The organism is Ruegeria sp. YTSA072, from assembly GCF_059610285.1.
In genome coordinates, this window is record NZ_JBXWNI010000002.1 from 225,399 (window position 1) to 280,846 (window position 55,448).

Annotated in this window: 58 protein-coding genes (1 of these 58 only partly in view); 28 read left to right on the forward strand and 30 right to left on the reverse strand. The window is 57.6% G+C overall.

Annotated features, from left to right (window positions below; translation table 11 throughout):
- Nucleotides 1-35: 35 nt before the first annotated feature.
- From AC2FIB_RS05345 to AC2FIB_RS05355, 3 genes are read right to left on the reverse strand one after another with little or no spacing between them, the layout of a single operon-like run.
- On the reverse strand, nt 36-707 hold the full coding sequence (locus AC2FIB_RS05345) for a CPBP family intramembrane glutamic endopeptidase (protein ID WP_496841796.1): 672 nt from the start codon (nt 705-707) through the stop codon (nt 36-38).
- On the reverse strand, nt 704-1,351 hold the full coding sequence (locus tag AC2FIB_RS05350; protein WP_496733925.1) for an aminotransferase class IV family protein: 648 nt from the start codon (nt 1,349-1,351) through the stop codon (nt 704-706). Before AC2FIB_RS05350 ends, AC2FIB_RS05345 begins: the two co-directional genes overlap by 4 nt.
- A complete protein-coding gene (locus AC2FIB_RS05355; protein ID WP_496841797.1) occupies nt 1,306-2,433 on the reverse strand; it encodes an aminodeoxychorismate synthase component I in 1,128 nt (375 codons plus the stop codon). The genes AC2FIB_RS05350 and AC2FIB_RS05355 overlap by 46 nt, the downstream gene beginning before the upstream one ends.
- A gap of 176 nt (nt 2,434-2,609) precedes the next feature.
- On the opposite strand from AC2FIB_RS05355, the gene carB reads away from it, so the two are divergent.
- Both carB and AC2FIB_RS05365 read left to right on the forward strand, forming a co-directional pair.
- Nucleotides 2,610-5,954: a carbamoyl-phosphate synthase large subunit gene (gene carB / locus AC2FIB_RS05360; RefSeq protein WP_496733921.1), complete on the forward strand. Its 3,345-nt coding sequence runs from the start codon at nt 2,610-2,612 to the stop codon at nt 5,952-5,954.
- A 475-nt stretch (nt 5,955-6,429) separates the two neighbouring features.
- Nucleotides 6,430-7,578, forward strand: coding sequence for a hypothetical protein (locus AC2FIB_RS05365; protein WP_496841798.1), 1,149 nt, complete (start codon nt 6,430-6,432; stop codon nt 7,576-7,578).
- A 52-nt stretch (nt 7,579-7,630) separates the two neighbouring features.
- Here the strand turns inward: AC2FIB_RS05365 and AC2FIB_RS05370 are convergent, their stop codons facing one another.
- Genes AC2FIB_RS05370 through AC2FIB_RS05380 form a run of 3 tightly spaced genes read right to left on the reverse strand, consistent with a single transcriptional unit; the run spans nt 7,631 to nt 12,191 of the window.
- Complete coding sequence (locus AC2FIB_RS05370) at nt 7,631-10,678, reverse strand: efflux RND transporter permease subunit (protein ID WP_496841799.1); 3,048 nt, start codon at nt 10,676-10,678, stop codon at nt 7,631-7,633.
- A gap of 11 nt (nt 10,679-10,689) precedes the next feature.
- A complete protein-coding gene (locus tag AC2FIB_RS05375; RefSeq protein WP_496841800.1) occupies nt 10,690-11,727 on the reverse strand; it encodes an efflux RND transporter periplasmic adaptor subunit in 1,038 nt (345 codons plus the stop codon).
- Complete coding sequence (locus AC2FIB_RS05380) at nt 11,724-12,191, reverse strand: MarR family winged helix-turn-helix transcriptional regulator (protein ID WP_496733916.1); 468 nt, start codon at nt 12,189-12,191, stop codon at nt 11,724-11,726. Before AC2FIB_RS05380 ends, AC2FIB_RS05375 begins: the two co-directional genes overlap by 4 nt.
- Before the next feature lie 168 nt (nt 12,192-12,359).
- On the opposite strand from AC2FIB_RS05380, the gene AC2FIB_RS05385 reads away from it, so the two are divergent.
- On the forward strand, nt 12,360-13,484 hold the full coding sequence (locus AC2FIB_RS05385) for a beta-ketoacyl-ACP synthase III (RefSeq protein WP_496733914.1): 1,125 nt from the start codon (nt 12,360-12,362) through the stop codon (nt 13,482-13,484).
- Nucleotides 13,485-13,494: 10 nt separating this feature from the next.
- On the opposite strand, the gene AC2FIB_RS05390 is transcribed toward AC2FIB_RS05385, so the two are convergent.
- Both AC2FIB_RS05390 and AC2FIB_RS05395 read right to left on the reverse strand, forming a co-directional pair.
- Nucleotides 13,495-14,499, reverse strand: a complete 1,005-nt coding sequence (locus AC2FIB_RS05390) for a hypothetical protein (protein ID WP_496733912.1) — start codon at nt 14,497-14,499, stop codon at nt 13,495-13,497.
- 63 nt (nt 14,500-14,562) lie between these two features.
- Entirely contained in the window at nt 14,563-15,024 is a 462-nt protein-coding gene (locus AC2FIB_RS05395) for a hypothetical protein (RefSeq protein WP_496733910.1), read from the reverse strand.
- A 355-nt stretch (nt 15,025-15,379) separates the two neighbouring features.
- Between AC2FIB_RS05395 and AC2FIB_RS05400 the strand changes: the two genes are divergently transcribed.
- Complete coding sequence (locus AC2FIB_RS05400) at nt 15,380-15,958, forward strand: thymidine kinase (RefSeq protein WP_496733908.1); 579 nt, start codon at nt 15,380-15,382, stop codon at nt 15,956-15,958.
- On the opposite strand, the gene AC2FIB_RS05405 is transcribed toward AC2FIB_RS05400, so the two are convergent.
- From AC2FIB_RS05405 to AC2FIB_RS05425, 5 genes are all read right to left on the reverse strand, one after another.
- Nucleotides 15,955-16,905 carry a 2-hydroxyacid dehydrogenase gene (locus tag AC2FIB_RS05405; protein WP_496841801.1) on the reverse strand — a complete coding sequence of 317 codons (951 nt, stop codon included), beginning with the start codon at nt 16,903-16,905 and terminating at the stop codon, nt 15,955-15,957. The two genes, AC2FIB_RS05400 and AC2FIB_RS05405, sit on opposite strands and share 4 nt — an antisense overlap.
- Nucleotides 16,905-17,243, reverse strand: a complete 339-nt coding sequence (locus AC2FIB_RS05410) for a tRNA-binding protein (protein ID WP_282118993.1) — start codon at nt 17,241-17,243, stop codon at nt 16,905-16,907. The genes AC2FIB_RS05405 and AC2FIB_RS05410 overlap by 1 nt, the downstream gene beginning before the upstream one ends.
- A complete protein-coding gene (proC, locus tag AC2FIB_RS05415) occupies nt 17,236-18,051 on the reverse strand; it encodes a pyrroline-5-carboxylate reductase (RefSeq protein WP_496733905.1) in 816 nt (271 codons plus the stop codon). The genes AC2FIB_RS05410 and proC overlap by 8 nt, the downstream gene beginning before the upstream one ends.
- A 36-nt stretch (nt 18,052-18,087) precedes the next feature.
- Entirely contained in the window at nt 18,088-18,588 is a 501-nt protein-coding gene (locus AC2FIB_RS05420) for a type III secretion system chaperone family protein (RefSeq protein WP_058275545.1), read from the reverse strand.
- A gap of 313 nt (nt 18,589-18,901) precedes the next feature.
- Nucleotides 18,902-19,150 (reverse strand): accessory factor UbiK family protein, encoded by a 249-nt coding sequence (locus AC2FIB_RS05425; RefSeq protein WP_108859295.1) that lies wholly within the window; start codon nt 19,148-19,150, stop codon nt 18,902-18,904.
- A 97-nt stretch (nt 19,151-19,247) separates the two neighbouring features.
- Between AC2FIB_RS05425 and lgt the strand changes: the two genes are divergently transcribed.
- From lgt to AC2FIB_RS05445, 4 genes are all read left to right on the forward strand, one after another.
- Entirely contained in the window at nt 19,248-20,135 is an 888-nt protein-coding gene (lgt, locus tag AC2FIB_RS05430) for a prolipoprotein diacylglyceryl transferase (protein WP_496733904.1), read from the forward strand.
- Nucleotides 20,132-21,199, forward strand: coding sequence for a class I SAM-dependent methyltransferase (locus tag AC2FIB_RS05435; RefSeq protein WP_496733902.1), 1,068 nt, complete (start codon nt 20,132-20,134; stop codon nt 21,197-21,199). Before lgt ends, AC2FIB_RS05435 begins: the two co-directional genes overlap by 4 nt.
- Nucleotides 21,196-21,954 (forward strand): peptidoglycan editing factor PgeF, encoded by a 759-nt coding sequence (gene pgeF, locus AC2FIB_RS05440; protein ID WP_496733901.1) that lies wholly within the window; start codon nt 21,196-21,198, stop codon nt 21,952-21,954. Before AC2FIB_RS05435 ends, pgeF begins: the two co-directional genes overlap by 4 nt.
- Nucleotides 21,955-22,683: 729 nt before the next feature.
- The gene (locus AC2FIB_RS05445) at nt 22,684-23,466 is read left to right on the forward strand and encodes a Hint domain-containing protein (protein WP_496841802.1); all 783 of its coding nucleotides are present in this window, start codon (nt 22,684-22,686) and stop codon (nt 23,464-23,466) included.
- 116 nt (nt 23,467-23,582) lie between these two features.
- Here AC2FIB_RS05445 and AC2FIB_RS05450 read toward each other — a convergent pair whose 3' ends face one another.
- Nucleotides 23,583-24,083 (reverse strand): Lrp/AsnC family transcriptional regulator, encoded by a 501-nt coding sequence (locus tag AC2FIB_RS05450; RefSeq protein WP_058275538.1) that lies wholly within the window; start codon nt 24,081-24,083, stop codon nt 23,583-23,585.
- A 226-nt stretch (nt 24,084-24,309) separates the two neighbouring features.
- Here AC2FIB_RS05450 and trxB point away from each other — a divergent pair, with 226 nt between their 5' ends.
- The 5 genes from trxB (at nt 24,310) to AC2FIB_RS05475 (ending at nt 30,348) form a co-directional block, all read left to right on the forward strand.
- Nucleotides 24,310-25,251: a thioredoxin-disulfide reductase gene (gene trxB / locus AC2FIB_RS05455; RefSeq protein ID WP_496733898.1), complete on the forward strand. Its 942-nt coding sequence runs from the start codon at nt 24,310-24,312 to the stop codon at nt 25,249-25,251.
- Between the two features lie 4 nt (nt 25,252-25,255).
- Nucleotides 25,256-25,732: an RES family NAD+ phosphorylase gene (locus tag AC2FIB_RS05460; RefSeq protein ID WP_496733897.1), complete on the forward strand. Its 477-nt coding sequence runs from the start codon at nt 25,256-25,258 to the stop codon at nt 25,730-25,732.
- A 51-nt stretch (nt 25,733-25,783) separates the two neighbouring features.
- Nucleotides 25,784-27,454: an adenylate/guanylate cyclase domain-containing protein gene (locus tag AC2FIB_RS05465; protein ID WP_496733895.1), complete on the forward strand. Its 1,671-nt coding sequence runs from the start codon at nt 25,784-25,786 to the stop codon at nt 27,452-27,454.
- A 206-nt stretch (nt 27,455-27,660) separates the two neighbouring features.
- Entirely contained in the window at nt 27,661-29,379 is a 1,719-nt protein-coding gene (locus AC2FIB_RS05470) for a bifunctional sulfate adenylyltransferase/adenylylsulfate kinase (protein ID WP_472723133.1), read from the forward strand.
- 111 nt (nt 29,380-29,490) lie between these two features.
- Nucleotides 29,491-30,348, forward strand: a complete 858-nt coding sequence (locus tag AC2FIB_RS05475) for a hypothetical protein (protein WP_496733893.1) — start codon at nt 29,491-29,493, stop codon at nt 30,346-30,348.
- Here the strand turns inward: AC2FIB_RS05475 and AC2FIB_RS05480 are convergent.
- The 4 genes from AC2FIB_RS05480 to AC2FIB_RS05495 all read right to left on the reverse strand — a co-directional run bounded on the left by AC2FIB_RS05480 (nt 30,345) and on the right by AC2FIB_RS05495 (nt 32,837).
- Nucleotides 30,345-31,214: a hypothetical protein gene (locus tag AC2FIB_RS05480; protein ID WP_496733892.1), complete on the reverse strand. Its 870-nt coding sequence runs from the start codon at nt 31,212-31,214 to the stop codon at nt 30,345-30,347. The genes AC2FIB_RS05475 and AC2FIB_RS05480 overlap by 4 nt on opposite strands.
- Complete coding sequence (locus AC2FIB_RS05485) at nt 31,214-32,098, reverse strand: PhzF family phenazine biosynthesis protein (RefSeq protein ID WP_496733891.1); 885 nt, start codon at nt 32,096-32,098, stop codon at nt 31,214-31,216. The genes AC2FIB_RS05480 and AC2FIB_RS05485 overlap by 1 nt, the downstream gene beginning before the upstream one ends.
- A gap of 95 nt (nt 32,099-32,193) precedes the next feature.
- Nucleotides 32,194-32,418 (reverse strand): DUF1150 family protein, encoded by a 225-nt coding sequence (locus AC2FIB_RS05490; protein ID WP_170466716.1) that lies wholly within the window; start codon nt 32,416-32,418, stop codon nt 32,194-32,196.
- 5 nt (nt 32,419-32,423) lie between these two features.
- Nucleotides 32,424-32,837: an Hsp20 family protein gene (locus AC2FIB_RS05495; protein ID WP_058275530.1), complete on the reverse strand. Its 414-nt coding sequence runs from the start codon at nt 32,835-32,837 to the stop codon at nt 32,424-32,426.
- A 164-nt stretch (nt 32,838-33,001) separates the two neighbouring features.
- Between AC2FIB_RS05495 and AC2FIB_RS05500 the strand changes: the two genes are divergently transcribed.
- The 4 genes from AC2FIB_RS05500 to AC2FIB_RS05515 all read left to right on the forward strand — a co-directional run bounded on the left by AC2FIB_RS05500 (nt 33,002) and on the right by AC2FIB_RS05515 (nt 35,611).
- A complete protein-coding gene (locus AC2FIB_RS05500; protein WP_058275529.1) occupies nt 33,002-33,226 on the forward strand; it encodes a YdcH family protein in 225 nt (74 codons plus the stop codon).
- Nucleotides 33,227-33,303: 77 nt separating this feature from the next.
- Nucleotides 33,304-33,789 (forward strand): 5-(carboxyamino)imidazole ribonucleotide mutase, encoded by a 486-nt coding sequence (purE, locus tag AC2FIB_RS05505; protein ID WP_496733889.1) that lies wholly within the window; start codon nt 33,304-33,306, stop codon nt 33,787-33,789.
- Nucleotides 33,786-34,544 carry an NAD(P)-binding domain-containing protein gene (locus AC2FIB_RS05510; RefSeq protein WP_496733888.1) on the forward strand — a complete coding sequence of 253 codons (759 nt, stop codon included), beginning with the start codon at nt 33,786-33,788 and terminating at the stop codon, nt 34,542-34,544. The genes purE and AC2FIB_RS05510 overlap by 4 nt, the downstream gene beginning before the upstream one ends.
- Nucleotides 34,544-35,611: a 5-(carboxyamino)imidazole ribonucleotide synthase gene (locus AC2FIB_RS05515; RefSeq protein WP_496733887.1), complete on the forward strand. Its 1,068-nt coding sequence runs from the start codon at nt 34,544-34,546 to the stop codon at nt 35,609-35,611. The genes AC2FIB_RS05510 and AC2FIB_RS05515 overlap by 1 nt, the downstream gene beginning before the upstream one ends.
- Nucleotide 35,612: 1 nt before the next feature.
- Here AC2FIB_RS05515 and AC2FIB_RS05520 read toward each other — a convergent pair whose 3' ends face one another.
- The 5 genes from AC2FIB_RS05520 to AC2FIB_RS05540 form a co-directional block, all read right to left on the reverse strand.
- Nucleotides 35,613-36,764 carry an alpha-D-ribose 1-methylphosphonate 5-triphosphate diphosphatase gene (locus AC2FIB_RS05520; protein WP_496733885.1) on the reverse strand — a complete coding sequence of 384 codons (1,152 nt, stop codon included), beginning with the start codon at nt 36,762-36,764 and terminating at the stop codon, nt 35,613-35,615.
- The gene (locus AC2FIB_RS05525) at nt 36,761-37,534 is read right to left on the reverse strand and encodes an alpha/beta fold hydrolase (protein ID WP_496733884.1); all 774 of its coding nucleotides are present in this window, start codon (nt 37,532-37,534) and stop codon (nt 36,761-36,763) included. The genes AC2FIB_RS05520 and AC2FIB_RS05525 overlap by 4 nt, the downstream gene beginning before the upstream one ends.
- Nucleotides 37,535-37,572: 38 nt before the next feature.
- Nucleotides 37,573-38,415, reverse strand: a complete 843-nt coding sequence (locus AC2FIB_RS05530; protein ID WP_496733882.1) for a DMT family transporter — start codon at nt 38,413-38,415, stop codon at nt 37,573-37,575.
- 186 nt (nt 38,416-38,601) lie between these two features.
- Complete coding sequence (gene groL, locus AC2FIB_RS05535) at nt 38,602-40,245, reverse strand: chaperonin GroEL (protein ID WP_496733881.1); 1,644 nt, start codon at nt 40,243-40,245, stop codon at nt 38,602-38,604.
- Between the two features lie 54 nt (nt 40,246-40,299).
- Nucleotides 40,300-40,587, reverse strand: coding sequence for a co-chaperone GroES (locus AC2FIB_RS05540; protein ID WP_058275523.1), 288 nt, complete (start codon nt 40,585-40,587; stop codon nt 40,300-40,302).
- Between the two features lie 227 nt (nt 40,588-40,814).
- Here AC2FIB_RS05540 and bla point away from each other — a divergent pair, with 227 nt between their 5' ends.
- Entirely contained in the window at nt 40,815-41,696 is an 882-nt protein-coding gene (bla, locus tag AC2FIB_RS05545) for a class A beta-lactamase (protein ID WP_496841840.1), read from the forward strand.
- On the opposite strand, the gene AC2FIB_RS05550 is transcribed toward bla, so the two are convergent.
- A complete protein-coding gene (locus AC2FIB_RS05550) occupies nt 41,693-42,367 on the reverse strand; it encodes a DUF2161 domain-containing phosphodiesterase (RefSeq protein ID WP_496733878.1) in 675 nt (224 codons plus the stop codon). The genes bla and AC2FIB_RS05550 overlap by 4 nt on opposite strands.
- Nucleotides 42,368-42,473: 106 nt before the next feature.
- Between AC2FIB_RS05550 and AC2FIB_RS05555 the strand changes: the two genes are divergently transcribed.
- The 8 genes from AC2FIB_RS05555 to AC2FIB_RS05590 all read left to right on the forward strand — a co-directional run bounded on the left by AC2FIB_RS05555 (nt 42,474) and on the right by AC2FIB_RS05590 (nt 49,777).
- On the forward strand, nt 42,474-43,463 hold the full coding sequence (locus AC2FIB_RS05555) for a TraB/GumN family protein (protein ID WP_496733877.1): 990 nt from the start codon (nt 42,474-42,476) through the stop codon (nt 43,461-43,463).
- Between the two features lie 106 nt (nt 43,464-43,569).
- Nucleotides 43,570-44,490, forward strand: coding sequence for a manganese-dependent inorganic pyrophosphatase (locus AC2FIB_RS05560; protein WP_496733875.1), 921 nt, complete (start codon nt 43,570-43,572; stop codon nt 44,488-44,490).
- A gap of 134 nt (nt 44,491-44,624) precedes the next feature.
- Nucleotides 44,625-45,695 carry a DUF389 domain-containing protein gene (locus AC2FIB_RS05565; protein WP_496723984.1) on the forward strand — a complete coding sequence of 357 codons (1,071 nt, stop codon included), beginning with the start codon at nt 44,625-44,627 and terminating at the stop codon, nt 45,693-45,695.
- Between the two features lie 109 nt (nt 45,696-45,804).
- Entirely contained in the window at nt 45,805-46,680 is an 876-nt protein-coding gene (locus AC2FIB_RS05570; RefSeq protein WP_496733874.1) for a TIGR01459 family HAD-type hydrolase, read from the forward strand.
- 100 nt (nt 46,681-46,780) lie between these two features.
- Nucleotides 46,781-47,224 (forward strand): MaoC family dehydratase, encoded by a 444-nt coding sequence (locus AC2FIB_RS05575; RefSeq protein WP_170559015.1) that lies wholly within the window; start codon nt 46,781-46,783, stop codon nt 47,222-47,224.
- 116 nt (nt 47,225-47,340) lie between these two features.
- Nucleotides 47,341-48,273, forward strand: a complete 933-nt coding sequence (locus AC2FIB_RS05580) for a bifunctional riboflavin kinase/FAD synthetase (RefSeq protein WP_496733873.1) — start codon at nt 47,341-47,343, stop codon at nt 48,271-48,273.
- Nucleotides 48,270-48,743, forward strand: coding sequence for a YcgN family cysteine cluster protein (locus AC2FIB_RS05585; RefSeq protein WP_496733872.1), 474 nt, complete (start codon nt 48,270-48,272; stop codon nt 48,741-48,743). Before AC2FIB_RS05580 ends, AC2FIB_RS05585 begins: the two co-directional genes overlap by 4 nt.
- Complete coding sequence (locus AC2FIB_RS05590) at nt 48,743-49,777, forward strand: threonine aldolase family protein (RefSeq protein WP_496733871.1); 1,035 nt, start codon at nt 48,743-48,745, stop codon at nt 49,775-49,777. The genes AC2FIB_RS05585 and AC2FIB_RS05590 overlap by 1 nt, the downstream gene beginning before the upstream one ends.
- Before the next feature lie 39 nt (nt 49,778-49,816).
- Here the strand turns inward: AC2FIB_RS05590 and AC2FIB_RS05595 are convergent, their stop codons facing one another.
- Nucleotides 49,817-50,629, reverse strand: coding sequence for an alpha/beta fold hydrolase (locus AC2FIB_RS05595; RefSeq protein WP_496733870.1), 813 nt, complete (start codon nt 50,627-50,629; stop codon nt 49,817-49,819).
- The gene (locus AC2FIB_RS05600) at nt 50,626-51,228 is read right to left on the reverse strand and encodes a 2-hydroxychromene-2-carboxylate isomerase (RefSeq protein ID WP_496733869.1); all 603 of its coding nucleotides are present in this window, start codon (nt 51,226-51,228) and stop codon (nt 50,626-50,628) included. The genes AC2FIB_RS05595 and AC2FIB_RS05600 overlap by 4 nt, the downstream gene beginning before the upstream one ends.
- Before the next feature lie 107 nt (nt 51,229-51,335).
- Between AC2FIB_RS05600 and AC2FIB_RS05605 the strand changes: the two genes are divergently transcribed.
- Together AC2FIB_RS05605 and rpiB are read left to right on the forward strand one after the other, a co-directional pair.
- On the forward strand, nt 51,336-52,355 hold the full coding sequence (locus AC2FIB_RS05605) for a ribose-phosphate pyrophosphokinase (RefSeq protein WP_058275513.1): 1,020 nt from the start codon (nt 51,336-51,338) through the stop codon (nt 52,353-52,355).
- 60 nt (nt 52,356-52,415) lie between these two features.
- Nucleotides 52,416-52,865 carry a ribose 5-phosphate isomerase B gene (gene rpiB / locus AC2FIB_RS05610; protein WP_496696189.1) on the forward strand — a complete coding sequence of 150 codons (450 nt, stop codon included), beginning with the start codon at nt 52,416-52,418 and terminating at the stop codon, nt 52,863-52,865.
- A 57-nt stretch (nt 52,866-52,922) separates the two neighbouring features.
- Here the strand turns inward: rpiB and AC2FIB_RS05615 are convergent, their stop codons facing one another.
- The 4 genes from AC2FIB_RS05615 to AC2FIB_RS05630 all read right to left on the reverse strand — a co-directional run.
- Nucleotides 52,923-53,273 (reverse strand): H-type lectin domain-containing protein, encoded by a 351-nt coding sequence (locus AC2FIB_RS05615; protein ID WP_496733867.1) that lies wholly within the window; start codon nt 53,271-53,273, stop codon nt 52,923-52,925.
- Nucleotides 53,274-53,389: 116 nt separating this feature from the next.
- Nucleotides 53,390-53,800, reverse strand: a complete 411-nt coding sequence (locus AC2FIB_RS05620) for a F0F1 ATP synthase subunit epsilon (RefSeq protein WP_496841803.1) — start codon at nt 53,798-53,800, stop codon at nt 53,390-53,392.
- Between the two features lie 12 nt (nt 53,801-53,812).
- The gene (gene atpD / locus AC2FIB_RS05625) at nt 53,813-55,237 is read right to left on the reverse strand and encodes a F0F1 ATP synthase subunit beta (protein ID WP_058275509.1); all 1,425 of its coding nucleotides are present in this window, start codon (nt 55,235-55,237) and stop codon (nt 53,813-53,815) included.
- A 20-nt stretch (nt 55,238-55,257) separates the two neighbouring features.
- Nucleotides 55,258-55,448, reverse strand: the final stretch of a protein-coding gene (locus tag AC2FIB_RS05630) for a F0F1 ATP synthase subunit gamma (protein ID WP_058275508.1). The gene runs 685 nt beyond the window's last position; the window shows 191 of its 876 coding nt (coding positions 686-876); its start codon lies off the right edge, out of view; the stop codon is at nt 55,258-55,260.

Genomic DNA, 55,448 nt, shown 5'->3' on the forward strand with positions numbered 1-55,448 from the left:
CTGTCAGGCTTGGAAAGTCAAGGCAGGTCGCGCCGTCAAAACGGCCTTTGCACGTTGCCGGAATAGAAATAGATGCCCAGACCCGCCGCAAAGATAACATTCCCCGCAATAGCGTGCAGCAGGACCGCGTAAAAAAACGACCCGCGTTGGCGGTAGGCCCAAGTGAACAACAGTCCTCCGCCAAAGGTCATGATGGCGACAATCCAGCTCCAGTACATCAGGTGGGCCAGCGAAAACAGGGACGCGTTCAGTAGGTAAGCCGCCTTCCCGTTTGGAAGGATCGCCTGGTAGCGGCGGAAAAACAGTGATCGGAACAAAAGCTCTTGCGGCAGAGCCGAAGCGATCGGGTTCGCCAGCCAGATCACTGCCAGGAATTCGGGCCGGTAGAGAAGCATACGAAATGCAACATCCGGCCGCGTCGCCATGACGACCGCCGAGCAGAAAGCAATCATCATAACAGTGAACACAGCAAGCTCGCGCCAACTCCAGTTGCGCCAGTTGTACCGAAGCTCGGCCCAGGCAAAACCGGGCGTGTAATGGAGCAGGATGATACCGATGGCCGTGAAGGTGAACAGCGACGGAAACATCCAATTCGGAGGGAAGAAGACTGCAATCAGAACCGGTACTGCGACAAAGAACAGACCGAATTCCAGCCGTAACCGCAGGTGAAGCGCCCCGTCATGCGCCCAATCGCTTTGTTTGCTCACAATACCGCCAACTCCGCCCGGATCAGGCCACGTAAGGAATTCCCTACGAAAACTTTTTCCGCGTTTTTCAGATCGGTCAAGAACAAGACGCTTTCGGTAACCTGTTTATTATCAAGTAGTTCTTCACGTAGAATTCCCGGAAGCAATCCGCAGGTCAGCTTTGGCGTCAGACGCCGGCCGTCCGGCATGTGCAGGAACAGGTTGGTGATGGTCCCTTCGCACAGCTCGTCACGCTCGTTCAGGAACAGAAATTCGTCTATTCCGTCCGGCAGCGATGCGCGAGCCGTGTCATAAACAGAGCGCTGAGTCGTCTTGTGCTGCAACCAAACATCCGACGCGGAAAGCCGCATTTTGGTGACCGCGACCCGCCATAATGGTGGGTTATCGGCCAGAACCCCGGTTGTCACATCGTATGTTCCATCAACTGCCAGCGTAAGCCGGCAACGCAGAGGTGATGGCCCTACGACAGTGTCCAGTGTCTGGATGGCGGCGCACGCATCGAAAGGAATGCCCATGGCCGCAGCTGACCGAGCCATACGGGATAGATGCCGATCTCGGCGACCGAACCCTTGCCCGGGTCGAAAGGCCAGTGTTTCGATCAGGCGGAAGTCAGGGTCAGCTGGTGGGCAAAGCGAGCTTTCCATAGCGCTTCCTCATATTCCGATGGGGCCGTGCTGTCCCAGATAACTCCACCGCCGACGTTGAGGGTGGCCGCGCCATCCTCGACCATCAGCGTCCGGATCGCCACGTTGAATTCTGAACGCCCGTCCGGCGCGGCCCAGCCGATCGCACCGCAATAAACATCGCGAGGCCAGGGTTCGAGATCGGACAAAATCTCCATGGCTCGAATTTTGGGAGCACCGGTGATAGAACCGCAGGGGAACAGAGCCGTCAGGATATCGGACAGCTCGGCGCCCATATGCAGCTGCGCCTGCACCAGCGAGATCATCTGATGCACGGTCGCATAGGTTTCGACCTTGAACAGCTCGGGCACCTTGACGGATCCGGGCATCGCGACGCGGCTGATATCGTTGCGCAACAGATCGACGATCATCAGGTTTTCAGCCCGGTTCTTTTCGTCGACTGCCAGGAACGCCCGACGCCGGGCGTCTTCAGCCATATCCTCGCTGCGGGGTTGGGTCCCCTTCATCGGGCGGGTTTCGATCCCGCGGTCCGCGTTTGTGCCAAAGAACAGTTCAGGCGACCGGCTGAGTAGATCGGGCAACCCATCCTGCTGGATCAGCGCGCCATGACCTACGGGCTGTCCGGCCGTGAGCGCGGCATAAAGCGCGGCGCTATCGCCCTCTACAGTCATATCAATCGGGAATGTCAGGTTGGCCTGATAGATATCCCCTGCCCCAATGGCGTCATGTACGTGTTGAAACGCCTGCGTGTACCGTGCCTCGTCCCAGCGCGGTTCAAAATGGGTCACCCCTCCGGATGCAGCGGGCAATTCCCGCTGAATGGGGCGATCATAAACGCCGAAGCATAGTAAAGGCAGCCGGCGGCCTTCTGGCATGCGGTCAGACAGGCGCGGTTCCAGCACGTACCCCAGCTCATAGCTGGCGTAGCCAGCCAACCAAGCCCCTTGCGCGCGCGCCTCGTCCAGCGCCTCCAACGCTTGGGGCACGTCCTCCGCATTGTCCGCGCGGATCATTTCGGCTGGCCGGTCAAAACTGGTTCCTGGCCCGGCTGGCCCCTGATCAAAACGAATACGCAATTGCATCCTCATTTGTCGTGCTGCGCGGTATAGAGAATACGCCGTCAAGGGAAAGGGGGGAAAGCGGCAATTTCGCCCCTGTTTCCGATCCCCCTTGCACCTTTTTGCGCGGTCCCTATAACGCAGGACAATTTGGGCGCTTGGGGGTGCCCTGAATCGCGGACAATCGAAGGAACGTGGCCATGCCGAGAAGAACCGACATTCAGTCGATCATGATCATCGGGGCAGGTCCCATTGTTATTGGTCAGGCTTGCGAGTTCGACTATTCCGGCGCTCAGGCCTGCAAGGCACTACGGGAAGAAGGATACCGGGTCATTCTGGTGAACTCAAACCCCGCCACGATCATGACCGACCCCGGGCTGGCCGACGCAACATATATCGAACCGATCACGCCAGAAGTTGTCGCCAAGATCATTGAAAAAGAACGCCCCGACGCGCTGCTGCCCACCATGGGCGGGCAGACCGGCCTGAACACCTCGCTCGCGCTGGAAGAGATGGGCGTGCTGGACAAGTTTGGGGTCGAAATGATCGGCGCCAAGCGCGACGCCATTGAAATGGCCGAAGACCGCGCCTTGTTCCGCGAGGCGATGGACCGGCTGGGCATCGAAAACCCCAAGGCCGAGATCGTGACTGCCCCCAAGAACGAAAGCGGCAAGAAAGACCTGGACGCCGGTGTGGCGCTGGCCCTCGAAACCCTTGAAAATGTGGGCTTGCCGGCCATTATCCGCCCCGCCTTTACGCTGGGCGGCACAGGCGGCGGCGTGGCTTATAACCGCGAAGACTATATCCATATTTGTCGGACCGGCATGGATGCCTCGCCAGTGGGCCAGATTCTGATCGATGAAAGCCTTTTGGGCTGGAAAGAATATGAGATGGAGGTGGTGCGCGACACCGCCGACAATGCCATCATCGTATGTTCCATCGAAAACATCGACCCAATGGGCGTGCACACAGGTGACTCGATCACCGTTGCCCCGGCCCTGACGCTGACCGACAAAGAATACCAGGTCATGCGTAATCACTCGATTGCCGTGCTGCGCGAGATTGGGGTCGAGACCGGTGGTTCGAACGTGCAATGGGCGATCAACCCGGTCGACGGTCGTATGGTCGTGATCGAGATGAACCCGCGCGTATCGCGGTCTTCGGCGCTGGCGTCAAAGGCAACCGGATTCCCGATTGCCAAGATCGCCGCCAAGCTGGCTGTGGGCTACACGCTGGACGAACTGGACAACGATATCACCAAGGTCACCCCGGCCAGCTTTGAGCCGACCATCGACTATGTCGTCACCAAGATCCCGAAATTCGCCTTCGAGAAATTCCCCGGGTCTGAACCTTATCTGACCACCGCCATGAAATCGGTGGGTGAGGCCATGTCTATCGGCCGTACCATCCACGAATCGATGCAAAAGGCGCTGGCTTCGATGGAATCGGGTCTGACAGGGTTTGATGAGGTGGAAATCCCCGGCCTGAATGTCGGTGTCTGGGACGAAGCCGACGACAAGGCCGCCGTCATCAAGGCGATTAGCCAGCAGACGCCCGACCGTCTGCGCACCATCGCGCAAGCAATGCGCCACGGGCTGACCGACGATGAGATCTTTGGCGTCACCAAGTTCGACCCTTGGTTCCTTGCCCGTATCCGCGAGATCATCGAAGCCGAACGCCAAGTACGTAAAGACGGCCTGCCCGTGACCGAGGAAGGCATCCGTAAGCTCAAGATGCTGGGCTTTACTGACGCGCGTTTGGGAAATCTGACTGGTCGTGACGAAGACAACGTCCGCCGGGCGCGCCGCAATCTGGGCGTTACAGCCGTGTTCAAACGCATCGACACCTGCGCCGCCGAGTTCGAGGCGCAGACGCCCTATATGTACTCGACCTACGAAGCCCCCATGATGGGTGACGTTGAATGCGAGGCGCGACCCAGCGACCGCAAAAAAGTTGTCATCCTTGGCGGCGGTCCGAACCGGATTGGTCAGGGCATCGAGTTCGATTATTGCTGCTGCCACGCCTGTTTCGCGCTGACCGACGCTGGTTATGAAACCATCATGATCAACTGCAACCCCGAGACCGTGTCGACCGACTACGACACCTCGGATCGTCTGTATTTTGAACCACTGACTTTCGAACACGTCATGGAAATCCTGACGAAGGAACAGGAAAACGGCACCCTGCACGGCGTGATTGTTCAGTACGGCGGTCAGACGCCCCTGAAACTGGCCAACGCGCTGGAAGCCGAAGGCATTCCGATCCTGGGCACCACACCGGACGCCATCGACCTGGCCGAAGACCGTGAACGCTTTCAGGCGCTGGTCAATGATCTGGGCCTGAAACAGCCCAGAAACGGCATCGCTTCAACCGACGCGCAGGCGCTGGATATTGCTGAAGAGATCGGTTTTCCGTTGGTAATCCGCCCCTCTTACGTTTTGGGCGGTCGCGCGATGGAAATCGTGCGCGATATGGACCAACTGAGGCGCTACATCAACGAGGCTGTGGTCGTCTCGGGCGACAGCCCAGTACTGCTGGACAGCTACTTGGCTGGTGCAGTTGAGCTGGACGTGGATGCGCTGTGCGATGGCACCGACGTGCATGTGGCCGGCATCATGCAGCATATCGAAGAGGCCGGTGTGCATTCCGGCGACTCGGCCTGTTCGCTGCCGCCCTACTCGCTATCGGCAGAGATTATCGATCAGATCAAGGGCCAGACGTTCAAGCTGGCCAAAGCGCTGAACGTTGTCGGCCTGATGAATGTGCAGTTCGCGATCAAGGGCGATGAGATCTACCTGATCGAAGTGAACCCGCGCGCCTCGCGGACCGTGCCGTTTGTGGCCAAGGCGACCGACAGTGCGATTGCTTCGATTGCAGCGCGCGTCATGGCCGGTGAAAAACTGTCGAACTTCCCCATGCGCCCCGCATATAAGGAAGGTCAGGACACCAAGATTGCCGACCAGATGACGCTGGCCGATCCGGACATGCCGTGGTTCTCGGTGAAAGAGGCTGTTTTGCCTTTTGCCCGCTTCCCGGGCGTCGACACCATTCTGGGCCCGGAAATGCGTTCTACCGGCGAGGTCATGGGCTGGGACCGCGACTTCCCGCGTGCCTTCCTCAAGGCGCAGATGGGCGCAGGCATGGTTCTGCCGTCCTCGGGTCGCGCGTTTATCTCGATCAAGGACGCGGACAAGGGTGCGGCCATGCTTGAAGCCGCTCAGGTTCTGCTGGAACAAGGCTTCTCGCTTGTCGCGACCCGTGGCACACAAAGCTGGCTGGCCGAGCAGGGCGTTGCCTGTGAGATCGTCAACAAGGTCTATGAGGGTCGCCCGGACGTGGTCGATATGTTGAAAGACGGCCAAGTTCAGCTGTTGATGAACACCACCGAAGGCGCGCAAGCGGTTGAGGACAGCAAAGCCATCCGATCCATCGCACTGTATGACAAGATCCCATACTACACGACGGCTGCCGCAAGCCACGCCGCCGCGCTGGCGATCAAGGCGCAGGCCGAGGGTGATGTTGAGGTTAGATCGCTGCAGGGCTGATCGGCCTTAACCTGCTTACACGACCGAATGTTTCGCGCGCCCGTTGACCTCATGTCGCCGGGCGCGCATCTTTTCTGTGATTGAGCAGAAGGAAAAAAACAAATGCGCAGGTTTATGGTTTTCGCCGCAATGATGACGCTTGCAGCGTGTGATGTACCCTTTGTCCCCTTGATTTGAAACATCTTCAATAACCGTATTGCTTTGCATGTCCAAATCACCGCGAAAGTCAAAGAGTTCCACACCGCAGGTCTATAGCATGGCAACGCGGATGCAGTTGAACCCGGCACACGGGGCTTTTTCCCACCTGATTTTTTAGTCACCTATCTGCGTGATTTCGACGGAAACCAGTTGTCCCGTTTTACTATCACTACGATCCGGCATAGGATCCGGGCGTTTGATAAAACGCCGCTAGCAATGCCACTGCTCGGGCGATCAAGGTACAGGCGTAAGGCGATGCTGAGGTGAAATCGTAATAATGTCGGAGACAACAACATTGACACAACAGCGTCATCCTTTCTTAGCTTCCAGCAGCCTTTCTGAACTCGGCCTGCGACGTGAAATGAAGCCGGGTCATACCGGGCCGGACTACACCGAACACCTGTATGACTTTGAAACGTTCTGGTACGATGCCTTTTGGGACAAGGGGCTTTTAACGGTCATCTGCCCCAAGCTGTTCGGTCTTTATCATATCATCCGGGAAGGACAGTTTTTCCTAGGCAGAAATGAGGCGAGAAAACCCCGTCTGAAACAGCATGAATTTTATGACGCCCTCGTTTTCCAATCAAAAGAAATGCCCGCGACACTGAAGTTCGAATGGAATGGGGCGTGTGTTGAAACCCCCGTAAACTCGGTACAGTGCGACTCGGCCCCTTTCGCCGGAAAAAACGTAGCCGTAACCCAATCGCGGGACAACGACCTGACATGGATCGAAGATTTTGCCCGCTATCATTGTCAAGTCCATGGCCTGGAGCAGATGTTGTTTTTCGACAATGCTTCATCCAGATATGGGTTGGGCGATATCCGCGATGCGCTGAAACGAGGCGGCATTGGCAATCCGATCGTGCTGTCCTCCCCTTTTCGTTACGGGGTCGTGACACGGGACAAAAAGGGCAAGAAACGAGTTAACACCAAGTTTCTACAGACCGCGTTGCTGAACATTGCCCGTCTAAGATTCCTTCCTAGTGCTCGCGCTGTTCTGCAGTGCGACATTGACGAACTGGTCTGGAGTAAAGACGGCTCAATTTTCGATCTGACCAAGAAAAGCATCAAAGGCTTCATTCGTTTGGGTGTGGAATGGAGGTACCCTGATGCGAACCACACCGAATACTTCCGGCATTCGCATCACATACGCAATGTTCCTGGCGATAAGTTATGTAGAGCGAAGTATTGTATCGCGCCGTCTGGCCTCTTTGGATTCACATCTTGGCACGTTCACACGATCGGCTTATTGAGATCACGAGGCAGCCTGATAACCCCAAAGGACTGTGGCATTTGGCACTGTAAGGCGATCATGTCGAGCCCGTGGAGAAGCTACGAAGAAGGCGTCATGCCCTATTATGAGCAAGCTTCGGAAACAGAGGCCGTGTTTGACACCGTCAACTGGGCAAATAACCCGACCAGTTAAGAACCTGGCCGGGTTACATTGTTTGAAAAGGTCGCCCCGCGGGCAAACTTTTTTAAGCTGCGGCTTTTTTCATCTCACGCTTTTCATCTCGCGCGAAGAAGATCATGTAGAAGACGGGCGCTGCGACCATCGTCAGGATCGTCGCGAAGGCCAGGCCGCCCATAATCGTCACCGCCATGGACTTGAAGAACGCATCTGTCAGCAACGGCGCCATGCCCAGAATTGTGGTGATCGCGGCCAGCATCACAGGGCGCAGACGTGAGACCGAGGCCTCGATGATCGACTCGCGCAGGCCCTTGCCGGTTTCGCGGACCAGATCGATCTCCTCGACCAGTACGATGCCGTTTTTGATCAGCATTCCCGACAGGCTGAGCAGACCCAGCAGCGCCGTGAATGTGAACGGCAGACCCGTGCCCAGCAGCCCAATGACTACGCCATTCACGGACATCGGCACCAGCAACCAGATGATAATCGGCTGACGGATGGCGTTAAAAATCAGCACCGAAATCAGCACCATGATCAGCAGGCTGACCGGCAACTGACGGCCCAGGCTTTCGTTGGCGTCACCGGCGTTTTCGAACTCGCCACCCCACTCCATGCGATACCCTGCGGGCAGTTCCATCTCTTCGATGGCAGCGCGCACTTCCGAGTGGACCTGAGCCGCCGTCAGACCCGCCGGAATTTCGGCGCCGACGGTAATGGTCAGCACCCGGTCACGACGATGAACCAGCGTGTTTAGCGATTTGTACTCAAACCCGTCGACCATCTGTTCGATTGGCACAAACTTTTCGGACTGGTCCGAGTACACGACCTGATCGACGATCGAGTAATCTCCGTCCGCAGGCCGGCGGATGATGATCGGGATCAAACGGTCGCGTTCCCGGAAGACACCCGCCCTGATGCCATCGGTCGAAAATTGCAGCGTTCCGGCGATATCCTCACGGGTGACACCGGCCGTTTGCGCTCGTTCTGTCGCATAGATAGGCTGAACCGCCAGTTCTTTCTCACGCCAGTCCTGATAGACATGCAAAGCGTTCTCGGACGCACCGCGCATCCGCTGAATCGCCTCGTCCGCAAGCTGCCGCAGAACGGCCGGATCACTGCCCGAGAACCGGGCCTGGATCGGATCACCGCCGCCAGGGCCAAAGATCAGACGCTTGGTGCGGAACTCACCTTCGGGGAATTGAGCCGAGCCAAACGCCTCTAGATCAGCCTGCAATGCGGGGATGTCGTCCAGAGTTTCGGTGCGGATGATCATGTGGCCATAGCTGGGGTTCGGTTTCTCTGCCGAATAGGTCAGCAGAAACCGGGTTGCCCCCTGCCCAACAAATGTGGTGACGGCAACGACATCGTCGCGTTTGTCCAGCCATTCTTCGAATACAGCCATATCCTCGGCCGTTCGCGCGATGGGCGTACCTTGCGGCAGTTTGTAGTGCACGAAGAACAGCGGCGTGTTCGAATCCGGGAAGAACTGCTGTTTGACCAGTCCAAACCCGGCGAAACAGGCAACAGTGACGCTAATCAAACCGGCAACAACCAGCCAGCGGAACCGGAGCGCCCAGCGCAGGATGCTGCCGTAGACACGGAACATGATCCCGCCATAGGCATCCACAGCGCCTGCCTCACCCTGCTTGAAGAAATAGTGGCCCAGCATTGGTGTCACCGTCAGAGCCAGCACCCAGCTCAGCAGCAGTGAAATACCGATCACCGCAAACAGAGAGAACAGGAACTCGCCCGTCGCATCCGGGCTAAGACCGATCCCTGCAAAGGCCATGATCCCGATGACGGTCGCGCCCAACAACGGGATTTGCGTCTTGGAAGCAGCTTCATCCGCAGCATCGCGCGAGTTTTTCCCGCGCAGCATCGCGATCTGCATGCCCTCAGCCACAACGATGGCGTTATCCACCAACATACCCATCGCGATGATCAGCGCGCCCAGCGAAATCCGCTCCATCTCGATCGAGAACATCGACATGAACAGAAGCGTTCCCACCACGGTCAGCAACAGGGTTGAGCCGACAACAACCGCCGCGCGCCATCCCATGAACACCGCGAGTACGATAACCACAATGGTCACGGACATGGCGAGATTTACCAGAAAGTCATTCGAAGCCTGCTCGACCACCACGTGCTGTTGGTAGATCGGCAGGATTTCGACGCCAAACGGGATTTGCGAATCCAGCTCGGCGAATTTTGCATCAGCGCGTTTGCCGACCTCGACAATGTTTTCGGTGGACAGACCCGCAATGCCTAATGTGAAGGCTTCGGTGCCGTTGAACCGGATCATCACCTCGGGGTCGGTCTGGCGGCCACGAAATACGTCGGACATATCAAACAGGTTGATCACCTGCCCTTGCGAGCCTACCGACAATCCCGCAATCGCTGAGACACTGTCCGACCCTTCGGCAGTCAGGATGGTCGTGCGGTCATTCTCTGAGCGGACCGAGCCCGAAGCGTTCACCGAATCCGCATTGGCAATGGCCTCGTTGAGGGACTGCAGTGGCACATTCTGGTTCACCGAGATGGCCAGATCGGGCTCTACAAAGATCGCCTCTTGCGGCAGGCCCATCACTTCTACGTCTGCGACGCCTTCGACGGTCAGCAATTCGCGCCGCAAGTAGGTCGACAGTTCGTGTTTTTCAGCGTCTGAAAACCCATCAGCCGTTACCGCATAGAACAGTCCGAACACATCGCCGAACCTGTCATTGACCAGCGGTGCCTGCACACCGGAGGGCAGACTGCGGGCCGTATCACGCACTTTGGCGCGCAGTTTGGTCCAGATTTCAGGTAATTCGGTTCCGTCATATGTTGATTGGATCTCAACCTCGATCAGCGAAAGACCGGGCTGGTTCACGGATGTGATCGTATCAACCTCACCCATTTGCTGGATGGCGGATTCTAGTGGCTCGGATACCTCCAGCGCCACCTGTTCAGCGGTTGCACCGGGATATTGGGTCACGATGACCGCGTTTTTGATGGTGAAGGCCGGATCTTCCAGACGTCCCAACGACAGGAAACCCCAGACGCCACCAAACAGGGCGATCAGGATTATCAGCCACGTATAGATCGGGCGATCAATGGATGCGCGCGCAATGTTCATCAACCCGCCCTTCAGTTCGCAAAGCCAGCAAAGCGGCGAACGGCTTGACCATCTGTCAAGGTGCTGCCACCCGCGACGACGATCTCATCGCCATCGTTCAACCCTGTCAGAACACGGACTTCGCCGGTCTGCGTGGGTTCGATGGTAACCGGCACAAGCTGGACGGCGCCTTCATCGGCCCCAACCGGTGAAAACACCATGACACCCAGACCGCCCTCTGCGTCCGAAATGATGGCCGTTGCAGGCACAACGATACCTGTCCGAGCGTCCTGGACCTTCACATTCACGGTCACTGACGAACCCGGCAAAATCTGCAATCCTTCAGGTGGCGTGAGGCCAAATTGGATGCGGAAAGTCTGACCCACGCTCGAGGTTTCGGCGTCAAATTCCCGGATCTGCAGGGGGAAGACCTCGTCGCTGGTTGGAAACTTCGCCGTAATCGCAATGTCATCTTCCTGACCCGATCGTTGGAACAGGATTTCCGGAACATCTACTTCGATCCGCAATTCGGACATATCGTGGATACGCACGATGGGCGCCCCTGCGTTTACAGTGGTAAAAGATTCGACCGTTCGGCGTGAGACCAGCGCGTCAAACGGCGCGGTCAGTGTGGCGTGTTCCAGATCATATTCGGCATCGCGGACGGCGATATCCGCCAGTTGCGCTTCGGTTTCCGCGTCGTCCACCGCCACCTGGCTGGCTGTGGTTCCGCGCAAACGAGAAAGACGGGCCACGGTACGATCCGCCTGATCCTTTTGCAGGACAGCGCGGTCATAGCGGCGCTGGAATGGTTCCTGATCCAGTTGCGCGATCAGCTCGCCCTTGGGTATCACGAACCCCTCGGTCACCGGCATTTCGACGATTTGCCCGGAAACCTGAAAGGCCAGATCGACGGTTTGCCGCGCAGCGACGCGACCAAAAAACTGGCGCGAGAAGCCGGGCGATGTCTCTTGGACCATCATTAGTTTTACGGGCTTGGCGCTATCCTGCGCCAAAACGGAGGCGGCGAACACGGTCAGAGCGACGCTCAGTACAGTGAAGAGTTTCATTTCTTCAATCCCTCAGGAATTCCTGTTTTCATTATGTTTTCCCGGATCTTCCGGGCCAGTCGTGCAAACTCGGCAGTTTCGTCAGCATCCAGCCCAGAAGCTCGGCGGAACAGGTCTCCCGCCTCGGACATCAGAACCTGTCGCATCTCAAGCCCCTTGTCGGTCAGAACCAACAACCAAGCCCGACGGTCTTCTGGATCGCGCTGGCGGGTCAGGTACCCTGCCTCTTCCAGCGCGTCAGCGGTTGACGTGATTGTGGATGGCACCGTCAGCATGTCTGCAGCCAAAACGCCCATGCGTTTGGGTCGCTCAAGCTTGACCATCATATGGCATTCCTGATGACTCAACCCGACCTCTAATGCGTCCAGGCTTTCTTCCAGTTTCCAGTAGAGCGCATAGACCCCCATCATCGCCTGCACTTCAGGACTGAGGCAGCGGGCCAGCGCGCTATCGTCATGGGTCATCGGTGAATCCGTTTGTAACTTTGGCCTCGCATATACTTCGAAATATGAACTATTCAAGATGTGAAGTGGGTTTCAGCGCAAACTTTGACATTCCCTTGGGTCAACGTCTCTTGATCTAACCCATATATGACTGCATTTTGGGCGAATCCGAAACATTCAGGTCTTATCATGTACACGCCCGCGATCACCGGCTCAGGTGTTTTCACCCCCGAAAACGTCATCACCAACGCCGAGCTTGTCACGGCTTTCAATAAGTATGCCGACAAGATGAACGCCCAAAACGCAGACGCAATCGCGGCAGGTGAGATTGAGCCGATGCAGCATTCGTCGGAAGAGTTCATCTTCAAGGCCTCGGGTATCGAGAAACGCTACGTGATGGACAAGGACGGTGTTCTGGACCCTGACGTGATGCATCCATTGTTGCGTCAACGTGGCGATAACGAACCGGGCATCATGACCGAGATGGCCGTGGATGCGTGTAAAAAGGCGCTGGAACAGGCCGGGCGCAGCGCTGAGGACGTTGATCTGGTGATCTGCGCCGCCTCGAACCACGAACGCGCCTATCCTGCGGTTGCTATCGAGATACAGCAGGCCCTTGGGATCAACGGGTTCGGGTTTGATATGAATGTCGCCTGTTCTTCGGCCACTTTCGGGATTCAGGCCGCCGCGGACATGGTCCGCTCCGGCTCGGTCCGCGCCGCATTGGTGGTAAACCCCGAGATTTGTTCAGGGCATCTGGAATGGCGCGACCGCGATTGTCATTTCATCTTTGGCGACGTGGCCACCGCCACTTTGATCGAGCGGGTCGAAGACGCGAAGGGTCCGCATTTCGAAATTCTGTCAACACGCTGCGCGACCGAATTCTCGAACAATATCCGCAACAACAACGGCTTCCTGCGTCGTTCACGTCCTGACGGGGTGGTCGACCGCCGTGACATGCAGTTCATGCAGAACGGACGCAAAGTCTTCAAAGAAGTGCTGCCAATGGTCAGCAAGCACATCTCGGATCACATGGAATCTGAGGGTGTGGAGAATACAGACCTCAAACGTCTGTGGTTGCATCAGGCCAACAAGACCATGAATGACTTCATCGGCAAGAAAGTTTTGGGACGCGAACCCGAGTCTGGCGAACAGCCCAACATCCTGCAGGACTATGCAAACACGTCCTCGGCCGGTTCCATCATTGCGTTTTCCAAGTATTCAGATGATCTGTCAGACGGAGATGTCGGCCTGATCTGTTCCTTCGGCGCGGGGTATTCAGTTGGATCGGTGATTGTTAAGCGCCACGGGTGATATGCCGAGATCACTCGGGGCAAACACCCAGCCAAGGGCCGTCGCGGCTCTCGCGTGTTACTTCCAACCAACGGTTTGGCTCTGACTTACACCATTGGTACAAGGCTGGGTCTAGTGGCCGAGTGAACGTCGCTACAACCTGATCCGTTTCCAAATTGACCTGCTTTAAACCAGCTTCGGGCAATACCGCTTTCAGCGCATCACCTAGTGCGGACAACCCGGCCCGTGCAGCAATATCCGACGTCGGGAATTGTGTCGAAATGTGAAAACTGGAAAACGCCACTTCTTCATCTTTGGGCATTCCCCTTAAACCAGCGACAATCAGCTTTCGTCCCAGATCTTGAGAGGCAAGTTCACAGCCTCTGCTCGAGTTCCGGGGGCGGGGCCATTTCCAAAGTTCGGATCCCAAATAGATCTGGAGTTGCCCCTCATTTGGCAAAACGTAGCGGCCGGGACTTGTTTTGATGTCAGCAACGCTCGTTGCGCCATCAATTAGCCAGACAGCGTCATCGGTCACGTCCGCGGTCACTTCGGCCAACTCTTTCAGCTTGAACTTTTCATCCAAGACCGGGCGCACCAAAATCGCCTTCGGAAAAGCCTGCGTACAGACCTTTAAAATTACCCGAGACGTTTCGAGCGTGATCCGGTCCAAGTAAGCTCGAAGGTAGGTTGTTTGTCCGGACAGGTCAGTGTTTCTGTCTGCATCAGGGCTGGTTTCCGTGGGTACAACACCCTGAACAGTGACACCAAAATAGTGGCAGAACTGCCTCAGCGAAATCGTTCCGTCTAAGGTCGGGCCAACATCAGCTGACAAAATCGGCTCGGCGCTGATGGGGTCGGCACCGGGTTTTTCAGCAATCTGAACGCTCAGCCGACCGCCTCGGTAGCGAACATAAACATCCTGTTCGTCATGGGTTTGGCCATAGAACTGGCTCGGACATGACCCGCCGCCGTTCAGCAAGGCAAGGTCAAGATTCAGAGGTTTAGGAAGCTTGGGCGTATGGAAGTCAAACATAGTTTATCGCGTGATCCCCATGCGAGGGGTAATTGACCGTAGCAAAAACAAAGCAAACCGCCGTCAGCTCACGCTTTCCTCTTCCAGGTGCAGCTTCATGTCCAGCAGGACCTGTTGCAGCTGGCTCGTTTCCCTCAACAGGCGCTTGGCTTCGTTCACCGTGATGATGCCATCCTCGATCGCAGATTGATATTCGGTCATCAGCATCGCAAACCGCTGGCTCAGCGCGATGACGTCGGAATTCACTCCGCCAGTGCGGGGGCTGTCGTCATTGCGCCCATCATAGGACAGGGTGATATTTTTCAGATCGGCAAGCGCCGAGGTGACGTGAGGGAAGTTTGCCACTGCCTCAAGCCGCGCCACCGCATCGACCGGTATGAACCGATCAGTATGTTCGACATTGTCAGAATAATAACGGCCCAACGTGGCTTTGGATTTGCCGGTAATCTCGCACGCGGATTCGATTCCCACGTCTTTAACCAGCGCTTCTGTGTGTTTTTTCAGGTAGGCCCCGATATCTGCCATGTTTTTACCTTTACTGCCTGCACGCCCCACTAAATCTGCCATTGCGGGGGAAAGGGAAAAGAAAATTCCCATACTCGATTCATAATTGAAATGTCATATGTTGGCTATCCCTCAGATATGCGGGGGTTTTGTGAGTGAGTGGCGGCATTTAATGCCGGTAATGAGTGATTGCGGGTCGGTATTCTTGTCCCGCTACGGTTAGGCCGCATGTTGGCCGACGGCGTCGCCGTTGTTGGGGCGGGGGGATCCATCCCCAATGGGCTTACGCTCGACCTCCGCAACGATAATGGCGGCGTCGCTTATAGAAGGCTATTGATGGCTTGCCCGAATTGGGCAGGCGTTTTAGACCCAACCCATGGCAAAACTATACTTTAATTATTCGACGATGAACGCGGGAAAATCGACCGTGTTGCTGCAAGCCTCGCACAATTACCGTGAGAGGGGGATGGACACCTATTTGATGACCGCGGCCCTTGATGGCCGGGCCGGTGTTGGCAGGATTGCGTCGCGGATCGGGATATCGGCCGATGCGGACACGTTCGCCGCCGAAACCGACGTTTTTGCGATGATTGAACAGCGCCTGAAAAAAGGGAACGTCACCTGCGTCTTTATTGATGAGGCGCAATTTCTGACCGAAGAGCAAGTCTGGCAATTGGCCCGCGCAGTGGATGACCTGCGGGTGCCTGTCCTTGCCTATGGCTTGCGCGTGGATTTTCAGGGCCACCTGTTTCCCGGCTCCGCTGCCTTGCTGGCACTGGCGGACGAGATGCGCGAAGTGCGGACCATTTGCGAGTGTGGGCGCAAGGCCACGATGGTCATCCGTCAGGACGAATACGGCAACGCCATCACCGAAGGCGCACAGGTACAGATCGGCGGCAATGAAACCTATGTTTCGCTCTGCCGCAAACATTGGCGCGAGGCCGTCGGGCGCTAGACCGGGTTCGGCAAAGATCGCCCCGCGACGAAAGCTGTAACGTTATCCAGCGCTATATGCCCCATATCGGTGCGGACCTCTTCGGTCGCGGTGCCAAGATGGGGCAATATCGTCACATTCTCCATATCGCGCAGGGCCTGCGGAACGGTGGGTTCGAACTCATACACATCAAGGCCCGCGCCTGCGATCTGACCTGATTGCAGGGCGTTGATCAGTGCGAATTCGTGCACAACTTCTCCGCGCGCGATGTTGATCAAGATGCCCGAAGGTTTCATCGCCTCCAGCACCGGCGCATTGATCAGGTGGCGCGTTCGCGCACCGCCGGGCACGGCGAGCACCAGGAAATCGACCGCAGTGGCCAGTTCTTTCAAGTCGGGTATATTTTCTGCGGGAAATTCCACCTCTTTCGGGCTGCGCGACTGGTACGCCACGTCCATCCCGAAACCAAAATGGCAACGCCACGCAATCGCCTGACCAATGCGGCCCATCCCGACGATCCCAACGCGTTTTCCGGTCACGTGATGACCCAGCATTTGGGTCGGATGCCAGCCTTGCCATTTGCCCGAACGGACCAGCCGTTCCCCCTCGCCCGCGCGACGCGCGGTCGACAACAGCAAGGTCATCGCGATGTCAGCAGTGGCATCGGTAACTGCACCGGGGGTGTTAGTGACCTGAACCCCTGCGACCTGCGCGGCATCGACGTCGATGTGGTTGTACCCCACACCAAAATTGGCCAGCAGTTTACAGCGCGGTTGCGGCATTTCGGAGAAGATTGTGGCCGAAAATTGATCCCCCAGCGTCGGAACCACCACATCGAACTCAGCCAACGCGCGCCGCATTTCTTCGGGCGACATTGGCAACGTGCTGCTGCGGATTTCGACGTCGAACTCGGCGCGGGCGCGCGCCTCAACAGCGGCGGTCATGGGGCGTGCGATCAAAAGTTTCATCAGTGCATCCGTCCGCCGGTTGGAACCTCGCCATCCGGCCCGATCAGAACGATCTCGCCCTTGTCATCGGGCAGGCCCAGCACCAGAACCTCGGACATGAACTTGCCGATCTGGCGCGGCGGGAAATTGACAACAGCCATCACCTGCTTGCCCACCAGCGTCTCCGGATCGTAATGCGCCGTTATCTGGGCTGAGGTTCGGCGCTCGCCAATATCGTCACCAAAGTCGATCCACATCTTGATCGCGGGCTTACGGGCCTCAGGATAGGGTTCTGCCCGGATGACCTTGCCGACGCGGATGTCGACCTTCAGAAAATCGTCGAATGAAATCTCACTCACGGGACAGCTCCTTGGATCGGTCAGTTGCGGCCTTGACGGCGCGGTGCAGCAGGTCGGGGAAACCTTCTTCCTCATGCATCAGCACTTCAAGCGCGGCCTGCGTTGTGCCATTGGGAGAGGTCACGTTTACGCGCAATTGCGAGGGGTCTTCTTCAGCGGCCATAGCAAGGGCCCCTGCCCCGGCGACTGTGGATTTGGCCAGCTTCATCGCCAATTCATGGCTCAGGCCCTGCGCTTGTCCGGCAGCTGCCAGCGTTTCGATCAAGTGGAAGACGTAAGCTGGCCCCGAACCGCTGAGGCCCGTCACAGCATCCATCTGCGCCTCATCATCCAGACGAACCGTGTCTCCGATTGCGGACAATAGGTTTTCTGCCAAGGCAACATCGTTGTCCGAAGCGGCCGAATTGCCTATCAACGCAGTAATTCCCTGACGGATGGCAGCCGGTGTGTTCGGCATCGCCCGCACGATAGGTGTGCCATCGCCCAACACATCCTCAAACGTAGCAATTGAAGTACCCGCAGCGACTGAGACGAATAGGCTGCGGCCTCCGCCCAGCGCTTTGATTGCCGGTAGCGCCTCGCCCATCATCTGAGGTTTTACGGCCACCAGCACAACCGCCGGGGCCTCGGGCAACGGAGTATTGATATTGACGCCTAGCGCTTTCAACCAATCAGATGGATAAGGGTCGATCACCCATACGGCTGACGTAGGAAGGCCATGCTCCAACCAACCGGTGAGCATGGCCGAACCCATCTTGCCGCACCCCAGAAGAACCAGCCCCTGCTCGGCGACGCGTGACATGTCCATGATTGCCCCTCTCCTTATCCGGTTTGGGGCAAAGCTTTACGCGCGGCCGTAGGCCTCTGCAATGGCGACCTGCATTGCATCCTCGGGATCGCGGTTGCCCCAGGTGACCAGTTGGATCGCGGGGTAATAGCGCTCGGCGCTCAGAACCGCAGCGGTGATCATCGTGTCGATCTGTTCCGGGCTGGCCATCTGGCCACCCGCTAGAACCAAACCATACCTGTAGACCATCAGCTTTTGATTGGCCCAGTAGGTGAACGCCCCGGCCCAGCACTGATCGTTCATCTTGTTGAGCAGCTCATAAAGCACGTTTTCGCGTTCGGAAGGCGGTTCCATTTCGAAAGAACACACCATGCGGAGCGTTTCGTCATAGTTGGACCAGGCCAAGGTGATCGAATAGGTGCGCCACTGTCCTTCGACAGCCATGGCAATCTGATCATCCCCGATCCGGTCGAAATCCCAGTCGTGATGTTCGGCAAGATGTTCAACAATGTCGATTGGATGAAGGTCTTCTTCGAGAAACTGTTCGGAAAGGGCCATAATGCCACCTCACTAATCTCTAGCCTTTTAGGGGCTGGCAGCGCCCCAGCGCTAGTTGCTTGCTCTACAAGCCGGGCTTCCCCAGTCTGCCTGTACTAGATATGGTGCGCCGCAGGCAGGGATCTGGCAACCCTATTTGTTGGGGATAACAGCAATAAGTTGTGGACAGTCAGCAACGGCGATCAAAATATTGGTGCTACCGCCAGCTTTGTCTTGATTAAATTTGGTAAGGCGTCAGAATACACATCACCGCACAATCCCAGCGTGGATTGCGCGGCGGTTTTCTTTTTTCAAAATCTCGAGTGTGCGGAACTTATTTGTCCAGTTTGGCTTCAAGCGCCGCAATGCGCGCCTCAAGTGCGGCGTTCTCTTCGCGCGCTTTCTGGGCCATGGCGCGCACAGCATCAAACTCTTCGCGCGTGACGAAATCGCGGTCGGCCAGCCAGCGGTCGATCATCGACTTCATCGCGTTTTCGGCCTCGTCCTTCGCGCCTTGGGCCACGCCCATGGCATTGGTCATCAGTTGGGAAACGTCATCAAGAATCTTGTTACGGGTTTGCATGGCTTTACTCCGGTATCGCGGTTGGTCTCTATATGGGTAAAGAATGGCCCGGGCTCAAGGTTGACTTGCCCCGCTAACCCCGGGCAATGAGACGCACATGCAGGCTGTTCTGAATTTCCCCGACCTTTCGCCCGAAGTTTTCTCGATCTCGCTGTTCGGGATGGAGTTCGCACTTAGATGGTACGCGCTGGCCTATATCGCCGGTATTCTGATCGCATGGCGATTGGGTACTGCGGCGCTGAAGCGTCCGGCCCTTTGGCCTGATCAAACACCACCGATGAAACCGCAGCAACTAGAGGATCTGATCACCTGGATCATCCTTGGGGTGATTCTCGGCGGGCGACTGGGATTCGTTCTGTTTTATCAACCGGCCTATTACTTATCGCATCCACTAGAGATTTTGATGATCTGGCAGGGCGGCATGGCCTTCCATGGTGGTCTGCTGGGGGTTGTCGTTGCGTCCTATCTCTATGCTCGGCGTTACCAGGTGCCGGTATTGTCTTTGGCTGATCTGATCGCACATGCTGTGCCGCCCGGGCTGTTGTTAGGGCGGTTGGCGAACTTCACTAATGCCGAGCTTTGGGGGCGACCCAGCGACGTTCCATGGGCAGTGATCTTTCCAGGTGCCGCCGCACAGGACTGCCCGGGTGTTTTGGCCGGGATGTGTGCCAGACACCCTTCGCAACTTTATGAAGCCGCACTGGAAGGTTTGTTGCTGGGCGCACTTTTGCTGTGGATGGCCTATCGACGTGGGGCGTTTCACAAGCCCGGTCTGGTGATGGGTGTATTTCTGGCAGGTTATGGTGCCTCGCGTTTCATTGTTGAGTTCTTTCGTCAGCCTGACGCACAGTTCGTCTCGGCCGGGAATCCGCTGGGGCTGGCATGGCACGTGGGTGGTTATGGCCTGACCATGGGGCAAATGCTGTCGCTGCCAATGATCGCGCTTGGCCTGTGGTTTGCGCTGCGCGCGCGACGCACTCAATGAACCTTAAGGATCACCTACTGGCGCAAATTGCGCTGAATGGCCCGATGAGCGTGGCCGATTTCATGACTGAATGCCTGCTGAACCCCAAGTTTGGATACTACACCACTCGTGATCCGCTGGGCGCGCAGGGGGATTTCACCACCGCCCCGGAAATCAGCCAGATGTTCGGAGAAATGATCGGACTTGCACTGGCGCAAAGCTGGATGGATCAGGACAAGCCGGACAGATTCATTCTAGCAGAGTTGGGACCGGGTCGCGGCACACTGATGGCGGATATCCTGCGCGCAACCAGCAGCGTATCCGGGTTTCACGGGGCCGCAGAAATTGTTTTGTTCGAAGCCTCCCCTGCCCTGCGGGACAGACAGGCGCAATCGCTGAGCGGTCACAACCCGCGTTGGATCGATATGCTCACAGACCTCCCCGATGCACCCCTGTTTCTGGTGGCGAACGAATTTTTTGATGCCCTGCCAGTCCGCCAATTCATACGTGACGGCGATGGCTGGTGCGAACGTCTGATCGGTGTGCAGGGCGAATCGCTGACGTATGGGCTGGGGCCGAACACAGCTCAGGTCGCGCTAACGGATCGCATGATAGACACCCAAGATGGCGATCTGGTTGAACTTTGCGCGGCCGCAATTCCGATCCTGACCGTGATCGCTGGGCGGATCGCCACTTATGGCGGGGCGGGTCTGATCGTGGATTACGGTGACTGGCATTCGCTGGGCGACACGTTTCAAGCTTTGCAATCACATGAACGTGTTGATCCCCTGCAATCTCCGGGTCGGGCGGATCTGACCGCGCATGTAGATTTCGAGCCCCTTGCCAAAGCCGCACGGGCCGCCGGTTGCGCCCATACAAAGCTAACACCTCAGGGCATGTTTCTGGAACGGTTGGGCATCACGGCCCGCGCGCAGGCGCTGGCTGCGCCACTCGGCGAGTCTGAGCTTGAGACGCTCATTGCTGCACATCGCCGGTTGACGCATCCCGAGGAAATGGGAAATCTGTTCAAAGTACTGGGTCTCTATCCTTCTTACGCTGCACCTCCACCGGGACTGGAACCATGACATTGGAAATTCTGACCTCGGACGTCCTATCGCCTGTCCGCCACGGGTTCTTCAGCCGTCGGGGCGGTGCGTCTTCCGGAATATTCGCGGGTTTGAACTGCGGCTATGGCTCGTCTGACCAAACCGAAGCAGTGGCGGTGAACCGTCAGCGCGTGGCCGCCGCGATGGAAGTCAACCCGGACGCTTTGGTTGGTGTGCATCAAGTGCATTCCCCAACTGTTCTGACGGTGGACGCTCCGATAAATGGCGACAAACCCAAAGCGGATGCGGTTGTCACCGCAACCCCGGGACTGGCACTGACGATTCTGACAGCGGATTGCCAACCGGTCCTGTTTGCCGATTCTGACGCGAATGTGATCGGGGCTGCGCATGCCGGGTGGCGCGGAGCGTTGGACGGTGTATTGGAGGCAACCCTGGACGCGATGGAGGCATTGGGCGCAAGGCGGGAAAACACCGTGGCTGTCATTGGTCCTACGATTTCTCAAAACGCCTATGAGGTCGGTCCAGATTTTCTGGATGAATTCGCGGCGGATTCACCCGAAAACCTCAGGTTCTTTGCGAATGGCAATGGGGATCGGCTGCAGTTCGACCTGCCTGCATTTGGCCTGCACAGGCTGCGGCAGGCAGGCATCGGGCGCGCTGAGTGGACGCGGCACTGCACCTATTCGGACCCGGACAGATTCTATTCGTACCGCCGGTCCACCCACACTAAAGAGGCCGACTATGGCCGCCTGATTTCTGCCATTAAATTATAGACCGCGCCCGAAATGTGGCGATTTCGCCGCTTTTTTGCCATATTGTTTGTGTCTACCTGAGTCGAGATATTTTCACTTTTATTGTCCGCACTCAGATGTTTACCAGTCGATTCTCCAGCAGTGTGTGACAGTTCAAAAGAAGAGGAACTGCCGACCTTCACTTTTCCTGAATTCTCCCGGATCAGCCTTATCGGTGCCGTATTGGCAGACCACATTGGCTTTCAAAGGGAAACGGGCAATGGCCCACAGCATGAGCAGGAACAAAGATGAAGGTTAAATCTCGCTTTCTCAGTGCCGTTGTTGCGGCCACAAGAAAGCACGCGCCGGAGATGCCGTGGAAACGGGTTTCCAGCAATTCGGTCAGGGTCGCACGCCGCTTGGCAACACGACTCTGATCAAAACGCCCAAGGAACCAAGCTGCCGGTTCCAAGGGTCAAGACACACATCGGAGGGGTGCTCCGGGCCGGTGTGTGACCTACCGCTGAAATTTCCAGCGGCCAGGTTCAGGGGTGTGTGTGCGCAGGCAATTTTCGCTTGCGTTTTAGTGAGTTTGTCTTGGGGGGTCAGCGTGATGACCAAAGAAAAGCGTAAATTCCTTGCCTTGCAACGTCTGCAAGGCGTGCGACCTGCGATCGCCGTCTCCCTGAAGACAAAAACAATGCCATTCAGGTTGCCCTGTACGGAGGGCTCTGCCCGTCTGAGCGGTGTTTTAGAGGGGACGGAATACAAATGACCATTCCACATTCTTTCGCGCGCGCAGCCAGAAATGCGGTCGAAACTTCGGCCATGCTGGGCGAAATTCCGAGGACAAACGCAAGACCAAAGGCGCAGTTGCGGCGCTATGAGGTCAGTACCTTGATGCCAAATGGAGATGTTTCGCAAACGCGCCACATCGCCCCGGCATTGCCCATGTTCGAAGACGCCTTCTGCGCCTTTACACGCGGATCCCTAGTAGAAACCGAACATGGCCCATTGGCAATCGAAGATTTGCTGCCGGGCGACTCGATTCTGACACAGGACGGTGCCTTGCAAAAAGTGCTTTGGAAAGGATCGGTGACCCTGATTCCCGGGCGCGAGGACTCGCGTGGCCGAACACGCCCGCTAACTCGGATCATGGCTGATACATTTGGGATGCAAAAACCGTTGTCCGGCGTGATTGCGGGACCCGCAGCTCGTCTGCTGGGCACACCTGCGCATCTGCGCCATTTGCACGACGGGGGCGAGATTCTGACCCCTGTCCATGAATTCCAAGACGGTATGAGCGTGATCGAAACATTGCCGCCGACCCCGATTGAGTTGTTTCACATCTGCCTGAAACGTCATTCGGTCATCAAGGTCGATGGCCTGCAGTTCGAATCCTACCATCCCGGCGTCAATGCCGCACGTCAGGTCAGCCAATCGCTCAGATCGATCTACTTGAACTTATTTGCGCATATCGAATCGCTGAGCGATTTTGGTCCACTGGTTCTACCGCGCGCAGGAGACGGGGAGATAAATGCGCTTTCTGCGTGACAACAAAAACTAACTGCAGTGTGGGGGCATTATGCAGCTGATAATTAGTTGGGTTTTATCTTTGACGGTCGCAGCTTTTCTGCCGCCGTCAAAACCGCATCAAAAGCGAATGATGTTTACGCCGTCCGGTTCATTCGTTCTTCCAGAACGTCGAAGGGAACGCCGGGTTCGTCCTTGGCGCCGCGAATAACCAGCGATGTTTTCACGCTGGCTACATTGGGCGTGGTCAGCAGCTCGCCCGTCAGGAACTGCTGAAAACTGCTCAGGTCGGGGGCGACGCATTTCAGGATAAAGTCCACCTCGCCGTTCAACATGTGGCATTCCCGAACCAGCGGCCATTCGCGGCAGCGTTCCTCAAATGCGTTAAGTTCGGATTCGGCCTGGCTTTCCAACCCCACCATGGCAAAGACCTGAACCTCGAACCCCAACTCGCGTGAGTTCACATCGGCATGGTAGCCGCGAATAAGCCCGGATTCTTCCAACGTACGCACGCGCCGCAGGCAAGGCGGCGCTGAAATACCTACGCGTTTTGCCAACTCGACATTGGTCATGCGACCGTCTGCCTGCAATTCTGCCAAAATCTTGCGGTCAATCTCATCCAGCCGTATCGCGACCATGAAATGCTCCTAATTTTTCGGTTGTTATATCAGCACCCGACCAATGCGCAATTATCTTTCGCACCTGCGCAATATTCTATATTTTCAATGTTCTTTTTTTGGGCACCTTGCCGCAAATGCATGACTGCCTGTCAAAAGGTTGGGGGTTTAAGCCCTGCGCGACGCTCGCTATATCCATCCGTCAGGGGCCACGCGCCCCAATCAGGCAGATCGAGTTGGGGGTACTATGGCCGAAACACGACACACCAGGGTTCTGATCATCGGATCGGGACCGGCCGGTTACACGGCCGGCGTTTATGCAAGCCGCGCGATGCTGGAGCCGTTTCTGGTTCAGGGCATCGAGCCGGGTGGCCAACTGACCACAACGACCGAGGTCGAAAACTGGCCCGGAGACACCGAGGTTCAAGGCCCCGACCTGATGGTGCGTATGCAGGACCATGCCAAGGCGATGGGCTGTGAAATCATCGGTGACATCATCAACGATCTGGACGTCAGCAAACGCCCGTTCACCGCAACAGGCGACAGCGGCACGGTCTACACAGCTGATGCTGTCATTCTGGCCACCGGCGCGCGCGCCAAATGGCTGGGCCTGCCGTCGGAAGAGAAATTTAAGGGCTTTGGCGTTTCCGCTTGCGCGACCTGCGACGGCTTCTTTTATCGCGGACAGGAAATCGTGGTCATCGGTGGCGGCAACACCGCCGTCGAAGAGGCGCTGTTTCTGACTAATTTTGCCAGCAAGGTCACTTTGATCCATCGTCGTGATGAGCTGCGCGCGGAAAAGATCCTGCAGGACCGGCTGCTGAAGCATGAAAAAATCGAACCCCTGTGGTTCCACGAGTTGGAAGAAGTGACCGGCACCGATGCCCCGCTGGGTGTCGAAGGTGTGCGGGTCAAAAACGTGAAGACCGGCGAGATTACCGAGATCCCCTGCAAAGGCGTTTTTGTCGCGATCGGACACGCACCTGCCAATGAACTGGTCAAGGACTCACTGGAAAGCCATATGGGCGGCTATGTCGTGACCAAGCCAGGTTCGACCGAGACCTCGGTGCCGGGTGTATTTGCCGCCGGGGATCTGACGGACCATATCTACCGGCAGGCTGTGACCAGCGCCGGCATGGGATGCATGGCCGCACTGGATGCCGAGCGTTTCCTGGCCGAACAGGATTGATCTGATGCTGGAATTCTCCGGCCCGGTCTGGAGAATTCTTTTTCTGACGCAATTGGACGCCCCTTTGGCCCCTGCTCGGGCGCCAGAGGGGCGTTTTCATTACTCGGGGCAGACGGCGCTTTACGCCTCGCTCAGCGCAGAAGGTGCCGGGGTTGCTATTCGACGATATGTTTCGGCGGGCGATCCGCCACGGGTCTTACAGCGGGCAACCGTGACAGGCGCAAAACTGGTCGACTTACGTGGACAGCGCGAGGCATCGGTCGTTTGGCAGGACATTCACGCCAAGCAGGGCACCTCGCCGACATGGGGCTTCTCGGACCGCGCGCGTGACGCAGGTGCTGACGGGTTGCTATACAGCTCACGCTCGCGCCCCGAACTCAGCCACATTGTCCTGTTCGACCCGTCTCCTTTGCTGATCCGTGTGAATACGCCGTCAACAGATTGGACGCCGCCCTATCCGCAACCTGCGCTTGACCGCTAAGCTGCGGCGTATCAGACTCGGCCTCAGGCAAGACCAACGCAGGTGATCTGATTGAAAACTGTTCTGTGGCAAGGCGGGTGGGCAACCCGGCTGAGGATCGGCAGCGGCCTGGTTCTGTTCGCCTTTGCGTTCTTTCACTTCATCAACATCGGCCTTGGTCTGTTTCACACGGACTACCTGCATGACATGCAGGATGCCCGGCATGTAATCACACGTCACGATGTCGGCAGCATAATACTCTATGCTGCTCTTTTGATTCACGCGGGGTTAGCCCTGTACTCGATCAGCCAGCGCCGGACTTTGCGCATGCCGTTCAGCACAGGGTTGCAGATGGTTCTGGGGTTGTTGATCCCATTGCAGCTGATCTCGCATATCGTGCAAACGCGCTATGCGAACACAGTCTACGATGTGAACGATGAAATGGGCTATATCATCGTTCTAATGTGGCCCAGCTACGCGGTCTGGATGCAAAGCCTGTTGTTGCTCGTGGTGTGGGTACATGGCTGTATCGGACTGCACATGTGGCTGCGGCTGACCCGCTGGTGGCCCAAGTTGGTACCTTATCTGATTGGCCTGGCTGTGTTTGTTCCGACATTTGCCCTTGCCGGGGTGCTGACGGAAGGGCGCCGGATCTGGGCTGATTTTGCAGACCCGTTTTTACGTGAACAATATATCGAGCATTACAACTGGCCCTCTCCCGAAGACTTCCAGCAGCTGTTCAGCGTAAAAGACAATGCGCTCATGGCGTTCTGGGTGGCCCTTGGCGCGTCCCTGGCGGTTTTTGCGATCCGCAAGCTGTGGCGCCGTCGACATTCCGTGCGCGTCAAATACGCTCAAGGCCCTGAGGTCGTTGCCGAAAAAGGGATGACCCTGCTTGAAATTTCCCAAGCCAACGGCATTCCACACACGGCGCTATGCGGTGGCAAAGGGCGCTGCACCACCTGCCGCGTGATTGTCGAGGCGGGCGGGGATCAACTGCCCGAACCTGGTGAGGTCGAAGCCCGAAGCCTAGCTGCGGTCAGCGCCCCGGCGGGTGCCCGGCTGGCATGTCAAATCCGACCGATGGCTCCGATCACAGCGTTTCGCATGTTCCGTCCAGATGGCGCCCGACACCGGGCACATGCAAGCCAGGGTCAGGAACGGCAATTGGCGGTCCTGTTTCTGGACATGCGCGGCTTTACCTCGCGCACCGCTGGCCAACTGCCCTACGACATCGTTTTCCTGCTGAACCGCTTTTTCGACGCTATCGTTCCGGCGATCACGGCTGAGGGCGGAGTGGTCGACAAATACATGGGCGACGGCCTGTTGGCCGTGTTCGAAACCAACGACGCCCAAAGCTCTGCTCGGGCCGGGATGAAAGCGGCCATTGATATCAGCCTTGCCTTGCAGCGTTTCAACCAGCAGCTGGAAACAGAGGGCAGCCCCCGGATCCGCATCGGAATGGGCCTGCATCTGGGGGACCTTGTTCTGGGTGAAATCGGTGCCGCGGGCCACGCCGCCCGTACAATCATCGGCGACACCGTAAATGTGGCCAGCCGGTTAGAGGCCGAAACCAAAAACTTGGGCTGCGAACTTTTGGTCTCGGAAGAGTTGTTGCTGGCGGCAGGATATGACGGCGATATGCGGCAGGTTCGCCCATTCGAGCTGCGTGGGGTGACGCGACCGATTCCCGCCCTGCCCGTCCCTAAAGCGGCGGATTTGAGCGCCAGTGCGGCTGCATAAGAACACTCGCCCTGAATTGGGTGGAATTGTTGCCCACCTCTGGAACCAGCTTCGCAGATTGCCACACAAACCGGAATATCCTTCCATTGCGTGGAAAAACCGCGCATATCGTCCTTTGTTTCACCAAAGTATATGGACTTCACCCAAAAGCCGGGGCAAACGCCCCTTAATCAATGGCAAAGCAGCACTTTTACAAGAGTAATCCCATGACGATGTTAAGTAACCTGGCCCCGATCCCCGAATTGTTCGTGTCCTACGATTCAGCACAGAAACTGAAGGTGGAAGCCGCAGATCTGACCAGCTGGGACCTGAGCCCGCGCCAGATCTGCGATCTGGAACTGCTGATGAACGGCGGATTCAACCCTCTCAAAGGTTTCCTAGGCGAGGCGGACTACGACAACGTCGTCGAGAACATGCGTCTGGCTGACGGCACACTGTGGCCGATGCCCATTACTCTGGACGTAGACGAGGCGTTCGCCGACAAAATCGAATTGGGCCAGGACATCGCTCTGCGTGATCAGGAAGGCGTCATTCTGGGCACAATGACGGTCACGGACCGCTGGACGCCTGACAAGGCACGCGAGGCCGAAAAAGTCTTTGGCGCAGATGACGACGCCCACCCGGCGGTGAACTACCTGCACAACGTCGCGGGCAAAGTTTATCTGGGCGGGCCTGTGGTCGGTATTCAACAGCCGGTCCATTATGACTTCCGCGCGCGCCGCGACACTCCGAACGAGCTGCGCGCCTATTTCCGCAAAGTCGGCTGGCGGCGTATCGTTGCGTTCCAGACCCGCAACCCGCTGCACCGCGCACACCAGGAACTGACGTTCCGCGCCGCGAAAGAGGCGCAGGCCAACCTGCTGATCCATCCGGTCGTGGGCATGACCAAACCTGGCGACGTCGACCACTTTACCCGCGTGCGCTGCTATGAGGCAGTGCTGGACAAATACCCGGCCTCGACCACATCGATGTCGTTGTTGAACCTGGCAATGCGCATGGCCGGCCCGCGCGAGGCCGTCTGGCACGGGCTAATCCGTGCAAACCACGGCTGCACCCACTTTATTGTCGGTCGTGACCATGCGGGCCCAGGCAAGAACAGTCAGGGCGAAGATTTCTACGGCCCCTACGATGCGCAGGATTTGTTCCGCAAATACCAGGATGAGATCGGCGTAGAGATGGTCGATTTCAAACACATGGTCTACGTGCAGGAACGCGCGCAATACGAGCCGAACGATGAGATTCTGGACAAGGACAATGTCACTATCCTGAATATCTCGGGCACCGAACTGCGCCGCCGTTTGCGTGAAGGTCTTGAGATTCCGGAATGGTTCTCGTTCCCCGAAGTTGTACAGGAACTGCGCAGCCGCTTCCCGCCGCGTTCGCAGCAGGGATTCACTGTGTTCTTCACCGGCTTCTCAGGCTCGGGCAAGTCGACGATTGCCAACGCGCTTATGGTCAAGCTGATGGAGATGGGCGACCGTCCCGTTACCTTGCTGGATGGTGACATCGTTCGGAAAAACTTGTCGTCTGAGCTGGGCTTTTCGAAGGAACACCGCGACCTGAACATCCGCCGCATCGGCTATGTGGCCAGCGAGATCACCAAGAATGGCGGTATCGCAATTTGCGCGCCGATCGCACCATATGCCACGACCCGCCGCGCGGTCCGGGAAGAGATCGAACAGTTCGGCGCCTTCTGCGAGGTTCACGTGGCCACCACCATTGAGGAATGCGAACGCCGCGACCGCAAGGGACTGTACAAGCTGGCCCGCGAAGGCAAGATCAAAGAGTTCACCGGAATCTCGGACCCTTATGACGTTCCCGCGGACCCCGAACTGAGCGTCGAGACCGAAAATGTCGAGGTCGACAACTGCGCCCATCAGGTTCTGCTGAAACTGGAAAGCATGGGTCTGATTGCAGCATCCTAATTGCTACAACGAACAAGCAAAGCGGCCATCTGTGGCCGCTTTTTTTGTTGGATTGACAAGCGCACGCTGCCTAGGTGCAAATGCAGACCCTAATCAAAATGCAAAGTGCCCATGACCCGCGACCTGCCTGTAATTGCCAGTTTCTGGTTTGGTTCAGACCTGAGCTGGCTCGAGGCGTTATGCATTCAGTCCTATCTGGATAACGGTCACCGGTTTATCCTGTATACCGTGCATGACATCGAAGGCGTGCCTAGCGGCACCGAGATACGGCCCGCTTCTGATATCCTTTGGCCAGCGCCGTTTGATTTTCGACCGGAAGACCGGTTAGGGGTCGCAGTGTTTTCTGACATCTTTCGACTGCGGCTTATGCAGAAAACTCCGTTCATCTGGGTCGATCTGGATGCATATTGCGTCAGGCCATTCGACTTTTCTTCGACTTACGTTTTTGGGTCGTCGCAATCAGGCACTTTTCCCAACGGCGTCCTGCGGCTGCCGGAAGGTTCAGAGACACTGGCGTTATGGATTGACTTCGTGACCTCTGCCAACCCAACCCAGCCCTGGCGCGGCGGTCGGCTGCTTCGAAACAATCGCAGGCGCATCCGAAACGGTGAAACCTGGGGCATTGAAACACTGCCCTGGGGCAGCTCTGGCCCCAAGGCGCTGGAGTTCTTTCTGCGCCAGACTGGCGAAGACAGCCACGCGATGCAGCCGGAGGTGTTCTATCCTTTGGACAAGGATCAGCTATGGCAACTCCACGATCCGCGCATTTCCACGGCCGAGATCGAACAGGATAAGGTGCATTCAGTCCACATCTACGGACATCAGAAAAAGTTCATGGCAGGCAAAACCGCCGGGCTGCCGGTCAGCGGATCATATCTGCAGCGGCTTTGCCTTCGACATGGGATCGACGCCTCGGCGAATCCGATCTTGCCGGTGGGGTGGCTGGCCCCGCGGCCATTGGACGACTAGGCTGCGTTTATCTGTTCGCGCAGGGTCCGCACAGCACGGCCTTCAAAGTCACCGAACTCTGCCGCCTTGCTTTGCGCAGCTTTCAGATGCGGCAGGCGTTCGGCATAGTCGTCAGCGGACAGGCTGTTGATCGCGCGCTGAATGTCGGGCTCGGACTCACAGAGGATCATACCGGCTGTGTCCATGAAGTCCCCGATATTCGGACACCCCCAATAGATCGGGACCGTTGAGCATAGGATCGCATCTGTCAGCTTTTCCGAGAAATAGTTCTTCTCGCGCACATTCTCGATCACAACAGAATAGCGATACGGTGCCAAACCGTCGGATTTGCGGTCAAATGGCGTGTATCCCCGCCCCATGATATCAACGTCAGCACCCGTTTCCCGCACCCAGTCAATCACCGAATGGCGCAGTTGGTGCCCTTCCAGATCGCGTTTGGCTGAGGCGATGAGCGAGCAGGATTTCGTTTTCTCTACGTTGAGGTCTCGCCAATCCGGCACCATCGTCACGCCGTAGGGCAGAAACACAGCGTTCGGAAGGTTCTGCAGCAACACGTCGTGGAACGTCATCACGCGAAAGAAACGCCGCCACGTGTAGCGCAGCATCTTGTCGTGCTTGGCGTGAATTGCCGACGGCTCACCCATCATCAGGGAAATCCGGGCGCGGGTCCCTCGGCGAAGGCGCAGATGGACGGTTGAATTAGGGTACATAATAAGGTGGTCAGTACGCTCAAGATCGCCAACCGTTTTGCCCATCAGGCGCTCGGGGCACCCCTCGGGCCAGATCAGATCGGACAATGGAACCGAAGCCAGTTTCGGACCCAACCGATGCCCATATGGAAGGATGGCGATCGCGGGTTCAGTCATTACAGTTGCCCGGGCAAATTGACCTGACCACGCATCAGAATATAGCCACGGCCCGCCACCTTGATACCGGTCATCGCATCGGCAGGTCCAACGCGTGTAACGGTCGCTTGGCCGGGGCGGCCCAAGTCGTGGCCCTGTTCTGCCGTAAACGTGTCCTTGGGCATCAGGCCATATTTCCAGAGATAAGCTGCCATCGCCCCGGTTGCGGAGCCGGTGAACGGATCCTCGGGCGGGCTGGGCGGCAACATCAAAAGGCGTGAGAACGTGTCGCCCGCCTCGCTCGCGCCCTCCAGCGTCACAATAAATGGCTCGGCCATGTCCGATCCGGAATACCCTCCGGCCTCTATCACCTTGCGCAGCGGTTCTTGTGCCAGCTTTGCGGCACGTAGCGCTTCGAGGTCGCGCAGCACAGTGACGCAAAACGGCAACCCTGTGGATACCATCTGAGGTGGCGAGATGATCGCGCTTTCCGGTAGGCTGATGGCAGCGGCAACCAGGTCGGCAGGAACGATCGCACCGAATTGCGGGGCAACCTGCGTCATTTCAATCTCATCACCGTTGAGTTGGATTGAAACGATCCCTGCCCCGGTGTCCAGTGTCAGCGCATCCCCCTGAAACAGCCCACGCGACCGCATCGCCGCCACAGTGGCTATTGTGGGATGCCCCGCAAAAGGGATCTCACGGCTGGCTAGAAAATAGCGCACTCGGACGTCGGCCACGTCAGACGGCCCGGTAAAGGTACATTCGACCAAGGACGTTTCGCGCACGTAAGCGGTACAGACATCTTCGGGCAGGACGGCCCCACCATGCACCACGGCGCATCCATTGCCGCCAAAGGCACGGTCGCTGAATGCGTCCACCCAGTCGAAATCAAACCAGCTCATGTATGGTGCCTCCGCCCTGCGAACCTGTATTGGTTCGCATATCTCACCCGTGGGGCGGCGGATGTCACGGGAAAATCACCTTCTGCCGGGCCGTTTCAGTGAACGGCCACCGGCGAGAAGTCATGTTCGCGCGCCAGAACAAAGGCTAGCTTGCGGTCTGCAACCAGCGCCAGTTGCTGGCCGTCGGAGTCGTGAACAGCGTAAAGCTGATCCAGATCACCGGCCTGTTCGCGCACTTCGCGCGGCAGGTCAGCTACATCGACAGCTTTCACATAAACGATCCGATCGCCTTCGGTGTTGATTTCAATCGGTGTATTCATTGCTCTTACCCCTTCCGAATATTGATTGTCTGAACCACGGTTTCCGGCACGGCTCGGGTCAGGTCCACATGCAGCAGACCGTTCTCCATGATCGCTTCGCCCACCTCAACACCATCGGCCAGCACAAACATGCGCTGAAACTGACGCGCCGCGATGCCGCGATGCAGAAAGATACGCCCCTCGCTATCGTCGCGTTGACGGCCCCGGATCACCAATTGGCGATCCTCGATGGTAATCGACAGGTCCTCTTCCGCAAAACCGGCAACTGCCAAGGTGATACGATAGGAAAAATCCGAGGTCTGTTCGATGTTATAGGGCGGGTATCCTTCGTTGCCGGCCTTTGCAGACCGCTCCAGAAGGCGTTCCAATTGCTCGAACCCCAAAAGATGCGGGTATGAGCCAAGAGTAAGTTTCGACACGTATTTTCGTCCTTTATTGCCAAAGCGACGTGTGGTGCGGTCCCGTTTTGGCAACCGCGTATGATAGAATATGGGAATATGCAGGGATGTCCACAAGGTCTGGCCGGATAAACCCTGACACACTATCTTGTGTGGAAAGCACCACAACAACAACCGAGTCGTCCATGAACGCGCCCACTGACATTTCAATGAAAACAGATGAAGTTCTTCGGGTCGAGCTGGAGGTATTTCGCCGCCAGCACCGCGATCTGGACGAAGCGATCGAGGCGCTGCAAGCGACGGGGACGTCGGATCAGTTAACGATCAAGCGGCTGAAAAAGCAGAAACTGCGCCTTAAGGACATCATTCGCCTGATCGAGGACCGTCTGACCCCGGATATCATCGCCTGAAGGCCCTGTACCGCATTGCCAGATAGGCCGATTTGGCTATAGTGCGCGCTCTTTCGGCAGGCAAGGGCGACAAGTGGATGAGCGATGTGAAAGTGGGGATCATCATGGGCAGCCAGTCGGACTGGCCCACGATGAAAGAAGCCGCAGACATTCTGGATGAACTGGGCATTGCGTATGAAAAACGCATCGTTTCGGCCCATCGCACCCCTGATCGCCTTTGGGACTATGGCAAAACCGCCGTTCAGCGCGGCCTGGATGTGATTATCGCGGGTGCGGGCGGTGCAGCACATCTGCCCGGGATGATGGCCTCAAAGACGCGCGTGCCGGTGATCGGAGTACCTGTGCAGACGCGGACCTTGTCCGGCGTCGATTCGCTGTATTCCATTGTGCAGATGCCCAAAGGCTTTCCGGTGGCGACGATGGCCATCGGATCGGCCGGTGGGGCCAATGCCGGGTTGATGGCGGCCGGTATCCTTGCTCTGCAAGACCCAGCGCTGGCTGATCGTCTGGATGCCTGGCGCGCGGCCCTTTCGGCCTCGATCCCCGAGGAACCGCAGGGATGAGCCGTATCGGCTTCATCGGAACCGGACATATTGCAGCCCCCATTGCGCGCTTTCTTGCGGCCAAAGGGCACGAGATCGCCGTGACTGAGCGCAACGCTACAGTCTCGGCCGAACTAAAAGCTGAACTGGATGTCTTGGTCGCGAACCCACAAGCGGTTCTTGACACATCAGATATCGTTTTTCTTTGCCTGCGCCCCCAGATCGCCCCGGAAGTTTTGGAACCGCTAAACTTTCGCTCGGATCAGCAGATCGTGTCAGTGATGGCGGCTGTATCGGTGGATCAGCTTGCTGCGTTATGCGCCCCCGCAACTGACTTTGTACAAACGATCCCTTTGGGGTTTCTTCAGCAAGGTGGATGCCCGCTTGCAGCGTTCGGCAACGACGCCTTGCTGGCTGAATTGTTCGAGCCCGAGAACCCGGTGGTTAAGGTATCCAACGAGGCCGCGCTGAATGCCCATTTTGCCGTCTGCGCCATGGTCCCGGGCATTCTGGACGTGTTGGCAACGGGTGCCGAGTGGCTGGCCGAGCAAACGGGCGACGCGGATGCCTCAGAGTTTTATACAACACAGCTGCTGTCCGGGTTTCTGCACACAATGCAAACCGGGCAAGCCGGGCGTTTGGCCGAAGAGCGGGACGCGCTGGCAACTGATGGAACACTCAGCCTGCAAATGACGCAGGCCTTGCATGCGGGCAACGCACATGATGCGCTGCGCTCGGCCCTGCAGGCGATTGGAAAAAGGTTGGAGACTGATTGATGACGGACATGCTTGCTCCGGGGGCGCGGATTGGAATTCTGGGCGGTGGCCAATTGGGCCGGATGTTGTCCGTCGCGGCGGCCCGGTTGGGCTTTGTAACCCACATCTATGAGCCAGGTGCCAACCCACCCGCCGGTCAGGTGGCGGATCATGTGACGACTGCAGCTTATGATGACGCTGCGGCACTGAAGGCCTTTGCCGAGTCCGTCGATGTCATCACCTATGAATTCGAAAATATCCCGACCGAAGCGCTGGACCTGTTGGAAGCACATTGCCCTATCCATCCGGGGCGCGAGGCGCTGCGTGTCAGTCAAGATCGACTGACCGAAAAGACTTTCCTTGCCGGATTGGGTTTGAAAACAGCGCCGTTTGCCGACATCACCAATCTGGACAGCCTAAAGGCAGCGATTGACCAGATTGGCACGCCAGCCATCCTGAAAACACGTCGTTTCGGCTATGACGGCAAGGGACAGGCACGGTTGCGCGGTCCCGAGGATGCCGAGGCCGCACTGGCCGATATGGCAGGCGCGCCCGCAATCCTCGAAGGGTTCGTCAATTTCAGCCACGAGGTATCGGTCATCGCCGCCCGCAGCATCGACGGTCAAGTCGCCTGTTTCGACCCAGGTGAAAACGTGCACCGCGATGGCATCCTGCACACCACCGCGGTACCCGCCCGCCTCGCCCCGGCGCAGCGAACCGATGCTGTTCTTCTGGCCGCCAATATCTTGAACGCGCTGGATTACGTCGGTGTCATGGGTGTCGAACTGTTCGTCACGTCAGAAGGTTTGATCGTGAATGAGGTTGCGCCTCGGGTGCACAACTCGGGTCACTGGACTCAGAACGGCTGCGCGGTGGATCAGTTCGAACAGCATATCCGCGCCGTAGCCGGTTGGCCTTTGGGCGATGGTCAACGCCACTCGGACGTGGTCATGGAAAATCTGATCGGCGACGATATGGACCGCGTGCCAGAGCTGGCGCGGGAACGCGACGTAGCGCTGCATCTCTATGGCAAGGCCGAGGTAAAGGCGGGCCGCAAGATGGCGCATTTCAACCGCATCACGCGGTGACTCAGCCCACGAACCGCGCCGCGATATCGCCGGACATGAAACTAACCCGCCCGCCCGCCAGCGTGGCGGCGACGCGGTGAGATTTCTCCTCAAGGATCACCATGTCTGCGCGCAGACCAGGGGCAAGTGTGCCCCGGTCCTGCAGCCCTAGCACCCGTGCTGGCCCTGAAGACACCAGCGCCCACGCCCCTGCCAAATCCAGCAGGCCAGATTTGGCAAGCATCAGCGCAGCGCGCCGCGGGCTGGGATAGTGATAATCCGATGCCAAGGCATCACACAGCCCCATCGTGATCAGATCCAGTGCACTGACATTACCCTTATGCGACCCGCCTCGCACCACGTTGGGGGATCCGAGAATCACGTGATCCCCAGCAGCCCGTGCAGCCTCGGCTGCCTCTAGCGTTTCGGGAAACTCGGCAATCTGAGCACCTCGCTCCCGCCAATTGGCGCGGGTTTGGGCGGTTGCGTCGTCATGACTGCCCATACGGACACCCTGTTCGGCCAGCGCCGTACAGAGCGTGTCCAAGGCAGCGGGCACATCATCCCGGCGGGCATGCATGGACAGCAGCATCTCAAAATGTGCGTCCGGATTGCGCCCTGCCTTAAGCGCCTGCCCCGTCAAACGTGGCGGCTTGCGCCCCTCGGCCAACCGGTCATGCGGCAAGTGGTCGTTGAACACGACATAGGGCACCTGCCAATTGGTGATGCGTTCAGGCAGGTTGGGGTATTCCGCCAGCATGTGCGTTTCGAACCGTAACTGAGGCAGCAGATCGGTCACGACGCAATCTTTGACCGACGCGATAGCATCAAACACTTGGCCAGCGAATTCGGGGCCGCGTACGCCGCCCTCCCAACTCAGGAACTGGGCCAGGACCGCCGTCGTGATCCCGTTGGCGGCCAGTTCAGCTTCGACCGACAAAATACCCTCGCCCATCTGCTTCATCGCCCCGCGGCGCGGTGCGATGTGACGCTCGAACCCATCACCGTGCAGATCGATGATACCGGGCATCACAAGATATCCCGATAGATCGATTGTTCTGCCTGCGCGGTCCTCTTGCACGATCCCCTCGGCAATGGGCAGGTCTGCACGAGTCATCCCTTGGTCCGGCAACAAGACCTCTGCGCCGGTTAAAGTCAGAGAAAGTGCGGTCATTGGGAAGGTTCCGACGCGGGTTCCGAACAATCCTGCCCGATGCAGATTTCGTCGATGATTTCCATCACCCCGTCCAACCAAGTAATCTGTGGGTCAAACTGCCCAAACTCTATGAAATGCAACGCCTGCGCCATTACGCGTGGGTTGTTCATCATGAATGTGTGTGTCACCGGCAGAACGATATGGTCCGCCATCCCGTCGACCTTGGTGGTCTCTACCGAGACCTTGCCGTCATCCGAACCATCGATCATCGACGAAAACAGCGGGTTCAACGAATTCTCACCAGCGATGACACCCAGTTCGAAATCCGCTGGCGGCAGTTGCCTTGGGATACCTTCGGGGCCTGTGCCCAGCGCCAGACCAGCTGGGCCATTCAGCATCCCAAACACCTCATACGCGCTAAGTTCGTCCACCAGCTGACTTCCCTGATTGGGCGGCCCGAGCATGACCACACGGCCCAGGTTCTCCGGATGGTTTTCCTGCAACCAATAACGCAATAAGATGCCGCCCATCGAATGCGCAACCACATTGACCTTGTCGTCACCGCATTCAGTAAACGCGTCCGGCAGTGTCTGTGCAGCCAGTTCGGGAATAGGTAGGTCAGTGGACGGATATCCAGGGCGCACGACGGTATAACCATGCGTCTTGAACAGCTGTTCCATCACGGTAAAGGACGCTTCGGTCCGTGCCAGCCCATGCAGCAGGACCACGCATTTTGCCTGCACAATGGCAGGCACAAAGAACAGAAAGAGGGCAAGCAAATAACGCATAGCCGCCAGATAAGGCCTAACGTCCAGCGAATAAACCCCTACCGCGGCGTCCTGCGCAGAACGGCCAGTGCAATTCCTCCCAATACCAGACCTGCCCCCAGGATCAGGCGCAGACTGGCGGCCTCACCCAGCAGGAGGACACCGCCAACAATGGCTAAGATCGGAACGCTGAGTTGCACGACGGCCGCCGTTGTGGGCGTCAATTCCCGCAGAACCTGATACCACAGCGCATACCCCATCCCTGATGTGACCGCACCGGCCAACGCGGCAAGCAAGTATCCGTTAGCAGTCATGTGCCACGCCCCTCCTGTCGCCAATAAAGCCAGCGTTGTCACTGGCAATGCCACGACGAAATTTGCAGCAGTGCCGGATAAGGCATCCGGTTCGGACTTGCCAACCAGCGAATAGATCGCCCAGCCGATCCCGGCAGCAATCATCAGGGCTGCTCCCACCGGGTTGACCTGTATCGATCCGGATGGCCACAGCACGTAGCCCAACCCCAGCAACGCGATTGCGGCGCCCGCGATCTGCCGACCAGTGGGCAGAGTGCCTTTCACTGATGTCACAGTGAACATCGTCACCTGCACCACCCCAAACAGGATCAGCGCGCCAAGACCCGCGTCCAGTGTCAGATAGGCGACCGAGAATCCGATCATGTACAGGGACAACGACCCCGCCCCGGCAATCCTGCGTCGGTCAAACAGGGGCAAGTGGCCAGCCTTCAGAAGAACTAGCCCGGCCAGCACCACTGCACCGGCTAAAACCCGCACCACGGCAAAGGCAGCGGGATCGCTGGCGCCACTATCAATCGCCAGACGATTAAGTATCGAGTTGGACGCAAAGGCGCACATCGTCAGGCACGTGAGTAAGAACAGTTTCATGTCAACCGCATAGCCGGTTTCGGCGCGTTTTGCACACTCACATTCCCGCGGGTGGTCCGCAAAACGAAACGGGGCCGCCCGAAGGCGACCCCGTCCCTATATTTTTAGGCTTCCCCCTCGGCAGCTTGGCCTTACAGCCAAGCGCTTGTCGGGACCGTCAGAATTCGCCGAGGCAAATTCGACGTCTTACATCATGCCGCCCATGCCGCCCATGTCGGGCATGCCGCCGCCAGCAGGCGCGCCTTCTTTGGCGGGCTTGTCAGCAACCATTGCTTCGGTGGTGACCAGCAGGCCAGCAACCGATGCCGCGTCTTCCAGTGCGGTACGGACAACTTTGGCCGGGTCGATCACGCCGAACGAGAACATGTCGCCATATTCTTCGGTCTGAGCGTTGAAGCCGAATGCAGCGTCTTCGTTTTCACGAACCTTGCCAGCAACAACAGCACCGTCAACACCCGCGTTCTCGGCGATCTGGCGCAGAGGCGCTTCGATGGCTTTGCGAACGATGTTGATGCCTGCATCCTGATCAGCGTTTGCGCCTTTCAGCGACTCCAGTGCTTTACCGGCCTGAACCAGAGCAACACCGCCACCGACAACAACGCCTTCCTGAACGGCTGCACGCGTTGCGTTCAGAGCATCGTCAACACGATCTTTACGCTCTTTCACTTCAACTTCGGTCATGCCGCCGACGCGGATAACGGCAACACCGCCTGCCAGTTTGGCAACGCGTTCTTGCAGCTTCTCACGGTCGTAATCCGACGAGGTTTCTTCGATCTGAGTGCGGATCTGAGCAACACGTGCTTCGATCTCTGCTTTTTCGCCAGCACCGTCGACGATGGTGGTTTCGTCTTTGGTGATTTCGATTTTCTTGGCGGTGCCCAGCATGTCCATGGTGACGGACTCGAGCTTCATGCCCAGATCTTCGCTGATGACCTGACCACCGGTCAGGATTGCGATGTCCTGCAGCATGGCTTTGCGGCGATCGCCGAAGCCCGGTGCTTTGACAGCAGCAATTTTCAGGCCGCCGCGCAGTTTGTTGACAACCAGAGTTGCCAGCGCTTCGCCTTCAACGTCTTCTGCAATGATCAGCAGCGGCTTTTGCGACTGGATCACTTGCTCCAGCAGCGGAACCATCGGCTGCAGCGACGACAGTTTCTTTTCGTGCAGCAGGATCATGCAGTCGTCGAGGTCTGCAATCATCTTGTCAGCGTTGGTGACAAAGTAAGGCGACAGGTAGCCACGGTCGAACTGCATACCTTCGACAACATCGGTCTCGGTTTCCAGACCTTTGTTTTCTTCGACGGTGATAACGCCTTCGTTGCCAACCTTCTGCATCGCGTCTGCGATCTGCTGGCCGATTTCTGCTTCGCCGTTGGCCGAGATGGTGCCAACCTGAGCGACTTCAGCCGAGTCTTTGACTTCGCGCGAGGCGTCTTTGATGCCCTCAACAACCTTGGCAGTTGCCAGGTCGATGCCGCGTTTCAAGTCCATCGGGTTCAGGCCCGCTGCAACCTGCTTCAGACCTTCGCGAACGATTGCCTGTGCCAGAACGGTTGCGGTGGTGGTGCCGTCGCCGGCTTCGTCATTGGTGCGGCTGGCGACTTCTTTCACCATCTGCGCGCCCATGTTTTCGAACTTGTCTTCCAGTTCGATTTCTTTGGCAACCGATACACCGTCTTTGGTGATGCGCGGTGCGCCGAAGGATTTGTCCAGAACCACGTTGCGGCCTTTGGGGCCCAGGGTCACTTTGACAGCATCGGCCAGGATGTTCACACCTGACAGCATGCGGTTGCGGGCATCGGTGTCGAACTTGACGTCCTTAGCAGCCATGTTGTTTCTCCTTGAGAAAAATGTTGGAAATGAAGATCAGAGAAGCGTGGGCGCTTACTCGATGATCCCCATGATGTCGCTTTCTTTCATCATCAGCAGCTCTTCGCCGTTGACCTGAACCTCGGTGCCCGACCACTTGCCGAACAGGATCTTGTCGCCAGCTTTTACAGCCATTGCGATCAGTTCGCCGCTGTCCTTGCGCGCGCCTTCACCGGTCGAAACGACTTCGCCTTCGCTGGGCTTTTCTTTTGCGCTTTCGGGAATGATCAACCCGCCTGCGGTTTTCTCATCGCTTTCGGTACGACGAACCAGCACACGGTCATGAAGCGGTTTCAATGCCATCTTTGCAGCTCCTTGGGCTCAAAGTTTATCTATCCTCCCCCCGCCTTTCAGCGAGGCGTTAGCACTCGGAAGTAGAGAGTGATAACGACGCATAGCTAGGGGGTCGAAATGACCGAGTCAACAAGTTGCCTGAATATTTTTCGCACGCAGAGCCCCAGAACGCCCGGTTTACACCGCGCCCTAGCCAACTAAGGTGATGGCGACCACATTTGACCAAGGCAGATTCGATGCGTGGGCTCCGCAAAATCACAACTACCCTGTTGTTTTTAATTACTATTACAGTTGGCTTAGCCACATCAGCACAGGCGCAGTCCCTTACCGAAACGGTCCAGAGCTGGGAGCGCCGCCTTGATGCCCGGATCGGGCTGCTCCTTTATGATCCCAGCAACGAATGGGAAGTTTCATACCGCGCCGATGAGCTGTTTCCGATGTCCAGCACGTTCAAAACGCTCTTGTGCGGCGCCGTGCTGGCAGAGGTGGATGCAGGTACGGAAAGCCTGTCAGATCACGTCACGTACCATTCGGCGGACCTGGTAGATTACTCCCCTGTCACCAGCAAACATGTTGAGACCGGTATGACTGTCGGAGCGCTATGCGAAGCAACGGTGACGATCAGCGACAATGCTGCGGCCAATCTGCTGTTGCGCCGTCTGGATGGGCCTGCCGGACTGACCGAGATTCTTCGGACAAACGGCGACGACATCACCCGCCTTGATCGATGGGAGACGGCGCTGAACGAAGCCACTCCAGGCGATCCGCGCGACACTACAACGCCTCGGACAATACTGGCGACGCTGGACCGGTTGCTATTTGGCCAGACGCTCTCACCCGCATCCTCTGCTCAACTCAGGCAATGGATGATAGACGATCAAGTGGCCGACGGTCTTATCCGCGCGCACGTGCCTGACGGGTGGACGATCGGGGACAAGACCGGTGCCGGAGGCCACGGCAGCCGAGCGATCGTTGCCTTTTTGCAGACACCCGAGCCCCGCACCTATCTGGCCGCCATCTATCTGACCGAAAGCGATGCGCCATTTCTTGAACGCAATGCCGTCCTTTCAGATATTGGCCGCGCCATGATTTCCGAAATCGCCGCACGGCCTGACTAGTTCGCATCTTCCCAGCTATACGCCCAGTGCTTCAACCCTTCGGCCCCCGTAGCCGACAGCGCATAGACCCCTTTCTCGACTTTGTCGAACCACCCGTAGTGATTGTCCCGCATCAGGCGCGTGGCCTCGGCGACGCCGGTAGATTGGGCAACTTCCGCCCCCTTTGTCGCGCCGCATTCGGCCAGATGGGCTGCACATTTCAGCGCGTCCTGACGATAGGCCGTCACGATCCCGTGCCGGGTGGCCCCACCTGCGTTGGGGTCACCTTCAAGCCGGTCAAATTCACGCAAAAGACGAGCCGCTTTTGCTTTGTTTTTTCGCGGTGCATACGGGCCAGGGTCACATTGCACCTCGACCGCGCCGTCAGCACGTACAGTGATCAGACCGAGACCAAGTCTGCGGCACAGCGCCAAATTGTCCTTTAACGCACGCCGCGCCGTTCGCCCCTTGGGTTTGCACACGCCGACATAGACCTGGTCAGTCACCCTTAACCGCGTGATCGCCTGATGAAACAGCGCCAATGAGAACCGCAGCTTCAGCTCAACAATCACCGGCTCATCGCCATCTCGAACAGCGACGATATCGGCAGCGCCGACTTCGCCTTTGACGGTATAGCCCTGACGCTCGAACAGCGCCTTGATCGGCGGGTATAGATCCTGCTCGCGGTCCATTCTGCCATGCTATGCAAATTTGCCGCGAACGCCAGCCATCACCTGCATCTGGCTTGAATACAATGCTGCGCAAAGGCAATGTCGCGATCACACTGAAGATTCCGAGATGATCCTTATGCGCTTGTTTGCACCGCTGCTTTTCCTTTTCCTGCCCGCCGCCGTACAGGCCGCATGCGAAGGGAATGATCTGAGGCCGGGACTGAGCCCTGCGGTAAAGTCCGAACTGCAACAGGCAGTGGCCGATATCCCATTTCCCGAAGGTAACCACTGGATCGCTTCCAAGGGTGACACGATCCTGCACCTTGTTGGTACGTTGCATGCCAATGACGCACGTATGGACGCAGTGGTCGAACGGCTAACGCCGACCCTCGGCGATGCGGACGCGTTTTATTTCGAGGTCACGCGGGAAGAAATGGACGCGTTCGAAAAAGACTTGGCCAAGGACATGAGCCCGGTGATGATCACCTCGGGACCCAGCCTGATTGACCTGATGTCCGAGGAAGACTGGTCCGCCCTGTCGATCGGGCTGTCCGAACGCGGTATCCCCGGCTGGATGGCAGCCAAAATGCGGCCCTGGTTTCTGAGCATGATGCTGGGCGTCCCTCCATGTATGATGCAGGACCCCAGTGCGAACCACGGGATGGACGCCCGTCTGGACCAGTTGGCTGACGAGTTGGGTATCTCCAAACGCTCGCTAGAACAGATTGCCGATCTTATGAGTATGTTCGACAGCCACCCCATCGAAAAGCAGGTTCAGTCCCTTGTGCGGATGGCCGGTGCCATGGGCGGTAGCGAGGATCAACTGGCGACGATGGCCAACGCCTACCTGGAAGAGAAACATGTCGAAATCATCCAGCTCGCCCGTCTTCAGGGATTGGAAGACTCGGGCCTGTCGCCCGAAGTATTCGACGAGGAATGGAATGATTTCGAGCAAAAACTCCTGGTCGAGCGCAACAGCAACTGGATGCAGAAAATTCTGAACATTCAGGACCAAAACGTCGTGATCGCGGTCGGTGCCGGGCATCTTGGGGGCGACTACGGGCTGCTGAACCAATTACAACAGGCCGGGTACACCCTGACCCGCGCCCCGTTCTGACCAACCTCGATTTCAGACCAACCGTCGCAGCGTAAACACTGTCGGGTGACAACCCCGGCGGACCGCCCTATAAGGCGCGCAAAATGATCACCCTCAGGACGCTGACATGACAACGCTCGTATTTGGACATAAATCCCCCGACACCGACTCCACAGGCTCACCTATCCTGTGGTCATGGTACCTGAACGAAATCAAAGGCGAACAGGCCGAGCCAGTTCTGCTGGGCGAACCCAACACCGAAGCGGCATTCCTGCTGCAGCGCTGGGACCTGCCCAAGCCGCGCATCATCGAAGACGTGGCCGAGGGCACGCCGGTTGTCATCGTGGACACCAACAACCCGGCCGAGCTGCCAGCCAGCGTAAACAGCGCGGACATCCGGGCAATCATCGACCACCACAAGCTGGTCGGTGGCCTGGAAACCAAAGGCCCGATCGACATCACCGTACGCCCGCTGGCTTGCACCGCGACCATCATGATGGACCTGATCGGTGACGACGCCGCCAAGATGCCCGACGCCATCAAAGCCGCCGCATTGACCTGCATCCTGTCAGATACGCTGGAATTCCGCTCTCCCACCACCACCGCACATGACCGCGCAGTGGCCGAGAATCTGGCCGCTGATCTGGGTCTGGACGTCGCGACCTATGCCGCGGAAATGTTCGCAGCCAAATCGGATGTCTCGTCCTTCTCGGACGCCGAACTGATCCGCATGGACAGCAAGGAATATGAGGTCGACGGTACCAAGTTCCGCGTTTCGGTTCTGGAAACCACTGCACCCGGCGTCGTTCTGGACCGCAAGGCCAGCCTGGCGGGTTCGATGGCTGATGTAGCCAAGGAAGATGGCGTTGATCAGGTTCTGCTGTTCGTGGTCGATATCCTGAACGAAGAGGCCACTCTGCTGGTACCCAACGATCTGGTCAAAGGTGTCGCCGAAAAGAGCTTTGGCACAAGCGTGGACGGCGATGCCGTAGTCCTGCCCGGCATCATGAGCCGCAAAAAACAGATCATCCCGAACCTCAAGGTTTGACGCGGACAAACATCCCAACCGAAAGGCGCCCCACCCGGGCGCCTTTTTTCTTTGCTACTAATGTTTTGCGCGAATGGCATCCGTTGGTAGTCTGACATCAATAGCCAGACAGCGAATTGGGTCAGACGACGTTCATGAGTTCCCGCAAGTTCAGCACCACACGCGACATCCTGAGATTTGAAGGCAAGGACAAATCTGCCTATTGGCGACGGTTTGCCATGCTTCTGACCTTATCCGTGGTGATCGCCACGATGGGCATGCTGCGAGATTCCGGTGCGGTCGTCATTGCCGCAATGCTTGTTGCGCCATTGATGACCCCGATCCTTGGGGTTGCGGCGGCGATGGTGATGGGATGGCTGGGTCGCGCGTTCAAACTGGCTTTGATTGTCTGCGGTGCCGCGGTAATCAGCGTCTTGCTGGCGTGGCTTCTTGTCTATGTCGCAGACGTCCCGCGCGGCATTCTGATCCCCGATCAGGTTCTCGCCAGAACGGATCCGGGCACCGAGGATCTGATCGTTGCCCTCGCCGCCGGAGTGGCCGCAGCTTACGTTCAAATCAACCGGTCCGAGGCCAGCCTGCTTCCCGGTGCAGCCATCGGCGTGTCCTTGGTGCCACCTCTGTCTGCATCGGGTGTTTTGCTGTATTTCGACGAGCCCGCCGAGGCCTATGAAGCCGGCCTGCTGTTTGCCACCAACCTTGGAGCAATCATTCTGTCGGCCTGCGCGGTTTACATCGTATATGCGGCGCGCGCGGTGGTGTTTAGCAAGGGTCGGCGCAAGCTGAACTTCACCGCAAGCGTGGTGGTGACACTGGCATTCCTGGCCTTCGTTGTCCTTCAACTGGGAAAGTCGACCTACAACCGTTACCTCGAAACCCGGACCGAGGCGCAGTTGGCGCAAACGATCCGGGACTGGGCCGATCCGGTGTCGGTCGAGATCATCCGCGTGGACGTGAATGCCAAACGTAAACACGCCGATATTTGGCTGATCGTGGACCTTCCGATTGAAGCGGCTTACAAAGTATCCTCGATCGCCGGTTTGCTGCCCGAGGCCCTGCGTGACACGCCTTTGGTCGACGTACTTCAGAAAGAACTGGGGCCGGGTTTTCTGGTCGTAGTGCGTTTCCAGAACAGGATCGGCGCACAGATCATATTGGGCACCGAAAACGTCCAACAAGCACCCGATGTCGAAGAAATCGTCGAATGACGCGATCAGACACACCGTGTTCGACCAGCAATTGATATTGCGGGATGGCCAAGAGGTGAAAGCTTTGCCATAGCTGTCACAACTCAGAATTTCAGGTCCCGAGGCTCCCATGACCCAGATCATCCACACGCTTTCCGAGATTTCAGGCCGCTACAAGTCACTGTTCGTTGACCTGTGGGGATGCGTTCACAACGGCATCACTGCCTATCCCGATGCGGTCGCGGCTTTGCAAAACTACCGGGCGCAAGGCGGGATCGTTGTGCTGGTCACCAACTCACCCAAACCGCGTGCTGGCGTGGCTGAGCAGCTTGGGCAGTTCAATGTCCCCGCAGATGCCTATGACACCATTGCCACCAGCGGGGACTCGGCCCGGTCCGCTATGTTCCGTGGGGCGGTTGGTGAAAAAGTCTATTTCATGGGGGAATGGGAACGCGACGCGGGTTTCTTTGAGCCGCTGAAAATACTACACCATCCGATCCACATCGAACGTGTCCCGCTGGATGAGGCCGAAGGGATCGTCTGCTGCGGGCCGTTCGACCCAATGGCGGATCCGGCGGTCAATCGCGCCGATTTCCTCTATGCCAAGCAGAAAGGCATGAAGCTGCTCTGCGCCAACCCCGACATCGTTGTTGACCGGGGCGAGATACGCGAATGGTGCGCTGGCGCGCTGGCAAAGCTGTATACCGAAATGGGCGGTGAAAGCCTGTACTTCGGAAAACCCCACCCGCCGATTTATGATTTGGCGCGGCGCAGGCTGCAGGAATTGGGTCACGATACACCCGATGGCGACATTCTGGTGATCGGAGACGGACCGCATACAGACATTCTGGGCGGTATGGGCGAAGGGATTGATTCTCTGTTTATCTCGGGCGGCCTGGCCGCCGCAGAAACAAAAACTGATCATCACCCACACCATGAATCTCTAAGTGATTATATTGCAAAGGAAAACATCAATCCGACCTACACAATCGGCCGGTTGAGATAGTCAGAAAAGACTTGATTTTCTGCAGTTGCGAAGTAATAAAGTTGCCAAATGGGGGCAGCTAGCGTTGTTTTGTTGCCCAGTGAACTCGAGTGAGGGCGACATGTTGGATAATCTTCCACGCGGCACGATCTGTATTGAAGACATCGAAATGGGCATGACCCGCCACCTGCGCAAAGTGGTGTCGGACGAAGATATCGAGATGTTCGCGCAGGTTTCAACGGATAGGAATCCGGTACATCTGGACGATGACTATGCCCGCGACACGATTTTTGAAGGGCGCATCGCCCACGGGATGCTGACCGCGGGTCTGATCTCTGCCGTGATTGGTGAACAACTGCCGGGCCACGGCACAGTGTACATGGGTCAATCGCTGAAGTTTCTGGCACCCGTGCGCCCTGGCGACATGGTCTATGCAGAGGTCAAGGTGATCGACATTGATTTTGCCAAGCGCCGCGTGAAGCTGGATTGTCACTGTGCGGTCGATGGCAAGAAGGTGTTGGTGGGCGAAGCGATGGTTCTGGCCCCGTCGCGCAAATTCGACTGAAGCCTCGATACATCTATCCTTTTGAAAGGCGCTGGAAACGGTGCCCTTTTTTGTTGCGCGGCATTTGTACCAATCAGGTGCTTGAACCCAGTCTCCAGTCCCGCTAGGCAAGCTTCATGCAGATCATCCGGGATTTCCAGTTTGTCGAGCCAGAAGACCGCGGTGCCAGTGTGGCAATCGGGAACTTCGATGGCGTGCATGTTGGTCATCAGTCGGTGATCGAACTGGCACAACGCGTGGCCCCGGATGCTCCGCTTGGTGTTCTGACGTTCGAGCCCCACCCTCGCGAGTATTTTGCACCCGATGCACCGCCTTTTCGTCTGATGCGCGGAAACGCACGTGCGCACCGGTTGGAGAAACTGGGTGTGCAAAAGCTGTACGAATTGCCGTTCAATGCAGCGCTTGCTGGTCTGACGCCTGAAGAATTTGCCCGCAATGTCATCTGCGAGGGGCTTGGTCTGTCGCACGTGGTGGTCGGCGCGGATTTCTGTTTTGGAAAAGGTCGAAGCGGCACCGCCGAAGACATTGTCCGGTTCGGGCAAGAGATGGGGTTCGGTGTCACCATTGCACCGTTGATGGAACGATCTGATGACGTCGTATCCTCAACCGGGATCCGCACAGCACTGTCCGAAGGCCGCCCCCGCGACGCCGCGACGATGCTGGGTCATTGGCACCGGGTCGAGGGTGAGGTGATCGGTGGTGAACAACGCGGGCGCGAGCTTGGGTTCCCTACTGCCAATATGTCCATTGAAGGGCTGCACCCACCAAAATTCGGTGTCTATGCGGTGCTGGTCGACGTGCTCGATGGCCCCCATCAAGGCAGCTATCTCGGAGCATCTTCGGTTGGGGTGCGACCCATGTTCAACGGAGAAGTCGCGAATATAGAGACTTTCCTGTTCGATTTCTCAGGCGATCTGTACGGTTCGACCCTGTCCGTCGGGTTGGTCGATTACCTGCGCCCCGAGATGACCTTTGACGGGCTGGACGCCTTGATTGCGCAGATGGATGCCGATTGCGACAAGGCGCGCACCCTGCTGGCCGCGCTATGACCGCCGACCCGATTGATCGCAAAGGTCTTACCCCCCGGTTCTGGGAACGCAAACCGCTGACCAAGATGAACCAGCGCGAATGGGAAGCCTTGTGCGACGGCTGCGGCAAATGCTGCCTGAACAAGCTTGAGGATGAGGACACCGGCGAGGTCGCCCTCACCTGCGTCGCCTGCCGTCTGCTGGACGATGAGACCTGCCGCTGCACACAATACGACATCCGCCACCAATTCGTCCCGGAATGCATCGTGATGAAGCCCAACAACATCGACGATCACGCCTATTGGCTGCCCCAAACCTGCGCCTATCGGCTGCTGTGGGAAGGGAAACAACTTTACGAATGGCATCCCCTGATATCAGGTACACCGGACAGCGTGCACGCAGCTGGCATGTCAGTTCAGGGGCGCACGGTATCCGAATTCGAAACCCCCTTGGAAGAGTGGGAAGACTATATCATTGAGGAACCCAGCTGATGTATTTCGCCTCTGACAATTCCGGTCCGGTTCACCCGCTGGTTATGGCCGCATTGAACGAAGCCAATCAGGGCTATCAAATGGCCTATGGCGCGGACACCCTGATGAACGAAGTGCGCGATCGTATTCGCGGAATCTTCGAAGCGCCTGGCGCGGCGGTCTATCTGGTGGCTACAGGAACAGCCGCGAATTCGCTGGCTCTGGCGACACTCTCAAACCCATGGGAAACCGTGTTCTGTTCACCCGTCGCGCATATCCACGAGGATGAATGCAACGCGCCCGAGTTCTATAGCGGCGCAAAGCTGACACTGGTGCCGGGCGGCGACAAGATGGAGCCCGCAGCGCTGCGTCGCTCGATTTTGGCCGAAGAAACACGTGGCGTGCACGGCCCCCAGCGTGGGCCCGTGTCGATCACTCAGGTGACAGAGCGTGGCTCGGTTTACTCACTGGCCGAGTTGCAGGCGCTGTGCAGTATCGCCAAGGGATACGACCTGCCAGTTCATCTGGATGGTGCCCGGTTCACCAACGCGTTGGTCGCGCTCAATTGCTCGCCTGCTGAGATGACGTGGAAATCGGGCGTCGATGCGGTCAGCTTTGGCGGCACCAAGAACGGGTTGATGGGTGTCGAAGCAGTAGTTTTCTTTGACGAATCCAAGGCCTGGGAATTCGAACTGCGGCGCAAGCGTGGTGCGCATCTGTTCTCCAAGCATCGTTACTTGTCCGCCCAGATGGCCGCATATCTGAACGATGATCTGTGGCTGCAGATGGCGCGACAAGCCAACGCCAACTGCGCGCATCTGGCCGACGGTCTACGCGGCAAAGGCGCAACTTTTCTACATGAGCCGCAAGCCAATATGATCTTTGCGCAGTTTTCGCGCGCGCGTCACAAGCAGTTGCACAAAGCGGGTGCGGTCTATCATCTGTGGGGCGCAGAGCTGGACGGTGCGGATGACGACGAGATCTTGGCCTGTCGACTGGTCTGCGACTGGTCGATCAACTCGGACGAAATCGACCGGTTCATCGGCTTGTTGTGATTTCGGGGATTAGGGGCGTCATCCTGTCTACAACATGGTTCAGGATAGACCACCCCAAAACTTTCGAATGACGGCAGCCGTCTGAACCGGGTGAGTGATTGGGACCATGTGGTCAGCACCCGAAACAACGCCCGTTCCGGCATTGGGAAGCCGCCGGGCAAGACCTTCTCCGATCGCGGGCATGACGGGGTGCGTCTCAGACCCGCTCAGGATCAGAACCGGCATAGATGCGCGGTCGAGAACGCCAGGGTTCAGCATCCCCTTCTGATCAAAAAACAAAGCGTCATCAACGGCGGGCACAACGTGAATACCACGGATCATTCCCGCGCGTGTCCGCTCTGGCAATTCGGGCCATCGTGGGCCGTCCTGTGCGCCCCACATCCGGTTGAACAAGCGGGCGGCTTGCTCAAAATTTCCGGCCGCGAGCGCATCGGAAACTGGTTTCGCCTCGTCATCATGTTGCCGCACCAAATCGGGCGTATCCTGAATCGCAACCGCAAAGAACACAGGCTCGATCAGGACCGCACTGCGGACCAGGTCCGGAAACTCGACAGCCAACCGAAGGGCAAGCATTCCTCCAAATGAATGCCCGATCACGTCCATCGGCTCGGTCAGATGCGCGACCGACAGTTGGGTCACCTGGTCAAAGAAATTCTCGTTCCCGTCCCAATCTGCACTGCGGCCATGGGACGGCATGTCGGGGGCCGTAAATGTCACCTCGCCCTTTAGAGCCGTCGCCAGCCCCGACCACGCCCCGGAATGCGCGATTGTGCAGTGCAGGGCGAGCACCTTGCGCGCGCCCTGCCCCAACGTTCTGACAAAAGTGTTGTCTGCCAGGGGGGTGTCCCTCACCCCTTCAGTTCCGACAAATGGCGATCCAGATCATCCAGCCGGTCCTGCCCCCAGAACCGCTGATCGTCTTCGGTGATGTAAAACGGTGCGCCAAATACACCGCGATCCACGGCCTCTTCCAGATTGGCGGCATAAGTTTCCGCGCCAACCAGAAGGCCGCTATCCGCCAGCCCCGGATCAAAACCGGCCTGTGTCAGGCAATCGCGGATCACATCATCCTGCGCGATGTCTTTCTCCTCGGCCCAACAGGCCCGCACGAAGGAATGCGCAAGCTTTCCAACGTCGCCTGACCCGTCCTTGATTGCAGCGATGATCGCATAGGATGACGGCGCCGCATTGGTCGGCCAATGCGCGGGCTGTAGATTGAATTCCATACCAAGTTGCTTGGACTGTCGCTGTAGTTCCTGCGCCCGATATTCGATCCGAGAAATATGGCGGTCCTTGGGTGGAGTGCCGCCCGTACGCCCAAACAGGGCGACAATATCCAGCGGTTTGTAGTTGATCGTCGCGCCATGTTTCGCCGCGACCTGTTCCAACCGCATACCCGCCAGATAGGTATAGGGCGAGAGTGTCGCAAAATAGTAGTCAATCTGGGTCATCTGCACTTTCTCCGCTGCGTTATCTTTGCTGGACGTTAGACCCGTGCTAAGCGGTGTCAACATCACGAATCTGTCACATTGCCATTGCTGCCCGGGGACCTCAGCCGATGCCGACACTCAACGAACCCAAGCTTATCGCTGGGAACGCCAACCTTCCTCTTGCCGAATCTATCTCGCGACGCATGAGCCTGTATCGCGGCGTCGATCAGAATCTTGTCGATGCGCGGGTCGAGCGCTTCAATGACGGCGAGATTTTCGTCGAAGTGTTCGAAAACGTGCGCGGCGAGGATATGTTCATTGTCCAACCGACGTCGAATCCGGCGAATGACAACCTGATGGAGTTGCTGATCATCGCTGACGCGCTGCGTCGGTCTTCCGCACAGCGTATCACCGCCGTGATCCCTTATTTTGGTTACGCCCGTCAGGACCGCCGCACCAAGGCGCGGACGCCAATCAGCGCCAAGCTGGTGGCCAACATGCTGACCGGTGCCGGGATCGAGCGGATCCTGACTATGGACTTGCACGCAGCCCAGATTCAGGGGTTCTTCGACATGCCTGTCGACAACCTTTATGCATCGCCGATTTTTGCGCTGGATGTGAAACACCAGTTCCAGGACAATCTGGACGAGCTTATGGTCGTATCGCCTGACGTCGGCGGCGTGGCCCGCGCGCGTGAGCTTGCCAAGCGCATCAACGCCCCCCTGTCGATCGTGGACAAGCGCCGCGAGAAGGCTGGTGAAGTGGCCGAGATGACGGTGATCGGTGACGTCAAAGACAAGATCTGCCTGATCGTCGACGACATGTGCGACACTGCCGGTACGCTGTGCAAGGCCGCTCAGGTCCTGCTGGATAACGGCGCGAAAGAGGTACATTCGTACATTACCCACGGCGTCATGAGCGGCCCGGCGGTCGAACGTGTAACAAATTCGGTGATGAAATCTCTGGTGCTGACCGACACGATTCAGCCTACCAAAGAGATCACCAACGCCAAGAACATCCGCATTGTGCCCACCGCGCCTATTTTCACTCAGGCGATCCTGAACATCTGGAACGGGACAAGCGTGTCTTCGTTGTTCGAGGACAAAACTCTGACACCGATTTACGAGTCGATGTATCACATGGACTGACCGAGTTGGGCGGCGTTACAGCCGCCCTTTTTTGTCAACACAGAAAGACAGGACGTACCCGTGACAGTCTCTAAACGCATTGTTCTTTCCAGCGACCACGCGGCAATCGAGCTGCGTCAGGCGGTCGCCGACCACATCACAGCGCAAGGCTGGGAAGTCGTCGATATCGGCCCCAAGACGCCTGAAAGCACGCACTACCCTATCCACGGAAAAGCTGCAGCTCAGGCTGTTGCTGCTGGTGAGTGTCACCTTGGGATCGTCCTATGTGGTACAGGTCAGGGGATCATGATGGCGGCCAACAAGGTTCCGGGCATTCGCTGTGGCGTGTGTTCTGACGCCTTTTCGGCCCGCATGATCCGCGCGCACAACAACGCCAACATGCTGTCGATTGGCGCGCGTGTCGTGGGCGAAGGTCAGGCCCTGGATATCGTAGATGCGTTTCTGGAGGCCGAGTTCGAAGGCGGTCGCCACGCAACCCGTGTAGATATGATTGAGGCACAAGGCGACTAAATCGCCTTCCTAACCCAAGACGACGTATTGTGGCCCCCTGACAGGGGGCCTTTTGCGTTAAGAGATATTCCAATCGTCGTCATGGGCCACCTCTCCGATGGCGGTCCATGTGACCCGTATCCGGGCGATCCGCGTGTCCGACCATGTGCGGAAAACGGCGCTAAAACCCTCTGGCGTGATGTCTTCGGCCGTAACTTCGGCGCGCAGAGCGGAAGATGTATCCACATCCCACAAAGAGACACCGATCTGAACCACCGGATTTGATCGGAACGGTTGGTTGAACATAACGCTCGACCGCCGCTGGCGCGGTCCTACGCCCGTCCACATTTCGCCACCATCGGCGAATTCGGAAAAAATAACTGCCTCGCCTTGGTCAATACCAATTGGATGGGTTCGAAACGTCTTCATTGATTTGTCTTTATCTATGTAATTCCGGACCTTAACCCGCCGCATTGATAAAATCACGATAAAAAAACGGCCCCGTGTTTACGGGGCCGTTTCTAACTGTCGGAATGCGGTGAGCCTTACAGGCTCATATGCGTTCCAAGGGCTTCCATGTCGGCCAGCAGTTTGGCAGCGTCATCGACAATTGTCTGATCATCGCCTGCCTTGGCTACTTCGTGCGAAGCACGCGCCTCGGCGACCAGATCGTCCAGATGCGACCGTGTCACTTCGGCGACCGGAATGGCTTTTTCCGCCAGAACCGACAGGCCGTCGCCATTGATCTGAGCAAACCCGCCGGTGACCAGATATTCACTGGACCCTTCGGGTGCCTCGACCTTCAGGATGCCCGGGCGCAGCGTCGTGATGGTGGGGGCATGATCAGGCATCGCCGTCATGTCCCCGTCCGCGCCGGGAAGCTGGACCGCGGTCGCGCTGAGCGAAGCAAGGCTACGCTCGGGGCTGACGAGGTCGAATTGCATCGTGTTTGCCATCAGGTGTGCTCCTTAGGCGGCTTCTGCGGCCATCTTTTCCGCTTTGGCGATCACGTCGTCGATGCCGCCAACCATCAGGAAGGCTGCCTCGGGCAGGTGATCGTATTCGCCGGCCACTACGGCCTTGAACGACGCGATGGTGACATCCAGAGGAACCTGAACGCCGGGCGAACCGGTGAAGACCTGTGCCACGTCGAACGGCTGCGACATGAAGCGTTCGATCTTACGGGCACGGGCCACGGTCAGTTTGTCCTCTTCCGACAGTTCGTCCATGCCGAGGATGGCGATGATGTCCTGCAGCGACTTGTAGCGCTGGAGGATCTGCTGAACGTCGGTCGCAACGGTATAGTGCTCTTCACCGACGATCGCCGGATCAAGCAGACGCGAGGTCGAATCGAGCGGGTCAACAGCAGGGTAAATACCCTTTTCCGAGATCGCACGGTTCAGAACGGTGGTCGCATCGAGGTGCGCGAACGACGTCGCAGGCGCGGGGTCGGTAAGGTCATCCGCAGGGACGTAGACGGCTTGCACAGAGGTGATCGAGCCCGACTTGGTCGAGGTGATCCGTTCCTGCATCGCGCCCATGTCGGTCGCCAGCGTCGGCTGATAGCCCACCGCCGAAGGGATACGGCCCAACAGGGCGGACACTTCGGAACCTGCCTGTGTGAAGCGGAAGATGTTGTCGACAAAGAACAAAACATCGGTACCGGTTGCGTCACGGAATTGTTCCGCAAGGGTCAGGCCCGACAGAGCGATCCGCATACGTGCACCCGGAGGCTCGTTCATCTGGCCGTACACCAGCGCGATTTTCGAATCTTCCAGCTTTTCGGGAACGATAACACCGGATTCGATCATCTCGTGATACAGGTCGTTGCCTTCACGGGTCCGTTCACCAACACCCGCGAACACGGACACGCCCGAGTGCACTTTGGCGATGTTGTTGATCAGCTCCATGATCAGAACTGTTTTACCAACGCCGGCGCCGCCGAACAGACCGATCTTACCGCCTTTGGCGTAAGGGGCCAGCAGGTCAACAACCTTGATGCCGGTAACCAGAACTTCGGATTCCGTTGCCTGATCCGAAAAGTCTGGCGCAGGCTGGTGAATGGCGCGCGTTTCTTTGGTTTCAACGGGGCCTTTTTCGTCGATAGGTTCGCCCACAACGTTCAGGATTCGTCCCAGTGTTGCGTTGCCGACCGGAACCGCGATCGGTGCGCCGGTGTCAGTTACAGCTTCGCCGCGAACCAGACCTTCGGTTGCGTCCATCGCAATGGTGCGGACAGTGTTTTCGCCCAGATGCTGTGCAACCTCCAGAACCAGCTTTTTGCCGTTGTTGGTTGTATCCAGCGCGTTCAGAATTTCAGGCAGCTGATCTTCGAAGTGCACGTCGACGACGGCCCCGATGATCTGTGTGACTTTGCCTTTTGCATTCGCCATGTTTCGTCTCCGGTTTGTCTCTACAGCGCCTCAGCGCCGGAAATAATTTCAATCAGCTCGTTGGTGATCACGGCCTGACGCGAACGGTTGAACTGGATCGTCAGCTTGTCGATCATCTCACCCGCGTTGCGTGTTGCGTTGTCCATCGCGGACATACGTGCACCCTGTTCCGAGGCTCCGTTTTCGAGCAGAGCCGAGAAGATTGCAGTCG

Excerpts from the sequence above, each read along its gene's own strand:
- AC2FIB_RS05550 (WP_496733878.1), bottom strand. The coding sequence starts at position 42,367 with ATGGACCGCGAGCAGGATCTATACCCGCCGATCAAGGCGCTGTTCGAG.
- AC2FIB_RS05515 (WP_496733887.1), top strand. The coding sequence starts at position 34,544 with ATGACGGACATGCTTGCTCCGGGGGCGCGGATTGGAATTCTGGGCGGT.
- AC2FIB_RS05405 (WP_496841801.1), bottom strand. The coding sequence starts at position 16,905 with ATGAAACTTTTGATCGCACGCCCCATGACCGCCGCTGTTGAGGCGCGC.
- AC2FIB_RS05565 (WP_496723984.1), top strand. The coding sequence starts at position 44,625 with ATGAGTTCCCGCAAGTTCAGCACCACACGCGACATCCTGAGATTTGAA.
- AC2FIB_RS05370 (WP_496841799.1), bottom strand. The coding sequence starts at position 10,678 with ATGAACATTGCGCGCGCATCCATTGATCGCCCGATCTATACGTGGCTG.
- AC2FIB_RS05560 (WP_496733875.1), top strand. The coding sequence starts at position 43,570 with ATGACAACGCTCGTATTTGGACATAAATCCCCCGACACCGACTCCACA.
- AC2FIB_RS05510 (WP_496733888.1), top strand. The coding sequence starts at position 33,786 with ATGAGCCGTATCGGCTTCATCGGAACCGGACATATTGCAGCCCCCATT.
- carB (WP_496733921.1), top strand. The coding sequence starts at position 2,610 with ATGCCGAGAAGAACCGACATTCAGTCGATCATGATCATCGGGGCAGGT.
- AC2FIB_RS05420 (WP_058275545.1), bottom strand. The coding sequence starts at position 18,588 with ATGGCCCTTTCCGAACAGTTTCTCGAAGAAGACCTTCATCCAATCGAC.
- AC2FIB_RS05555 (WP_496733877.1), top strand. The coding sequence starts at position 42,474 with ATGATCCTTATGCGCTTGTTTGCACCGCTGCTTTTCCTTTTCCTGCCC.
- AC2FIB_RS05390 (WP_496733912.1), bottom strand. The coding sequence starts at position 14,499 with ATGTTTGACTTCCATACGCCCAAGCTTCCTAAACCTCTGAATCTTGAC.
- AC2FIB_RS05475 (WP_496733893.1), top strand. The coding sequence starts at position 29,491 with ATGACCCGCGACCTGCCTGTAATTGCCAGTTTCTGGTTTGGTTCAGAC.
- AC2FIB_RS05435 (WP_496733902.1), top strand. The coding sequence starts at position 20,132 with ATGAACCTTAAGGATCACCTACTGGCGCAAATTGCGCTGAATGGCCCG.
- atpD (WP_058275509.1), bottom strand. The coding sequence starts at position 55,237 with ATGGCGAATGCAAAAGGCAAAGTCACACAGATCATCGGGGCCGTCGTC.
- AC2FIB_RS05350 (WP_496733925.1), bottom strand. The coding sequence starts at position 1,351 with ATGGAAAGCTCGCTTTGCCCACCAGCTGACCCTGACTTCCGCCTGATC.
- purE (WP_496733889.1), top strand. The coding sequence starts at position 33,304 with ATGAGCGATGTGAAAGTGGGGATCATCATGGGCAGCCAGTCGGACTGG.
- AC2FIB_RS05450 (WP_058275538.1), bottom strand. The coding sequence starts at position 24,083 with ATGGTCGCGATACGGCTGGATGAGATTGACCGCAAGATTTTGGCAGAA.
- AC2FIB_RS05380 (WP_496733916.1), bottom strand. The coding sequence starts at position 12,191 with ATGACCCATGACGATAGCGCGCTGGCCCGCTGCCTCAGTCCTGAAGTG.
- AC2FIB_RS05525 (WP_496733884.1), bottom strand. The coding sequence starts at position 37,534 with ATGCGTTATTTGCTTGCCCTCTTTCTGTTCTTTGTGCCTGCCATTGTG.
- AC2FIB_RS05520 (WP_496733885.1), bottom strand. The coding sequence starts at position 36,764 with ATGACCGCACTTTCTCTGACTTTAACCGGCGCAGAGGTCTTGTTGCCG.
- AC2FIB_RS05590 (WP_496733871.1), top strand. The coding sequence starts at position 48,743 with ATGTATTTCGCCTCTGACAATTCCGGTCCGGTTCACCCGCTGGTTATG.
- AC2FIB_RS05445 (WP_496841802.1), top strand. The coding sequence starts at position 22,684 with ATGACCATTCCACATTCTTTCGCGCGCGCAGCCAGAAATGCGGTCGAA.
- AC2FIB_RS05355 (WP_496841797.1), bottom strand. The coding sequence starts at position 2,433 with ATGCAATTGCGTATTCGTTTTGATCAGGGGCCAGCCGGGCCAGGAACC.
- AC2FIB_RS05600 (WP_496733869.1), bottom strand. The coding sequence starts at position 51,228 with ATGACCCAGATTGACTACTATTTTGCGACACTCTCGCCCTATACCTAT.
- groL (WP_496733881.1), bottom strand. The coding sequence starts at position 40,245 with ATGGCTGCTAAGGACGTCAAGTTCGACACCGATGCCCGCAACCGCATG.
- AC2FIB_RS05620 (WP_496841803.1), bottom strand. The coding sequence starts at position 53,800 with ATGGCAAACACGATGCAATTCGACCTCGTCAGCCCCGAGCGTAGCCTT.
- AC2FIB_RS05580 (WP_496733873.1), top strand. The coding sequence starts at position 47,341 with ATGCAGATCATCCGGGATTTCCAGTTTGTCGAGCCAGAAGACCGCGGT.
- AC2FIB_RS05490 (WP_170466716.1), bottom strand. The coding sequence starts at position 32,418 with ATGAATACACCGATTGAAATCAACACCGAAGGCGATCGGATCGTTTAT.
- AC2FIB_RS05365 (WP_496841798.1), top strand. The coding sequence starts at position 6,430 with ATGTCGGAGACAACAACATTGACACAACAGCGTCATCCTTTCTTAGCT.
- AC2FIB_RS05425 (WP_108859295.1), bottom strand. The coding sequence starts at position 19,150 with ATGCAAACCCGTAACAAGATTCTTGATGACGTTTCCCAACTGATGACC.
- AC2FIB_RS05605 (WP_058275513.1), top strand. The coding sequence starts at position 51,336 with ATGCCGACACTCAACGAACCCAAGCTTATCGCTGGGAACGCCAACCTT.
- AC2FIB_RS05400 (WP_496733908.1), top strand. The coding sequence starts at position 15,380 with ATGGCAAAACTATACTTTAATTATTCGACGATGAACGCGGGAAAATCG.
- proC (WP_496733905.1), bottom strand. The coding sequence starts at position 18,051 with ATGGACATGTCACGCGTCGCCGAGCAGGGGCTGGTTCTTCTGGGGTGC.
- AC2FIB_RS05500 (WP_058275529.1), top strand. The coding sequence starts at position 33,002 with ATGAACGCGCCCACTGACATTTCAATGAAAACAGATGAAGTTCTTCGG.
- bla (WP_496841840.1), top strand. The coding sequence starts at position 40,815 with ATGCGTGGGCTCCGCAAAATCACAACTACCCTGTTGTTTTTAATTACT.
- AC2FIB_RS05470 (WP_472723133.1), top strand. The coding sequence starts at position 27,661 with ATGACGATGTTAAGTAACCTGGCCCCGATCCCCGAATTGTTCGTGTCC.
- AC2FIB_RS05615 (WP_496733867.1), bottom strand. The coding sequence starts at position 53,273 with ATGAAGACGTTTCGAACCCATCCAATTGGTATTGACCAAGGCGAGGCA.
- AC2FIB_RS05485 (WP_496733891.1), bottom strand. The coding sequence starts at position 32,098 with ATGAGCTGGTTTGATTTCGACTGGGTGGACGCATTCAGCGACCGTGCC.
- AC2FIB_RS05575 (WP_170559015.1), top strand. The coding sequence starts at position 46,781 with ATGTTGGATAATCTTCCACGCGGCACGATCTGTATTGAAGACATCGAA.
- AC2FIB_RS05530 (WP_496733882.1), bottom strand. The coding sequence starts at position 38,415 with ATGAAACTGTTCTTACTCACGTGCCTGACGATGTGCGCCTTTGCGTCC.
- AC2FIB_RS05570 (WP_496733874.1), top strand. The coding sequence starts at position 45,805 with ATGACCCAGATCATCCACACGCTTTCCGAGATTTCAGGCCGCTACAAG.
- trxB (WP_496733898.1), top strand. The coding sequence starts at position 24,310 with ATGGCCGAAACACGACACACCAGGGTTCTGATCATCGGATCGGGACCG.
- AC2FIB_RS05460 (WP_496733897.1), top strand. The coding sequence starts at position 25,256 with ATGCTGGAATTCTCCGGCCCGGTCTGGAGAATTCTTTTTCTGACGCAA.
- AC2FIB_RS05395 (WP_496733910.1), bottom strand. The coding sequence starts at position 15,024 with ATGGCAGATATCGGGGCCTACCTGAAAAAACACACAGAAGCGCTGGTT.
- AC2FIB_RS05385 (WP_496733914.1), top strand. The coding sequence starts at position 12,360 with ATGTACACGCCCGCGATCACCGGCTCAGGTGTTTTCACCCCCGAAAAC.
- pgeF (WP_496733901.1), top strand. The coding sequence starts at position 21,196 with ATGACATTGGAAATTCTGACCTCGGACGTCCTATCGCCTGTCCGCCAC.
- AC2FIB_RS05375 (WP_496841800.1), bottom strand. The coding sequence starts at position 11,727 with ATGAAACTCTTCACTGTACTGAGCGTCGCTCTGACCGTGTTCGCCGCC.
- lgt (WP_496733904.1), top strand. The coding sequence starts at position 19,248 with ATGCAGGCTGTTCTGAATTTCCCCGACCTTTCGCCCGAAGTTTTCTCG.
- AC2FIB_RS05540 (WP_058275523.1), bottom strand. The coding sequence starts at position 40,587 with ATGGCATTGAAACCGCTTCATGACCGTGTGCTGGTTCGTCGTACCGAA.
- AC2FIB_RS05585 (WP_496733872.1), top strand. The coding sequence starts at position 48,270 with ATGACCGCCGACCCGATTGATCGCAAAGGTCTTACCCCCCGGTTCTGG.
- AC2FIB_RS05480 (WP_496733892.1), bottom strand. The coding sequence starts at position 31,214 with ATGACTGAACCCGCGATCGCCATCCTTCCATATGGGCATCGGTTGGGT.